46 protein-coding genes and 1 pseudogene (1 of these 47 running past the window's edge) are annotated in these 57,671 nt (G+C 72.2%); 30 read left to right on the forward strand and 17 right to left on the reverse strand.

The features are described from left to right. Positions 1 to 63: 63 nt before the first annotated feature. On the reverse strand, positions 64 to 1,335 hold the full coding sequence (locus tag IE295_RS30660) for a nucleotide sugar dehydrogenase (RefSeq protein WP_190067053.1): 1,272 nt from the start codon (positions 1,333 to 1,335) through the stop codon (positions 64 to 66). Positions 1,336 to 1,796: 461 nt separating this feature from the next. On the opposite strand from IE295_RS30660, the gene IE295_RS30665 reads away from it, so the two are divergent. Beyond that, positions 1,797 to 3,503, forward strand: coding sequence for a glycerol-3-phosphate dehydrogenase/oxidase (locus IE295_RS30665; protein ID WP_190067054.1), 1,707 nt, complete (start codon positions 1,797 to 1,799; stop codon positions 3,501 to 3,503). On the opposite strand, the gene IE295_RS30670 is transcribed toward IE295_RS30665, so the two are convergent. Beyond that, positions 3,500 to 4,681, reverse strand: coding sequence for a serine hydrolase domain-containing protein (locus IE295_RS30670; protein WP_190067055.1), 1,182 nt, complete (start codon positions 4,679 to 4,681; stop codon positions 3,500 to 3,502). The two genes, IE295_RS30665 and IE295_RS30670, sit on opposite strands and share 4 nt — an antisense overlap. A 114-nt stretch (positions 4,682 to 4,795) precedes the next feature. Here IE295_RS30670 and IE295_RS30675 point away from each other — a divergent pair. After that, positions 4,796 to 6,112 (forward strand): annotated as a pseudogene (locus IE295_RS30675) (serine/threonine-protein kinase); the annotation flags it as partial. A 463-nt stretch (positions 6,113 to 6,575) separates the two neighbouring features. Continuing rightward, positions 6,576 to 9,047, forward strand: a complete 2,472-nt coding sequence (locus IE295_RS30680; protein ID WP_190067057.1) for a serine/threonine kinase C-terminal domain-containing protein — start codon at positions 6,576 to 6,578, stop codon at positions 9,045 to 9,047. A gap of 21 nt (positions 9,048 to 9,068) precedes the next feature. On the opposite strand, the gene IE295_RS30685 is transcribed toward IE295_RS30680, so the two are convergent. Next, on the reverse strand, positions 9,069 to 10,703 hold the full coding sequence (locus tag IE295_RS30685) for a class I adenylate-forming enzyme family protein (RefSeq protein ID WP_224323503.1): 1,635 nt from the start codon (positions 10,701 to 10,703) through the stop codon (positions 9,069 to 9,071). Positions 10,704 to 10,803: 100 nt separating this feature from the next. Between IE295_RS30685 and IE295_RS30690 the strand changes: the two genes are divergently transcribed. The 4 genes from IE295_RS30690 to IE295_RS30705 all read left to right on the forward strand — a co-directional run bounded on the left by IE295_RS30690 (position 10,804) and on the right by IE295_RS30705 (position 15,205). After that, positions 10,804 to 12,057, forward strand: a complete 1,254-nt coding sequence (locus IE295_RS30690) for an amidohydrolase family protein (RefSeq protein ID WP_224323502.1) — start codon at positions 10,804 to 10,806, stop codon at positions 12,055 to 12,057. 4 nt (positions 12,058 to 12,061) lie between these two features. Beyond that, on the forward strand, positions 12,062 to 13,231 hold the full coding sequence (locus IE295_RS30695) for an acyl-CoA dehydrogenase family protein (RefSeq protein ID WP_190067058.1): 1,170 nt from the start codon (positions 12,062 to 12,064) through the stop codon (positions 13,229 to 13,231). Positions 13,232 to 13,239: 8 nt separating this feature from the next. Then, the gene (locus tag IE295_RS30700; protein WP_190067059.1) at positions 13,240 to 14,316 is read left to right on the forward strand and encodes an acyl-CoA dehydrogenase family protein; all 1,077 of its coding nucleotides are present in this window, start codon (positions 13,240 to 13,242) and stop codon (positions 14,314 to 14,316) included. A gap of 412 nt (positions 14,317 to 14,728) precedes the next feature. Then, entirely contained in the window at positions 14,729 to 15,205 is a 477-nt protein-coding gene (locus IE295_RS30705) for an ATP-binding protein (RefSeq protein WP_190067060.1), read from the forward strand. 275 nt (positions 15,206 to 15,480) lie between these two features. On the opposite strand, the gene IE295_RS30710 is transcribed toward IE295_RS30705, so the two are convergent. Beyond that, a complete protein-coding gene (locus IE295_RS30710) occupies positions 15,481 to 16,407 on the reverse strand; it encodes a cyclase family protein (protein WP_190067061.1) in 927 nt (308 codons plus the stop codon). A gap of 119 nt (positions 16,408 to 16,526) precedes the next feature. Here IE295_RS30710 and IE295_RS30715 point away from each other — a divergent pair, with 119 nt between their 5' ends. The 5 genes from IE295_RS30715 to IE295_RS30735 all read left to right on the forward strand — a co-directional run bounded on the left by IE295_RS30715 (position 16,527) and on the right by IE295_RS30735 (position 22,517). Continuing rightward, positions 16,527 to 17,438, forward strand: a complete 912-nt coding sequence (locus IE295_RS30715) for an SDR family NAD(P)-dependent oxidoreductase (RefSeq protein WP_190067062.1) — start codon at positions 16,527 to 16,529, stop codon at positions 17,436 to 17,438. Positions 17,439 to 17,463: 25 nt separating this feature from the next. After that, positions 17,464 to 18,627, forward strand: coding sequence for an acyl-CoA dehydrogenase family protein (locus IE295_RS30720; RefSeq protein WP_190067063.1), 1,164 nt, complete (start codon positions 17,464 to 17,466; stop codon positions 18,625 to 18,627). Continuing rightward, positions 18,624 to 20,087, forward strand: a complete 1,464-nt coding sequence (locus IE295_RS30725) for an aldehyde dehydrogenase family protein (RefSeq protein WP_190067064.1) — start codon at positions 18,624 to 18,626, stop codon at positions 20,085 to 20,087. The genes IE295_RS30720 and IE295_RS30725 overlap by 4 nt, the downstream gene beginning before the upstream one ends. Before the next feature lie 88 nt (positions 20,088 to 20,175). Then, entirely contained in the window at positions 20,176 to 21,249 is a 1,074-nt protein-coding gene (locus IE295_RS30730) for a Zn-dependent alcohol dehydrogenase (protein ID WP_190067065.1), read from the forward strand. A 263-nt stretch (positions 21,250 to 21,512) separates the two neighbouring features. Then, on the forward strand, positions 21,513 to 22,517 hold the full coding sequence (locus IE295_RS30735; protein WP_190067066.1) for a hypothetical protein: 1,005 nt from the start codon (positions 21,513 to 21,515) through the stop codon (positions 22,515 to 22,517). 33 nt (positions 22,518 to 22,550) lie between these two features. On the opposite strand, the gene IE295_RS30740 is transcribed toward IE295_RS30735, so the two are convergent. The 3 genes from IE295_RS30740 to IE295_RS30750 form a co-directional block, all read right to left on the reverse strand. Further along, positions 22,551 to 23,204 carry a flavin reductase family protein gene (locus IE295_RS30740; RefSeq protein ID WP_224323501.1) on the reverse strand — a complete coding sequence of 218 codons (654 nt, stop codon included), beginning with the start codon at positions 23,202 to 23,204 and terminating at the stop codon, positions 22,551 to 22,553. Between the two features lie 100 nt (positions 23,205 to 23,304). Continuing rightward, on the reverse strand, positions 23,305 to 24,180 hold the full coding sequence (locus IE295_RS30745) for an enoyl-CoA hydratase/isomerase family protein (protein ID WP_190067067.1): 876 nt from the start codon (positions 24,178 to 24,180) through the stop codon (positions 23,305 to 23,307). A gap of 16 nt (positions 24,181 to 24,196) precedes the next feature. Then, positions 24,197 to 26,416 (reverse strand): acetate--CoA ligase family protein, encoded by a 2,220-nt coding sequence (locus IE295_RS30750; protein WP_190067068.1) that lies wholly within the window; start codon positions 26,414 to 26,416, stop codon positions 24,197 to 24,199. 131 nt (positions 26,417 to 26,547) lie between these two features. Between IE295_RS30750 and IE295_RS30755 the strand changes: the two genes are divergently transcribed. Then, positions 26,548 to 26,967: a Zn-ribbon domain-containing OB-fold protein gene (locus IE295_RS30755; RefSeq protein ID WP_190067069.1), complete on the forward strand. Its 420-nt coding sequence runs from the start codon at positions 26,548 to 26,550 to the stop codon at positions 26,965 to 26,967. Between the two features lie 30 nt (positions 26,968 to 26,997). Here IE295_RS30755 and IE295_RS30760 read toward each other — a convergent pair whose 3' ends face one another. Next, entirely contained in the window at positions 26,998 to 28,170 is a 1,173-nt protein-coding gene (locus IE295_RS30760) for a thiolase C-terminal domain-containing protein (protein WP_190067070.1), read from the reverse strand. 92 nt (positions 28,171 to 28,262) lie between these two features. On the opposite strand from IE295_RS30760, the gene IE295_RS30765 reads away from it, so the two are divergent. Further along, complete coding sequence (locus tag IE295_RS30765; RefSeq protein ID WP_190067071.1) at positions 28,263 to 29,522, forward strand: acyl-CoA dehydrogenase family protein; 1,260 nt, start codon at positions 28,263 to 28,265, stop codon at positions 29,520 to 29,522. Beyond that, positions 29,522 to 30,010, forward strand: a complete 489-nt coding sequence (locus IE295_RS30770) for a nitroreductase family deazaflavin-dependent oxidoreductase (RefSeq protein WP_190067072.1) — start codon at positions 29,522 to 29,524, stop codon at positions 30,008 to 30,010. Before IE295_RS30765 ends, IE295_RS30770 begins: the two co-directional genes overlap by 1 nt. A 214-nt stretch (positions 30,011 to 30,224) precedes the next feature. Here the strand turns inward: IE295_RS30770 and IE295_RS30775 are convergent, their stop codons facing one another. Then, positions 30,225 to 30,872 carry a TetR/AcrR family transcriptional regulator gene (locus tag IE295_RS30775; RefSeq protein WP_190067073.1) on the reverse strand — a complete coding sequence of 216 codons (648 nt, stop codon included), beginning with the start codon at positions 30,870 to 30,872 and terminating at the stop codon, positions 30,225 to 30,227. A 326-nt stretch (positions 30,873 to 31,198) separates the two neighbouring features. Between IE295_RS30775 and kbpA the strand changes: the two genes are divergently transcribed. After that, positions 31,199 to 32,011, forward strand: coding sequence for an AfsK-binding protein KbpA (kbpA, locus tag IE295_RS30780; protein ID WP_190067074.1), 813 nt, complete (start codon positions 31,199 to 31,201; stop codon positions 32,009 to 32,011). Positions 32,012 to 32,273: 262 nt separating this feature from the next. After that, positions 32,274 to 34,814, forward strand: coding sequence for a protein serine/threonine kinase AfsK (gene afsK / locus IE295_RS30785; protein ID WP_190067075.1), 2,541 nt, complete (start codon positions 32,274 to 32,276; stop codon positions 34,812 to 34,814). Between the two features lie 19 nt (positions 34,815 to 34,833). On the opposite strand, the gene IE295_RS30790 is transcribed toward afsK, so the two are convergent. Genes IE295_RS30790 through IE295_RS30800 form a run of 3 tightly spaced genes read right to left on the reverse strand, consistent with a single transcriptional unit; the run spans position 34,834 to position 37,220 of the window. Further along, entirely contained in the window at positions 34,834 to 35,601 is a 768-nt protein-coding gene (locus IE295_RS30790) for an enoyl-CoA hydratase/isomerase family protein (protein WP_190067076.1), read from the reverse strand. Next, complete coding sequence (locus IE295_RS30795; protein ID WP_190067077.1) at positions 35,598 to 36,062, reverse strand: Zn-ribbon domain-containing OB-fold protein; 465 nt, start codon at positions 36,060 to 36,062, stop codon at positions 35,598 to 35,600. The genes IE295_RS30790 and IE295_RS30795 overlap by 4 nt, the downstream gene beginning before the upstream one ends. 6 nt (positions 36,063 to 36,068) lie before the next feature. After that, positions 36,069 to 37,220: a lipid-transfer protein gene (locus tag IE295_RS30800; protein ID WP_190067078.1), complete on the reverse strand. Its 1,152-nt coding sequence runs from the start codon at positions 37,218 to 37,220 to the stop codon at positions 36,069 to 36,071. Positions 37,221 to 37,481: 261 nt separating this feature from the next. Here IE295_RS30800 and IE295_RS30805 point away from each other — a divergent pair, with 261 nt between their 5' ends. After that, a complete protein-coding gene (locus IE295_RS30805) occupies positions 37,482 to 39,110 on the forward strand; it encodes a FadD3 family acyl-CoA ligase (RefSeq protein WP_190067079.1) in 1,629 nt (542 codons plus the stop codon). A gap of 130 nt (positions 39,111 to 39,240) precedes the next feature. Here IE295_RS30805 and IE295_RS30810 read toward each other — a convergent pair whose 3' ends face one another. From IE295_RS30810 to afsR, 3 genes are all read right to left on the reverse strand, one after another. Next, on the reverse strand, positions 39,241 to 39,462 hold the full coding sequence (locus IE295_RS30810) for a hypothetical protein (protein ID WP_190067080.1): 222 nt from the start codon (positions 39,460 to 39,462) through the stop codon (positions 39,241 to 39,243). A 650-nt stretch (positions 39,463 to 40,112) separates the two neighbouring features. After that, on the reverse strand, positions 40,113 to 40,322 hold the full coding sequence (locus IE295_RS30815; protein ID WP_190067081.1) for a hypothetical protein: 210 nt from the start codon (positions 40,320 to 40,322) through the stop codon (positions 40,113 to 40,115). A gap of 368 nt (positions 40,323 to 40,690) precedes the next feature. Next, entirely contained in the window at positions 40,691 to 43,624 is a 2,934-nt protein-coding gene (gene afsR / locus IE295_RS30820) for an SARP-family global regulator AfsR (RefSeq protein ID WP_190067082.1), read from the reverse strand. A 154-nt stretch (positions 43,625 to 43,778) separates the two neighbouring features. Between afsR and IE295_RS30825 the strand changes: the two genes are divergently transcribed. The 8 genes from IE295_RS30825 (at position 43,779) to IE295_RS30860 (ending at position 52,452) form a co-directional block, all read left to right on the forward strand. Further along, complete coding sequence (locus tag IE295_RS30825) at positions 43,779 to 44,999, forward strand: amidohydrolase family protein (protein ID WP_190067083.1); 1,221 nt, start codon at positions 43,779 to 43,781, stop codon at positions 44,997 to 44,999. Positions 45,000 to 45,170: 171 nt separating this feature from the next. Further along, the gene (locus IE295_RS30830) at positions 45,171 to 46,301 is read left to right on the forward strand and encodes an LLM class flavin-dependent oxidoreductase (RefSeq protein WP_190067084.1); all 1,131 of its coding nucleotides are present in this window, start codon (positions 45,171 to 45,173) and stop codon (positions 46,299 to 46,301) included. A gap of 135 nt (positions 46,302 to 46,436) precedes the next feature. Then, the gene (locus IE295_RS30835) at positions 46,437 to 48,212 is read left to right on the forward strand and encodes an N-acyl-D-amino-acid deacylase family protein (RefSeq protein ID WP_190067085.1); all 1,776 of its coding nucleotides are present in this window, start codon (positions 46,437 to 46,439) and stop codon (positions 48,210 to 48,212) included. Between the two features lie 195 nt (positions 48,213 to 48,407). Beyond that, complete coding sequence (locus IE295_RS30840; RefSeq protein ID WP_190067086.1) at positions 48,408 to 49,976, forward strand: APC family permease; 1,569 nt, start codon at positions 48,408 to 48,410, stop codon at positions 49,974 to 49,976. 133 nt (positions 49,977 to 50,109) lie between these two features. Further along, entirely contained in the window at positions 50,110 to 50,667 is a 558-nt protein-coding gene (locus IE295_RS30845; protein ID WP_190067087.1) for a hypothetical protein, read from the forward strand. Beyond that, positions 50,664 to 51,179 carry a DUF3995 domain-containing protein gene (locus IE295_RS30850; RefSeq protein ID WP_190067088.1) on the forward strand — a complete coding sequence of 172 codons (516 nt, stop codon included), beginning with the start codon at positions 50,664 to 50,666 and terminating at the stop codon, positions 51,177 to 51,179. Before IE295_RS30845 ends, IE295_RS30850 begins: the two co-directional genes overlap by 4 nt. A gap of 92 nt (positions 51,180 to 51,271) precedes the next feature. Further along, positions 51,272 to 51,712 carry a hypothetical protein gene (locus IE295_RS30855; protein ID WP_224323500.1) on the forward strand — a complete coding sequence of 147 codons (441 nt, stop codon included), beginning with the start codon at positions 51,272 to 51,274 and terminating at the stop codon, positions 51,710 to 51,712. Beyond that, positions 51,709 to 52,452: a hypothetical protein gene (locus IE295_RS30860; RefSeq protein ID WP_190067090.1), complete on the forward strand. Its 744-nt coding sequence runs from the start codon at positions 51,709 to 51,711 to the stop codon at positions 52,450 to 52,452. Before IE295_RS30855 ends, IE295_RS30860 begins: the two co-directional genes overlap by 4 nt. A 53-nt stretch (positions 52,453 to 52,505) precedes the next feature. On the opposite strand, the gene IE295_RS30865 is transcribed toward IE295_RS30860, so the two are convergent. Next, complete coding sequence (locus tag IE295_RS30865) at positions 52,506 to 53,183, reverse strand: macro domain-containing protein (protein WP_190067091.1); 678 nt, start codon at positions 53,181 to 53,183, stop codon at positions 52,506 to 52,508. A gap of 118 nt (positions 53,184 to 53,301) precedes the next feature. Between IE295_RS30865 and IE295_RS30870 the strand changes: the two genes are divergently transcribed. Next, positions 53,302 to 54,924: an ADP-ribosyltransferase domain-containing protein gene (locus tag IE295_RS30870; protein ID WP_190067092.1), complete on the forward strand. Its 1,623-nt coding sequence runs from the start codon at positions 53,302 to 53,304 to the stop codon at positions 54,922 to 54,924. Between the two features lie 25 nt (positions 54,925 to 54,949). On the opposite strand, the gene IE295_RS30875 is transcribed toward IE295_RS30870, so the two are convergent. Further along, positions 54,950 to 55,381 carry a hypothetical protein gene (locus IE295_RS30875; RefSeq protein WP_190067093.1) on the reverse strand — a complete coding sequence of 144 codons (432 nt, stop codon included), beginning with the start codon at positions 55,379 to 55,381 and terminating at the stop codon, positions 54,950 to 54,952. A gap of 333 nt (positions 55,382 to 55,714) precedes the next feature. On the opposite strand from IE295_RS30875, the gene IE295_RS30880 reads away from it, so the two are divergent. From IE295_RS30880 to IE295_RS30890, 3 genes are all read left to right on the forward strand, one after another. After that, positions 55,715 to 56,263: an EF-hand domain-containing protein gene (locus IE295_RS30880; protein WP_190067094.1), complete on the forward strand. Its 549-nt coding sequence runs from the start codon at positions 55,715 to 55,717 to the stop codon at positions 56,261 to 56,263. Between the two features lie 367 nt (positions 56,264 to 56,630). Continuing rightward, the gene (locus IE295_RS30885; protein ID WP_190067095.1) at positions 56,631 to 57,296 is read left to right on the forward strand and encodes a sporulation delaying protein family toxin; all 666 of its coding nucleotides are present in this window, start codon (positions 56,631 to 56,633) and stop codon (positions 57,294 to 57,296) included. Positions 57,297 to 57,299: 3 nt separating this feature from the next. Continuing rightward, positions 57,300 to 57,671, forward strand: partial view of an SdpA family antimicrobial peptide system protein gene (locus tag IE295_RS30890; RefSeq protein ID WP_190067096.1) — the 5' portion only. It continues 294 nt past the right edge of the window; 372 of the gene's 666 nt are visible here — the first part of the coding sequence; its start codon is at positions 57,300 to 57,302; its stop codon lies beyond the right edge, outside the window.

Genomic DNA, 57,671 nt, shown 5'->3' on the forward strand with positions numbered 1-57,671 from the left:
TACCAGGCCATGGTCACCCTCGCCTGCCTACGACTATGGCTCCCCTGACTTTGCGGACACGCCCTAGAGCCGGTGGGCCGCGCCGGCGGGGCTCGCGCCGCGGGTGTCCAGCAGGAGCTGGGCCTTGACCGTGAGCCCCTGCAGGTCGTACGAGCGGTGGTGCTGGAGAAGCACCGTCAGGTCGGCGGCGGCAGCGGCCTCCAGGGGGCAGTCGGCGCGTGGCACGGGCTGGCCCAGCACGCGCCACTGCGGCACGTGCGGGTCGTGATAGCTGAGCTGGGCGCCCATCTCCATCAGCCGGGAGGCGATCTCCCGGGCCGGTGAGCCCTCCTGGTCGCCCACGTCGGCCTTGTAGCCGACGCCCAGCAGCAGCACGCGGGCCCCGCGCGCGGACTTGCCGTGCTCGTTGAGCAGGGTGGCACAGCGCTGGATGACGTAGCGCGGCATCCGGCCGTTGACCTCCTGCGCCAGCTCCACCATGCGCAGCGGGTAGCCGAGGCTGCGGCCCTTGTAGGAGATGTAGTTGGGGTCGATGGGCACCCCGTGGCCGCCCACGCCCGGGCCCGGGCGGAAGGCCTGGAAGCCGAACGGCTTGGTCTCGGCGCAGCGGACGACGTCCCAGAGGTCGACGCCGATGTCGTGGCAGAAGACGGCCATCTCATTGGCGAGCGCGATGTTGACGTGCCGGTAGTTGGTCTCCAGCACCTTGACCGCCTCGGCCTCGCGGGGGCCGCGGGCGCGGACGACCCGCTCGCAGATGCGTCCGTAGAAGGCGGCCGCGGCCTCCGTGCAGGCCGGGGTGAGGCCGCCGATGACCTTGGGGGTGTTGGTGTAGCCGTACTCGCGGTTGCCGGGGTCGAGGCGGCTGGGGGAGTAGGCGAGGTGGAAGTCCTGGCCGGCGCGCAGGCCGGAGCCCGCCTCGAGGATGGGGCGGAGGTAGTCCTCCGTGGTGCCGGGGTAGACGGCGGACTCCAGGAGCACGGTGGTGCGCGGACGCAGCCGGGCCGCGAGGGCGCGGGCGGCCTCGCCGACGGCGCTCAGGTCCAGCGCCCGGTCCTCGCCGAGCCGGGTGGGGGCGCAGATCACGGCCGTACGCACCTTGCCGAGCTCGGCGTCCTCGGTCGTGGCGCGGAAGCCGGCGGAGAGCATGCGGCGGATGCCGGCGGCGGTCAGGGATCTGTCGCAGACCTCGGCGGGGACGCGGCCGGCCCGCAGCTCGGCGACCCTGCGGGGGTCGGTGTCGTAGCCGACGGTGGCGATGGCGGCGGCGGTGGCGGCCTGGGCGAGGGGGAGTCCGAGGTGGCCGAGACCGATGACGGCGAGATCTGCGGGCATAGGGGGAGGCGGTCCTTCCCGGAGGGGATTACCGGCGGGTTTCCGGCGGGGTAGGCCGTTACATCAGGTTAGGCGGATATATGACTGTTATCCGGTATTGCCGTGGGAGAGTCGGTGCCGCGCCGGGGTGGCACCGAATCGGGATGCGGATGGGGGCGTGCGCCGGGGCGTGGGACCGGGCGTGGATCCGGGGGCGCGTCGGGGCGTGACTCCGGGCGTGAATCCGGGCGTGCACCTGGGCGTGCGTCGGGTGCGGTGAATCGGGTGCGGTTCGTGGGGCAGGAGTGATTGCGTCGGGGTGGTGGCGTGGCTCCGGCGCGGCCCGCACGGCGGATCTGGGGCAGCATCGAAGGAGGACGGGTGCCCGCCCGGGACGGCGAGGGCGCGACGGGCGGCGTGCGGCACCGGCAGTGACGGGGTCACCGGCAACGACGGCGAGAGCGGTCAGGCGGGAGGCAATGGTGAGGACGGCGACACTCGGTCCGGCCGAGCGCGGTGAGGCGCTCGCCCGGATGGCGGAGCGGGAACTGGACATCCTGGTGGTCGGCGCCGGCGTCGTCGGCGCGGGCACCGCGCTGGACGCGGCCACGCGCGGGCTCGCGACCGGGCTCGTCGAGGCGAGGGACTGGGCCGCGGGCACCTCCAGCCGGTCCAGCAAGCTCATCCACGGCGGCCTGCGCTACCTGGAGATGCTGGACTTCGCCCTGGTGCGCGAGGCCCTCAAGGAACGCGGACTGCTGCTGCAGCGGCTCGCCCCGCACCTGGTGAAGCCGGTGCCCTTCCTCTACCCGCTCCAGCACAGAGCCTGGGAGCGCTTCTACGCCGGGGCGGGCGTGGCCCTCTACGACGCGATGTCCGTCTCCTCCGGCCACGGCCGCGGGCTGCCCACGCACCGTCACCTCACCCGCAAGAAGGCGCTGCGCGTCGCGCCGTGCCTGCGCAAGGACGCCCTGATCGGCGCCCTGCAGTACTACGACGCCCAGATGGACGACGCGCGCTACGTCACCACCCTCGTGCGAACCGCCGCTGCCTACGGTGCCGACGTCGCCAACCGGGCGCGGGTCGTGGGTTTCCTGCGCGAGGGCGAGCGCGTGGTCGGCGCGCGCGTGCGGGACTTGGAACAGGGCGGCGAATTCGAGATCCGCGCCCGGCAGGTCGTCAACGCCACCGGCGTGTGGACGGACGACACCCAGCAGCTCATCGCCGAGCGCGGGCAGTTCCACGTACGGGCCTCCAAGGGCATCCACCTGGTCGTGCCGAAGGACCGCATCCACTCCACCACGGGCCTGATCCTGCGCACGGAGAAGAGCGTGCTCTTCGTGATCCCCTGGGGCAGGCACTGGATCATCGGCACCACGGACACCGACTGGGACCTGGACAAGGCCCACCCCGCCGCCTCCAGCGCCGACATCGACTATCTGCTGGAGCACGTGAACTCCGTGCTGGCGGTCCCCCTGACCCGCGACGACGTGCAGGGCGTCTACGCGGGGCTGCGCCCGCTGCTGGCCGGCGAGTCGGACGCCACAAGCAAGCTCTCGCGCGAGCACACCGTGGCCCACCCGGTGCCCGGGCTCGTGGTCGTAGCGGGCGGCAAGTACACCACGTACCGCGTGATGGCGAAGGACGCCGTGGACGAGGCGGTGCACGGACTCGCCCAGCGGGTCGCGGACTGCGTCACGGAGGACGTCCCGCTGGTGGGCGCCGAGGGCTACCGCGCGCTGTGGAACGGCCGCGCCCAGCTCGCCCGGCGCACGGGCCTGCACGTGGCCCGCGTGGAGCACCTGCTCAACCGCTACGGCTCGCTGGTGGACGAGGTGCTCTCCTACGTCCTGGCCGACCCCTCGCTCGGCGAGCCGCTGACCGGAGCCGACGACTATCTGCGCGCGGAGGTCGTCTACGCCGCCTCGCACGAGGGGGCGCGCCATCTGGACGACGTCCTCACGCGGCGGACGCGGATCTCGATCGAGACCTTCGACCGGGGGACGCGCAGCGCCCGGGAGGCCGCCGAGCTCATCGCGCCCGTGCTGGGCTGGGACGCGGCGCAGGTCGACAAGGAGGTCGAGCACTACGAGAAGCGCGTGGAGGCGGAGCGCGAGTCGCAGCGCCAGCCCGACGACCTGACGGCGGACGCGGCCCGGCTGGGAGCCCCGGAGATCCAGCCGATCTAGCCGGTCCAGCCGGTCCGGTCCGCTGGGCCGGTCCCGTCGGTGGGGCAGAACGCCGTGCTCAGGAGCTTCGCTTCGGCCGTTCGGGGGATGCGCGCGTCGCTGTTGACGCGGTAGCTGACCACGCGTCGGCCGTCGGCGGTGGCGAGGCTCTGGACGTACGAGCCGTTGATCTCGCCGTTGTGGCCCCACACCGTGCGGTGGCAGGGCAGCCGGACGGGGAACAGGCCCAGTCCGTACCGGCCGCCGGACGCCGAGGTGTCCCGCATGGCGCGCAGCTGCGCCGGGGGCAGCAGCGCCCCGCCGAGCAGGGCCGCGAAGAAGCGGTTGAGGTCGGGGAGGGTGGAGACCAGCTCGCCCGCGGCGCCCGCGGCGGACGGGTTGAGGTCCGTGACGTCGGCGAGCCCGCCGGCGCGGCCGGGGCCTGACGGGCTGTACGCCCGGCCGTGCGGGGCGGGGAGCGTGGTCCGGAGGCCGGGGAAGCTGGTGCCGGTGAGGCGCAGGGGCGTGATGACACGACGTCGGGCCTCGGCGGCGTAGGAGTGCCCGGTGACCTGACGGATGACCATGCCGAGCAGGAGGTAGTCGGTGTTGGAGTAGCGGTAGAGGCGTCCGGGCGGCCCGTACGCGGGGTGGGCGAGTGCCGTCCGCAGCAGGGCGCCGGCGGTGTGGCGCTCGTAGCGGTGGGCGGCGAAGCCCGCGCCGAAGACGCGGCGGAAGAAGGCGCGGTCGTCGGTGTAGGAGAAGAGGCCGCTGGTGTGCCCGAGGAGTTGGCGCACCGTGACCGGGCGGTCGCGCCCCGAGTGGCGCAGGGCGGCCGCGGCGCCGGCCGGGAGGTGCGCGGTGGCCGGATCGTCCAGATCGAGCCGGTGTTCGGCCGCGAGCTGGAGGACGACGGTGGCGATGAACGTCTTGGTGATGCTCCCGGCGCGGAAGCGGTCCGTGGGAAGGATGCGACGTCCGGTGGCGACGTCCGCGACGCCCGCCGTGGTGAACCGGACCGCCCCATGAGTGTCTTGTGACAGCTCGGCCGCGCCGGGAACCGTACGCTCCGAAACCAGGTCCTCTACAGGGGAGCGGGCGACGGCGCCACCGCCTCCCGTCGTCACCGATACCGCCACGGCGCAGCTCAGCGCGGCCATGGCCGCCGTGAGGCGTGGGAAGGCGACACGCGTCGGCATGCGCTCATCATCCATGGCCTCGCGGACCCTGGCCTTCCGCCGGTCCGCGGATGAGAGACAATGGTCGCTCTGCCAGGGTCGGTTGGTCGCAGAGCTGATTGCCAGAGGGGACGCATGTCGGAGGCGGAGCAGACGCAGGGCACGGCAGGGCGCCTCCTTGCCGGGCGATACCGCCTCGGGGACGTCCTCGGGCGCGGTGGCATGGGTACGGTCTGGCGGGCTACGGACGAGACCCTGGGCCGGGTGGTCGCGGTGAAGGAGCTGCGCTTCCCGGCCAACATCGACGAGGACGAGAAGCGCCGCCTCATCACGCGCACGCTGCGTGAAGCGAAGGCCATTGCCCGCATCCGCAGCGCCGGAGCGGTCACGGTCTACGACGTCGTGCACGAGGACGACCGCCCGTGGATCGTCATGGAACTCATCGAGGGCCGCTCCCTCGCCGACGTCATCCGCGAGGACGGGCCGCTGAAGTGGCGCAGAGCCGCCGAGGTGGGTCTCGCCGTGCTCGACGTGCTGCGCGCCGCGCACCGCGAGGGCATCCTGCACCGCGACGTGAAGCCGTCCAACGTCCTCATCGCGGACGACGGCCGTGTGGTCCTCACCGACTTCGGCATCGCCCAGGTCGAGGGCGACCCGTCGGTCACCTCGACCGGCATGCTCGTCGGCGCCCCCTCGTACATATCCCCCGAACGGGCCCGCGGCCAGAAACCCGGCCCCCCGGCCGACCTGTGGTCCCTGGGCGGCCTGCTCTACGCCGCCGTCGAGGGCGTCCCGCCCTACGACAAGGGGTCGGCCATAGCGACCCTCACCGCCGTCATGACGGAGCCCCTGGGGCCGCCGCGCAACGCCGGGCCGCTGGCCGAGGTGATGTACGGGCTGCTCGCCAAGGACCCGCAGAAGCGGCTGGACGAGCCCGGCGCGCGGGCACTGCTGACGGACGCCGTCAACGCCCCGGACGAGCGCCTGCCCAAGCCTCCCGAGCCCGCGACCCCCGACCTGGACGCCACCCAGGCGATCGCCGTCCCGGTCATACCGGAGAAGCCCTCCGCCTCGCCCTCCTGGTCGTCGTCCAGGGCGAAGAGGGACGGCTACGGCGGCCGTTCGTCGTCGGCGTCCTCGCCGGCCCCGTCCGCGGGCTCCTCGTCCACGCGGCCCTCCTCCCGGCCGTCGTCCCGCTCGTCGTCCCCGGCCTCCGCCGGCGGTTCGCGTCCCGGCGACGCGGCCACCGAGCGGACGCGCGGCGCCTTCCGGCCCCTGCGGGACGACACCCCCGCGAGCTCGTCCGTCACGGCCGACCCGGAGGGTTCGGGGCAGCCCGTGCGCCTGCGCGTGGGGAGCGTCGCCGCCAGTGCCCGCAGCAACCGGGGCGGGCGCGTCACGACGTACGGCCGTGCGTCGATCACCGACGTCGTGCCGCGCCGCGTCCTGCTCGCCGCGGCGGTCGTCGTCGTGCTGGCCGTCATCGGCACCGTGCTCGCCCTCGCCCTGAGCGGCGACGACAAGGGCGACAACGGCAAGAGCGGCTCCACCCCGCACAAGAAGGCCTCGGTCATGGTCGTGGCGCCCGTGTACGGCGCCGGGGCGGACGACGCACAGGACATTGCCCGGGGTGCCGAGCGGCACGTCGCGGGGAACGTTCCGCGCGCAAACTGACGGCTGGAACACCGTGAGCCGGCCCGGTCTCCAGGGGGAACCGGTGCCCGAGGCATACCCGTTGCCGGGCCGGGGGACGTACTGAGCCGTACGGGCCCGAAGGGGCGGGTTCGGCACGTATCGTGAGTCCTCGTGGACCGTACGCAGCCGCAATAAGCAGCGGAACGACCGGCTTTGACGGTTGTTCGGGCAATGGTGGTGGATCGCACGTTTGGGCGGATCGCACGATTGGGGAGGCGTCGTGGACGACTACGCGGGCCGGGTGCTCGCCGACCGCTACCGCCTTCCGTTGCCACCTTCCGAGGCGTTCGACCTCGTGGAGACCCGGGCCTTCGACACATACAGCGGTCAGGAGGTCCTGGTCCGGCAGATTCCGCTGCCGGAGGTCGTGGACGCCGAGGTCATCGGCGACGGGGGGCCGTACGGCACGGGGGCCGGGCCCCGGGGCGGCGGCAGAGCGGGGAGCGGGGGTACCGGGCGCGCGGCCCAGGGCGCCGGCGACCCCGCGGTGCGCCGGGCGCTGGCGGCCGCGACCGCCGCCGCGCAGATCCCCGACCACCCCCGGCTCGACCAGGTCTTCCACGTCTTCGCCGAGGCCGGCAGTCTCTGGATCGTCAGCGAACTGGTCTCCGCCCGCCCTCTCGCCGCGCTCCTCGCCGAACGCACCCTCTCCCCGCACCGCGCCGCCGAGGTGGCCGCCGACGTCCTCGCCGCCCTGCGCGCCCTCCACTCCCAGGGCTGGACCCACCGCAACATCACCGCCCGCACGGTCCTCATCTGCGACGACGGCCGCGCCATCCTCACGGGCCTGGCCGCCGGCGCCGCCGAGGAGGCGCTGTGCGGCTACGACCCCGTGCCCCGCCCCCCGGCGGCCCGGCGCCCTCCGTACGCCGCGGGCCAGGGCGGTGCCGCCGTGCCGCGTCAGGGTGTGCCGGGCGCCGCCGCCCGTACGGATGCCGCCGGCGCCGACCGGAACGCACCCCGCAGCGATCGCGCCGTGCGCTCCGGAGCCATCGCCGCCTACCACGCGGCGGCCCGTGCCGCCGCGCGCGCGGCGGCCGAGACCGGCGCCACGCCGTCGACCGGCGCGTCCACCTGGGGCGGCGGCAGCGCCGCCAGCGGTACGGCCCCCGCACCTGGCGCCAAGCCGCCGTGGAGCGCGGAATCCCTGGCGCACGGCACGCCCTCGAGCCGCGACGGGCACCCCGGCAGCGCCGCCCCGCCCCCGGTGGGCGGCCGGCCCAAGCGGCCCGGAGCCCCGGATGCGGCCGTGCCCGGGAAGGCCCGGCCCGACGGCGGGACGGCCGCCGCTGCCGCCCCACCCGCGGCTTCCGCCGCCCGGCCCTCCGGCGAGAGCTGGGGTCCGCCCGCCGGTCCCGGCAGCGCCCTCGACGCAGAACGGGCCCGGCAGGCGCGCATGGTCGTCGTCGGCGCCGTCACCGAGCGCTGGGCCCCCGAACAGGCCTGGCCGGTGCAGGAGAACTGGCAGCTCGCCCCGCCCGTCGGCCCCGCCGCCGACCTGTGGGCGCTGGGCGCCCTGCTCTTCCGCGTCGTCCAGGGCCACGCCCCCTACCCCGAGGAGAGCACCGCCGAACTCGTCCAGGTCGTCTGCGCGGAGCCGCCCGCGTACGCCGAGGAGTGCGGCGCCCTGCGCCCCGTCGTCGAATCGCTGATGCGCAAGGACCCGGGCGAGCGGCCGGAGTTCGAGGAGCTCCGCGGCTGGCTCCGCTCGCTGATCCGCTCGGCTCCGGAGCCGGACATCGGCAGCCGTACGGTCACCGTGCCGTCGATCGGCCCCGCCGCCCCCGCCGACGCGCGCCGCCTGCCGGTGGTCCGGCGACGCGGTGAGGTGGCCCGGCGCCGGGGCCGCGCCTCCGCCGCAGGCCCGGCGACGCCGGGCGGTCACGGGCGTCACAAGCGGACGGTCAAGGAGCGGGGCGGTGCCGCGCAGAGTCATGGCCCCGGCGGATTCCACACCACGGGACACCTGCAGGAGCAGTACGTACGCACCGCGCCCTCCCCGAACCGCCTGGGACGACTGCTGGTGGGCCTGATCCTGCTCGCCCTGATCGGAGCCGTGCTCTACGCCCTGCTGTTCATGCCGCGAACGGAGGAGAGCGCGGGCGGGGCCCCGGCCGACCGCACCGGCACCGCCGGAGCGCTGAGCGCGGCCACCGGCGACCCCACCACCGAAGGCCGGACCGGCCGGGCCACCGCCACCGGCGCCCAGGACGCACGGCCCGACGGGGCGGGCAGCGTTCCCAAGGACTTCGCCCTGCGCAAGGACCCCAAGGGATTCACCGTGGCCGTGCCCGAGGACTGGCGGCGTCGCGGCGAGAACGAACGCGGCCAGGTCGTCTACGTCGGCGGGGACTACGAACTGATCATCGTGCCCGGCCGCGACAAGGTCGCGGAGTTCGGCGGCGACCCGATGGTCTACCAGCAGGACAAGGAGCCCGAACTCGCCCCCTACCGGTCCTCCTCCTGGTCCGGCTCCTCCGGCCTGCGCCGCGCCGACGTCGGCGGCACGGCGGCCGCCGAGGGCACCTTCAACTGGAACGACAGCAGCGGCCGTCAGGTCTACGTGCGCAACGCCGCCATGATCCTGGCCGGCCGTTACCACCTGGTGCAGGTCAGGGGCCCGATGGACGAACAGCGCTCGGTCGACGCCTACTTCGAGCGCGCCAGGGACACCTACCGCGCCCAGGACTGACGGACGCGGCGGCCGGGGCGGTCAGCCGGAGAAGCGCTCGCGCAGCTTGTACTTGAGCACCTTGCGGAGCGTGTCGTTGCGCGGCAGTTCCTCCACGAGCTCCAGCTGCTCGGGGAGCTTGTGCACCGCCAGTCCGGCGGCCCGCAGGTGGGCCGTCACGTCGTCGAGGGTCAGCGGCGCTGCTCGCGGGGGCTGCTGGACGACCGCGCAGACACGCTCCCCCCGGGCGGGGTCGGGCAGGCCGATGACGGCGACGTCCGCCACGCCCGGATGGCCGTGGAGCAGCTGCTCGATCTCCAGCGCGGAGACGTTCTCGCCCTTGCGGATGATGATGTCCTTCGTGCGCCCGGTGAGCACGAGGTACCCGTCCTCGGTGAGGTGGCCGAGGTCGCCGGTGACGAACCGGCCGTCCGCGTCGAACGCCTCGGCGGTCCGCTCCGGGTCGAGGTACCCCTGGCACACGGATTCGCCCCGCAGCCGTACCTCCCCCTCGACGCCGGCCGGCACCGGCCGGCCGTCCGCGCCGACGACGCTGATCTCCATCCCGGCGGGCGGCCGTCCCTCCGTGGTGGCCAGCCTGTCCGGGGGGTCGTCCGGGGAACCCATCGTGATCATGGGTGCCTCCGTCATGCCGTAGCCGTGGGCCAGGACGCACCCCAGCTCGCGGACGACCTCGTCGTACAGCCCCGGCGGCCGGGGCGCGCCCCCGCCCGCCATGAGCCGCAGGGTGGGGATCAGCCTGCGGGTGGGGTCCTTGCGCTGTTCGGCGAGGAACATCGTGTAGAAGGCGGTCGAGCCGCCCGCCACGGTCACGCCGTGCCGCCGGTACGCGCCGAGCGACTCCGGCAGGGCGAAATGCTCCAGCAGGAGGGCGGGGAAGCCCCTGAGGAGTGACATCACCGTGTAGTCGGGTCCGGCCACGTGCGCGTAGGGGAAGGCCATGGACCCGACGTCGTCCGGAGTGAGGCCGAGGGCGTCGGCGAGGCAGGATCCGGCGGCGATGAGGCCGCGGTCCGTGTGGAGGGCGCCCTTGGGGCCGGAGGTCGTGCCGGACGTCCAGTAGACCCAGCGGACCTGCGTGCCGTGGGCGGGCGGGGGCGGCAGGATCGTGGGGTCGGCCTCGGGGAGGGTGTCGTACGCCGTGAGGAGCAGGGGCCGGACGGCGAGCGTGGGGGTGAGGCGGCGGGCCATCGCGAGGTGGTCGAACCCGCGCCATACCCCCGGCACCACGAAGAACTCGGCCCCCGTGGCCCGCAGCGCGTGGCCGACCTCCCTGTCGCGGCAGTAGGGGATGAGGGGCGTCTGGAGGGTGCCCAGCCGCGCCAGCGCGAACGTCAGGACAACGGTCTCGATGCGCGTGGGCAGCTGCCAGGCCACCCGGCTCCCGGGCCGCACACCCAGGAGGTGGAGCCACGCCGCGACACGCTCCGCCCGGGCACGCAGGCCGCCGAACGTCAGGCTCCGGTCCCCGCCGGCTTCGCCGGCACCTCCGCCCGTGCGCCCTCGCGCGGGTTCGTCGGCCTGGATGAGCGCGAGCGCCCGTGGGGTGAGGGCGGCGCGGCGGTCCAGCAGCTCCCACAGGGTGCGGGAGCTGGCCAGTTCGCGGGCGGTACTGGACTGCACGGCGTCCTCCGTTGTCAGCTGACGCACCGTCATATTGAGCCGGAGCGTAGGGCGGCACGCCTTGTCGGTCCAGGGGGTGCGGTCTAGCCTCGGGCTAGAACTGACGAAGTGTCAGATGGTGGAGGGAGTCCCCATGGACCTGCCGCGCATCGTCAGCGTCGACGACCACGTCATCGAGCCCGCCCACCTCTTCGAGACCTGGCTGCCGGCCAAATACCGCGACCGCGGCCCCCGCCCCCTGACCCACGGCATCGGCGAGCTGCGGTACACCGGCGGCGCGTACCGGCTCACCATGGACCCCGACGGGCCGCCCGCCGACTGGTGGATCTACGAGGACCTCCGCTTCCCGTACAAGCGCATCATCGCCGCCGTCGGATTCGACCGCGACGACATGACCCTCGAGGGCATCACCCGCGAGGAGATGCGGCCGGGCTGCTGGGACCCCGCGGAGCGCCTGAAGGACATGGACCTCAGCCACGTCGAGGCATCCCTGTGCTTCCCCACCTTCCCCCGCTTCTGCGGCCAGACCTTCGCCGAGGCGCGCGACAAGGAAGTGGCCCTCGCATGCGTCCGCGCCTACAACGACTGGATGGTCGAGGAATGGTGCGGTGACAGCGGCGGGCGGCTCATCCCGCTGTGCATCGTCCCGCTCTGGGACGTCGGCCTCGCCGCCGCGGAGATCCGGCGGAATGCGGCGCGCGGCGTGCGGGCCATGACCTTCAGCGAGCTCCCCACCCACCTTGGCCTGCCCAGCATCCATACGGGCTACTGGGACCCCCTCTTCGCCGCCTGCCAGGAGACCGGCACCGTCGTCAACATGCACATCGGCTCCTCCTCGCAGATGCCCGCCGCCTCCCCCGACGCCCCGCCCGCCGTCCAGGCGACCCTGTCCTTCAACAACGCCATGGCGTCGATGTCCGACTTCCTCTTCAGTGGCGTCCTCGTCCGCTTCCCCCGGCTCAAACTCGCCTACAGCGAAGGTCAGATGGGCTGGATTCCGTACGCCCTGGAACGGGCCGACGACGTCTGGCGCGAGCACCGCGCCTGGGGCGGGGTCCGCGACCTGATCCCCGAACCGCCCTCCACCTACTACTACCGGCAGATCTTCTGCTGCTTCTTCCGCGACAAACACGGCATCGCGTCCCTCGACACCGTGGGCCGCGACAACGCCACCTTCGAGACCGACTACCCCCACGTCGATTCCACCTTCCCGCACACCAAGCAGGTGGCCCTCGACCACGTCCGCGACCTGGACGAGGAGACCGTCCACAAACTGATGCGCGGCAACGCCATCCGGATGCTCGGCCTGGATCTCGACGCGGCCCGCGCGCCGGGACCGGCCTCGGCGCCGGACCCGGATCGCGGCGCCGGCAGCGCGGGCGCGTGACACCGTGGACCTCACCCTCACCCGCGAAGAGGAAGACTTCCGCCGCCGGCTGCGCGACTGGCTGCACAGGACGCTGCCCACGCTGCCCCCCAAGCCGTCCCCGGCCGACTGGCCCGCCCGGCGCGCCTACGACTGTGCCTGGCAGCGGGCGCTGTACGACGCCGGATACGCGGGCCTGCACTGGCCGGCCGACGCGGGCGGCCGGGGCGCCACCCCCACCCAGCACCTGATCTTCCTCGAGGAGGCGGAGCTCGCGGGTGCGCCCTACGTGGGGGCCAACTTCGTCGGGCTGCTGCACGCCGGTCCCACCATCGCCGTGGAGGGCACCGCCGCCCAGCAGGCCCGCTGGCTGCCGCCGGTCCTGCGCGGCGAGGAGGTCTGGTGCCAGGGCTTCTCTGAGCCCGAGGCCGGCTCCGACCTCGCCTCCCTGCGCACCCGCGCGGTCCGCGACGGCGACGCGTACGTCGTCACCGGCAGCAAGACATGGACCTCGCACGCCGAGGTCGCCGACTGGTGCGAGCTGCTCGTGCGCACCGACCCCTCGGCCCCCGGCCACCGGGGCCTGTCCTGGCTCGCGATGCGCATGGACGCCCCGGGCGTCACCGTCCGCCCGCTGCGCACCCTCGCGGGATCCATGGAATTCGCCGAGCTGTTCCTCGACGAGGTACGCGTGCCGGTCGCCCAACGGGTCGGCGCGGAGAACGACGGCTGGCGCGTCACCATGGTCACCCTCTCCTTCGAGCGGGGCACCGCCTTCGCCGGAGAAGTCGTCGCCTGTCGCCGCACCCTGGCCCTGCTCGCCCGAGCGGCCAAGGAGAACGGACGGTGGGAGGACGCCGCCCTGCGCCGCCGTCTCGGCCGCCTGAACGCCGAATTCACGGCTCTGTGGCGGCTCGCCCAGTGGAATGCGAGCGAGGCCGCTCACGCACTGCGGACCGGTGGCAATGGTGTACCGGGTGTGGGGGCCTCGGTCTTCAAGTTGCGCTATTCCCACGCCCGTCAGGAGCTTTACGACGCGGCCTCCGAGGCCCTCGGTCCGCTGTCGCTGGACGCATCCCATGAGTGGACCCTCGAGCGCCTCTCCTCCCTCTCGTACACCATCGCCGCCGGCACGTCACAGATCCAGCAGAACATCATTGCCGAGCGCATCCTCGGCCTTCCCAGAGGGCGGTGACAGCGACCATGGATTTCCGGCTGAGCGAGGACCAGCGGGCTCTGCGGGCGGGAATGCGCGATCTCCTGGTGGCACGATTTCCCCGCGAGAAGCTCCGGGAGTCGGCCGAGGCCGATCCGGCGAAGCGGGCGCCTCTCGACCGGGCCCTGTGGCGGGAGTTGGGCGAGATCGGGGTGTTCTCCCTGCGCCTTTCGGAGAAGGAGGGAGGCGCCGGTCTCGGACTGCCCGAAGCGGTCCTCGTCTTCGAGGAAGCGGGCCGCGCCCTGCTGCCCGGGCCGCTGGCCGCCTCGCACCTCGCCGCGGGACTCGTGTCCGGCGCCGCCGACGGTACGACGGTGGTGACGGCCCTGGAAGGGGCCGGGCTGGCCGAGCATCTCGACTCGGCCGACGCCGTGCTGCTGTGCGAGGGTCCGACCGTCCGGGCGTTCCCGGTGGGAGACGGCGCGGGCCCTTTGGCTACGGCCAGGCCCTTGCGCTCGGTGGACCCGACGACCCCGCTCCATCACCTGCCGGAGGCTCATGAGGTCCCCTGTGGGGCCGAAAGAGCGTCGCGCACAGGCAGGTTGCCCGTGGCCGGCGCTTCGGCGACCGCGACCGCCGCTGCGGTGGACCCCGGCCGCCTGCGTGCCGAGGCGGCGCTGCTGACCGCGGCCCAGCAACTCGGCAGCGCGGCCCGCACCCTGGAGATGGCCGTTGCCCACGCGAAGAGCCGCACCCAGTTCGGCCGGCCGATCGGAGCCTTCCAGGCCGTTCAGCACCTCTGCGCGCGCATGCTCGCACGTACGGAAATCGCACGCAGTAGCGTCTACGCCGCCTCCTTGGCGATGACGCTCGGTGACATATCCGGGGCCAAACTGCTCGCTGATGAGGCTGCTGTCCGTAATGCCCGTGACTGTTTGCAACTGCATGGCGGCTTGGGTTTCACCTGGGAGGCCGATGTCCATCTCCATCTGAAGCGGGCGTGGGTCCGGCAGGCGCAGTGGCAGTCGACGGAGAGGGCCGAGGAGGCCCTGGCGGCGGCACTTCTGGAAGGCGCAGGGGATTGCATGACGGAAACCGCGAACCGGGTGAATGGCGCTGTGTAATCGGTGTGGGTGAATTACCGCCTTCCACCCGATAAATGATCACTCTGCGTCGATATCGACTTGTATTCTTCGCGCAACTCGTCACAGTGTGGAGTCGGCCCGGACCTCGGGTACTCTCCGTCGGGTGCGAGTGGTTCAAGGATGGAACAAAGTCGGTGCGGCCGGAGCGGCGGCACCGAGTGCGGTGAAATCCCTTGCTCGCCATGTTCCGGGGCGTGGAACGCCCCTCTGTTCGAGTCCCCGCAGCGCGCGTCGCACAGTATGCAGTACGCATACTCCTTTGCGCCGGAATATGCCCGAAGCGCTTGTTGGGGTAACTGTACGTCAACCATGCTGTCCTCGAAGGGGGTCACGTTCTGTGATCCCTTCGGGACGCGAGGCGTTGTGTCCGCCGGTTCGGATGGTGTGAGCGGTGCAGGTGCTTCAGATGCAGATGGAGGTTCGGGCCGACCCCGCGGAAGTGGGGCGGGCTCGTAGGTGGGCGCGGTCCCGGCTGGCCGGGTCGGGCATAGGGGCCGACGAGCCGCTGGCCGAGACCCTGATCCTGCTGATCTCCGAGCTGGTCACCAACGCCGTGGTGCACACGGGCTGCCCCGCCGTGCTGCGGATGCTCCTCCCCGGTGCGGCCGGCCCCGCCGGCGCGGCGGCCGGGGGCGTGGGAACGGTCCGCGTCGAAGTGGCCGACGTCAGCACTCGTGCGCCGCGACGACGCAGGGCGCAGGGCGACGAGACCGGGGGCAGGGGCCTGGAGTTGGTGGACGGGCTCGCCGACCGCTGGGGCTGGCACCGCGAAGGTGCCGGCAAGCGCATCTGGTGTGAGGTCGATCGCGGGGAGCCGTGCTGGAGTGGCACTTTTGAGCCACAACACGCCGCGACAAATCGGGCTTAGTCGACAAAGTCCAGACCAGGTGTTGACGTGAAGTGGTCACGTGATCACCCTTGGATGCAGCGATTCGTTGCGAGGGGACGTCGAGAGGCCCGTCTGTCCGGGCTGCTTGGCGAGTGCGGGTCGCGATCCGGCGTGACAACAGGGCTCAGGCGCCGGAGCTGGGTGGCGGCGCACGGTGCCGTGCTCGGGGTGCGCATCTGTGCGCCGCCGCCCGCCCGTCTTCCAAGCGGGCCCGGGAGCCCGCGTGATGGTGGCCGTGCGCGGGTGCGGCTCCCTCAGAAGACCGCCACCGGCGCCACCGGCGTTCCCGTCCCGCCCACGAACGGCTCCGGCATCGCCGCCAGCAGGAACGCGTAGCGCCCTGATGTGGCGCAGGCCTCGGAAAGTGCCTCCAGGTTCCAGTTCTGACCCTGCGGCATGCCCATCTCGACCAGGTCGAGCGCGTGCACGGGCAACCACAGGTTCTCGATCTCCGGCGGGAAGATCTCGAAGGTGAGGGTGTCGTTGGCGACGGCGGCGACATCCCGGGCGTGGAACCACTCGGGCGTGCGAATCGAGAGGCCGGGCGAAGGATAGGCGTACGCCTGCTTGTCACCCGCCAGGTAGTGCTGGATCTGGCCAGTGCGCACCAGCACGATGTCGCCGGGCCTCACGGTCACCCGCGCCAACTCTTCGGCCGCTTCCAGGTCCTCGGGCGTCACGGCGTGATCGCCGTCGAGCCGCTCCACCCCCCTGGCGCGCGCCACGTCCAGCAGGACGCCGCGCGAGACGATGTGCCCGGCCTTCTCGACGCCATGGAACGCGGCACGCCCCTGGGCAGTGATCGAATCCGCGGGCCGGCCGTTGTAGAGCCTGCCGCCGTGCGACACATGGGAGAGGCCGTCCCAGTGGGTGCCCGCCTGAAGGCCCATGGTCACGACGTCGTCGCTGGTGGCGATGGTCCCCGGCCCGAAGAACTCCGCGTTGACCGCGACCATCGTGTGCAGGGGGTTGACCCTGCCGGGGATCAGCCCGGTCTGCACGCCGTCCTGCTGGAGCGGCAGGGCCAGCGGGACGCGGCGCCCGCTGGTGACCGTCGATGCGGCGGCCCGTACGACCTCGTCCGTGATGAGGTTGAGCGTGCCGATCTCGTCGTCGTCCCCCCAGCGGCCCCAGTTGTTCAGCCGTTTGGCCAGCTCGTGGAACTCCGCCGGTAATGACATCGATTCCTCCCGCAGTCGTGACGGTGTCGGCCGTTTTCCGCTTCTCCAGGTCTTGTGCTCGGGACCGCCCTGCTCAAAAATCTAACGGTCCGTCAGAAAATGCGGGAAGGGGGCGCGCCATGGTGAACTTCCTGGCCGGCAAGGTGGTCGCCGTCACCGGAGCGGGGCGGGGCATCGGCCGGGCGGTGGCCCTGGCCTGCGCCGCCGAAGGCGCCCGTGTCGTCGTGAACGACTACGGAGTGTCGGTCACGGGCGACGAGCCCACGAGCGAAGTCGCGACGGCCGTGGTCAAGGAGATCGAGGCCGTGGGCGGCGAGGCGGTCGCCGTCGCCGACGACGTCTCGACCATGGCCGGCGGCCGGCGGATCGTCGACACCGCGCTGGCCCGGTACGGACGGATCGACGGTGCCGTATGCGTGGCAGGCATCCTGCGCGAACGCATGCTCTTCAACATGACCGAGCAGGAGTGGGACGCGGTCGTCGCCACTCATCTCAAGGGCACCTTCACCGTCTTCCGTGCCGCCTCCGAGGTGATGCGCAGGCAGCGTGGCGGCGCCCTCATCGGCTTCACCAGCGGCAACCACCAGGGCAGCGTCTCCCAGGCCAACTACGCCGCGGCCAAGGGCGGCATCATCTCCCTCGTGCGCAGCGCCGCCCTGGGCCTGCACAAATACGGGGTGACGGCGAACTGCGTGGCCCCCGTGGCCCGTACGCGCATGTCCGCCAACGTCCCCATGGAGCTCAAGGAGATCGGCGAGCCGGAGGACGTGGCCGCGCTGGTCGTCTACCTGCTCAGCGAGCGCGCCCGTCAGGAAGGGATCACCGGCCAGGTCTACACCGTGGCCGGACCGAAGATCGCGGTCTGGGCTCAGCCCCGCGAACTGCGCGCCGCCTATGCGGAGGGCACCTGGACCCCCGAGCGGATCGCCGGGATTCTCCCGGGGACGGTCGGCACCGACCCGATGCCCATGCTGGACAAGCTGGGGGCGATGGCCGACGCGGCCGCCGCCGGCGAGCGTCCCAACGCCTGAGACCGCGGACGGCGAAGGAGTAGGGATGGACTTCGCATTCGGACCGGAGGACGAGGCGTTCCGCCACGAGGCGCGTGCCTGGCTTGCCGAGCACCTCGCCGGCGACCCGCCCCCTGCCCCCGGCCGTGCCTGGGAACGCGAACTGGGCACAGGCGGCTGGATCGGCCTCGGCTGGAACGACGCCCACGGCACGTACGGAAACCGGACCGCGACCCTCAGCGGGCAGGTCGTGTGGGCCGAGGAGTACGCCCGGGCCCACGCACCTGCCCGCCTCGGCCACCTCGGTGAGAACCTCCTGGCCCCCACCCTCCTCGCCCATGGTGACGCCGCCCAGCGCACCCGCTTCCTCCCCGCCATCGCCCGCGGTGAGGAGCTGTGGTGCCAGGGCTACAGCGAACCCGGCGCCGGCTCGGACCTCGCCGCCGTACAGACCGTCGCCGTCCGGGCCGACGGGGGCGGTGCGTACCGGATCAGCGGGCAGAAGACCTGGACCTCCCATGCCCACGAGGCCGACTGGTGCTTCGTGCTGGCGCGCACCACCCAGGGCTCACGACGCCATCACGGACTCTCCCTTCTTCTCGTGCCGATGGATCAGCCCGGCCGGATCGAGGTCCGCCCCATCCGGCAGCTGTCGGGGGACGCCGACTTCAACGAAGTGTTCTTCGACGGCGCCGAGGCCCGCGCCGAGCACCTCGTCGGCGGGGAGGGCAACGGCTGGCGGGTCGCACTGGGCCTCCTGGCGCGCGAGCGCGGCGTGTCCACCCTCGCCCAGCAGATCGGCTTCGCCGCGGAGCTGACGAGGGTGATCCGGCTCGCCGTGGGGACCGGTGCCGCAGAGGAGCCGGCGGTACGGGACCGGCTCGTACGGCAGTGGGCCGAACTGCAGACCATGCGCTGGCACGCCCTGCGGACCCTGGGGGGCGACGGCGAACCGGGGGCGCCCAACGTGGCCAAGCTGCTGTGGGCCGGATGGCACAGACGGCTCGGCGAACTGGCGATGCAGGTGCGCGGCGCGCCCGCCGTCCTGGGACCGGACGACTGGCACCCCGACAGGCCGTACCGACTGGACGCCCTGCAACGGCTGTTCCTCTTCAGCCGAGCCGACACCATCTACGGCGGCTCGGACGAGATCCAGCGCGGCATCATCGCCGAGCGCGTACTCGGCCTGCCGAAGGAGGCCCGGCCATGACGACGTACGGCCACTGGATCGCCGGCGCGTGGCGCGCGCCGGAAAAGGGGCACTATCCAATTGTCAATCCGGCGACCGAAGAGGTCGTCGGGGAGGCCCCGGAGTCGACTCCCGCCGAAGTCGCCGACGCCGTGGCCGCCGCGCAGGCCGCGCAGAGCGGCTGGTCCCGTACCGATCCGCGCGAGCGCGCGGCCGTCCTGGACCGGATCGCTGATCTGTTGTCGGAACGCAGAGGGGATCTCGTCCCCCTTCTCCAGGCCGAGACGGGCGCGACCCTCCGCGTCGCCAGGAGCCTGCAGGTGCTCCCGGCGGTGGACCGCTTCCGGCGCTACGCGCGGGGCGCCATAGAACCGGACGTCGTCCCGCTCGCGCCGTGGCCCGTCCCGGCCGGACCGCTGGCTCCCGGCGGCCTGATGGGCGCCGCCGCGGCCCGGCGCCCGGTGGGCGTCGTCGGCTGCATCACCTCCTACAACTTTCCGGTCGTCAATCTCGCGGGCAAGGCGGCCCCCGCCCTGGCCATGGGAAACACGGTCGTCGCCAAGCCGGCCCCGCAGGACCCGCTCTCCTGCCTCGAACTGGGCCCCCTCTTCCAGGAAGCCGGTTTGCCGGACGGGGTGTTCAACGTGGTCACCGGCTCGGGCCCGGACGCCGGCGAGGCGCTCGTCGCCCACCCCGGCGTCGACATGATCAGCTTCACCGGCTCCACCGGCGTGGGAAGGAAGATCGCCGAGGCCGCGGGGAGGTCGATGAAGCGCACCCTGATGGAGCTGGGCGGCAAGGGCGCGGCCATCGTCCTGGAGGACGCCGACGGCAAGGTGCTCGAGTCGGCGATCGGGGCGGTCGGTTCGGTCTGGTCCTTCCACAGCGGGCAGGTGTGCACAGCGCCGACCCGGGTGCTCGTCCATCGATCGCTGTACGAGCGGGTCGTCACCGGTCTGCAACGCTACGCCGGGGCACTGACAATCGGGAGCCCTGTGGATAACTCCACGATCGTCGGCCCGCTGATCTCCGCCGCGCAGCGCGATCGCGTCGAGGCCTACGTCGCCGGGGCCCGCGACCAGGGCGCCCGGATCCTCGCGGGCGGCAGTCGCCCAGCCCTCCGGCCCGGCTTCTACGTGGCCCCGACGCTCATCGCCGACGTCACGCCCGAAATGGCCGTCGCCCGCGAGGAGATCTTCGGGCCCGTCGTCGTGGCCATGTCCTTCGACGACAAGGACGAGGCGGTCCGTATCGCCAACGGGACCGCGTACGGCCTCTACGACTATGTCTTCAGCGCCGACACCCGTCGCGCCTGGGAGCTCGCCGCCAGGCTGCGCAGCGGAAACGTGGGCATCAACACCATTCAGCGTCACCCCGAGACGCCCTTCGGCGGCTTCAAGAACAGCGGTATCGGCCGCGACGGCGGTTCCTTCGCCCTCCACGCGTACAGCGAACTCCAGTCGCTCGTCTGGCCGTCCTGATCGCCCGGCCGCTCCGGGTCGGCCGCGCCGCCCGCATCCCTCGTCTCTGCCGTCCCGTCCACCCAGCTGCCGGAGAGGACAACCATCCATGCGAGGCGTCATCTTCGACGGCAAGTCGCCGCAGGTAGTCGACGATCTGGAGGTCCGCGATCCGCGTGCCGGCGAGGTACTGGTCGCCGTCGCCGCCGCGGGTCTGTGCCACAGCGACCTGTCGGTCATGGACGGCACCATTCCGTACCCCGTGCCCGTTGTTCTCGGTCACGAGGGAGCGGGTGTGGTGGAGGCCGTCGGCCCGGGCGTCACGCACGTCACGCCAGGCGACCGCGTCGCACTGTCCACGCTCGCCAACTGCGGCGCCTGCGCGGACTGCGACCGCGGGCGGCCCACCATGTGCCGCACGGCCATCGGCAGGCCCGGCAGGCCGTTCTCACGGCGCGGCGAGAGGCTGTTCCAGTTCGCGTCCAACTCCGCCTTCGCCGAGCGCACGGTCCTCAAGGCCGTGCAGGCGGTCAAGATTCCTGATGACGTACCGCTGCTCTCGGCGGCTCTCATCGGCTGTGGCGTCCTGACGGGTGTCGGGGCGGTCCTCAACCGCGCCCGCGTGGGCCAGGGCGAGTCCGTACTCGTCATCGGTGCGGGCGGCATCGGGCTGAACGTCCTGCAGGGCGCGCGGATCGCCGGGGCCTCCACCGTCGTAGCCGTCGACGTGGACGCGGGAAAGGAACCTCTGGCCCGCCGCTTCGGCGCGACGCACTTCGTCGACGCCTCCGCCGTTCCCGACGTCCCGGCCGCGGTGCGGCGGATCCTGCCCACGGGCGTCGACCACGCCTTCGAGTGCGTCGGCGACACCCGCCTCATCCGGCAGGCGGTCGATCTTCTCGACCGGCACGGCCGGGCGGTTCTGCTGGGTGTGCCGCCCGCCGACGCCGAGGCGTCCTTCCGCGTCTCCTCGCTCTATCTCGACAAGTCGATCCTGGGCTGCCGCTACGGCTCCTCCCGTCCGCAGCGCGACATCGCGCTCTACGCGCGGCTGTACCGCGAGGGCCGGCTCCTGCTGGACGAGCTGATCACCAAGGTCTACCCGGTCGAGGATTTCGATCGTGCGGCGGCCGAGGTGAACAACCCTTCGGTGGCGCGCTGCGTCCTCTCCTTCGACCGGTAGCCAGGGCTCCCCGTCGTGTGATCCCTGCCGCAGTTTTCGCGGAGGCCGCTGCCTGAGTGCGGGGTGGGCTCGTAGTGTTGCCCGAGCCGCCCTGATTCGGGTCAACTCGGATCATTCGGTAAGAATAGGCCGTCCGGACGGCCCTTTTGTGCCATCCGGACTCACAGTCGGTGGGCCTGTGAGCACCGAGCGCTGTCTCGGATTGCTCGCATCGGAACCTCTCGACCTCTGGGGGACTCATTTCGGGAGAGGGAGGGGCGGAGATGACACAGCAGGCCGATCCGCATGTGATACCGGACGACGCGGCGGACGCCGCGTCCGCCGAGTGTTGTGCCAAGTCCAAGCGCGCGCCGCACGGCGACGGCTTCGGTGCCGCGTTCTGCGCCTCGATGGCCGCACTGTGCGCGGAAGCCGTCATCGGCGGGACCGCCGGCGTACTGGTCATGCTCTCCCGTGAGCACGACGACATTCCGGGGAACGTCCTGCTGCTCATCGCCATCGCGCTGGGTGTGCTGCTCCTGACCGTGCTCGCCAGCGGCTTCGTCACCGCTGCCGTCGTGATGCCCGCCCTGGCGCTGGCCCGCAGGTTCGCGCGTGGCCGCGGCGGGACCGTGGGGCTGTGGTGGAACGCCGGTGCCGTACCCGTGGTCTCGGCCGCGACGGTGGCGGTGTTCGGTGCCGTGGCGGCGCTCGGCAGCCACTCCTTGGCGCGGCCGCTCACGTACCTCCTGTGGTGGGGTGTGCTCACTGCCGTGCTGCTGCCCGCGGCCCTGGCCGGCCGGGCCGCCGTCCGGCGCGTCCGCGAGGACCGCTCGGGGAGCGTGGCCCGGAGGGTGATGCGCGACGGCCTGCTGGCATGGCTGGCCGTCGGCGCGCTGGGCGCGGGGGCGTACGGCACGGGTCTGGTGAGCGTGTACGAGCCGCCGCGGCTGGCATCGTCGGACCTCGCCGGCGTCTGGACCGACGGCCGTGGGGGCACGGTCAGACTGGCGTCCGGCGGGAACGCGGTGGCCGAGGGGCTCGACAACTTCGTCTGGGACGGCACGGGCAAGGACAGGCCGACGGACTGCTACGGCTCGGGCACCTGGAAACCGGTCAAGGCGGACGGCAGGGTGCAGGGCGTCTCGCTGAGGATCGGCGCCTGCGACCTCACGCGCCAGTGGAGCGTCACCGGTACGCAGAAGGGGCCGCGGATCTATCACGAGGTCGGCAAGCCGGGCTCCGGCAAGCGGTACGTGCTGACCAAGGTGGTCAGGCACCCGAAGTAGCGGGAGGAAGCCGGGGCTTCCGCGTCGCTCGGCTCAGCCGTCGTACGTTCCGAACGCGTCGAAGGCGCCGAACGCGCCCCGGTGGAACAGCAGCGGGCCGGCGTCCGCCGCGCTCGGATCGGCTCCGAGGGCCTCCACGCGGCCGACCACGATGAGGTGGTCCCCGCCGGTGTGCACGGCGTGAATCGTGCAGTCGACCCAGGCCGGTGCGTCCGCGAGCCTCGGCGAACCGGTCACCGGAGACGGCTCGTGCGCCACCCCGGCGAACTTGTCGGCTGTTTGCGAGCTTCTGGTTGCGAAACCTCTGCAGAGGTCCTTCTGCCCGGAGCCGAGGATGTTGGCGCAGAAGACTCCGGCCCGCGCGATGCGCGGCCAGCTCGTCGACGAACGGCCCACCATGAACGCGACGAGCGGCGGGTCGAGGGACAGCGAGCAGAAGGACTGGCAGGCGAACCCCGCAGGGGGTTCCCGGCCTTCGCCCGGCGCGGTGATGACGGTGACCCCGCTGGCGAAGTGGCCGAGGACGTTCCGGAATTCCTCCGGCGTCGGCGGGGGCGGCTCGTCCGCCCGTACGGCCCGCAGCCGGGGCCGGGGCGAGGGGTCGCGGGGCTGGGCGGTGCGGGCCGGTGAGCCCGTGGACCGCAGACAGCGCACCGCGATGGCCGCCATTCCGGCGTGTCCCATCATGCGGCCCATTGAATCCGATGCGCCATGAGATCGGAACCCTTCCGGCACGCGCCGGCCCGCGCCGGGACCGGTCAGGGCCGGCGCGTCGCACGGCGTACGTTCAGCGCCCCCGGAACGCGGCGTCGCGCCGCTCCACGAAGGCGATGACGCCCTCGGCCGCGTCCGCCGTCGCCGCGTTGATCTCCTGCGCGGCCGCCTCGGCGGCGAAGGCGGCCGCCCTGTCCACGTCGAGGGAGGCGTTGACCAGCTGCTTCGTCAGCGCGAGCGCTCGGGTCGGGCCGCTCGCCAGCCGTTCGGCCCAGGCGCGGGCGGTCTCGGCCAGCTCCTCGTCCGGCACCACGCGATTGACCAGCCCGAAACGTTCCGCCTCGGCGGCGGAAAGGGTGTCGCCGAAGAACATCAGCTCCTTCGCGCGTCGCGGCCCGACGAGCCGCGGCAGGAGATAGGCGCCGCCGCCGTCGGGGACCAGGCCGCGGCGCACGAACACCTCGGTGAACCGCGCCGATTCCGCGGCCAGAACCAGATCGCAGGCGAGCGCGAGATGCGCCCCGAGCCCTGCCGCGGCGCCGTTCACGGCGGCGATCACGGGCTTCTCGCAGTCCAGCACCGCGCTGATCAGCCGCTGGGCACCCTCCTTGATCATGCGGGCCACATCGCCGGGTACGCGCTCGGCGAGCCCGGAGGCCGGGGCCGCGCGCAGGTCCGCGCCGGAGCAGAAGCCCCGGCCGGCACCGGTGATGACCACCGCTCGCACGGCCTGGTCGGCGGAGTCGTGGGAAAGCCGGGAAATCAGGTGTTCGCGCTGGTCGGAGGTGATGGCGTTGAGCGCGTGGGGCCGGTTGAGCGTGATCCACGAGACCCCGTTGTCAGTGGTGTGCAGTACCAATGACTCAACGGATTCGGTGGACGTCGCGGACCCGTCGGCTTCGCCGTGTCCACCGGAGCCGGCGGTTGTCTCACGGGGGGAGAGGCTCATGGGAAGGCTCCTTCGATCAGCGACAGAACGCCAGCGCGTCGAGGGCCACGGCGCCCTGCCCTCGCTCGAGCACCACGAGGGGATTGATGTCGAGTTCGGCGAGGCCGTCGAGCTCGAGCGCCATGTGCTGGACGCGCAGGACGGTCTCGACGAGGGCGTCCACGTCGGCCGGGGGAGCCCCTCGGACGCCGTCCAGCAGGGCCCGTCCACGGAGTTCGCCGATCATCGCCCGCGCCTGGCCCTCGTCGAACGGCGGTACGCGTACGGCGGTGTCGGCGAGGACCTCCACCAGCACACCGCCCAGGCCCGCCGTCACCGTGGGACCGAAGAGGCTGTCGTGGGTGATGCCCACGGCCATCTCGACGCCCGGGCCGACCATCTGGCAGACGAGGACGCCGTCCAGGGGAAGGTCTTCGTAGCGGGCGATGTCGGTGAGCTCGCGATAGGCGTCGCGCACCTGGCTGGCGGAGGTCAACGCGATCTTTACGAGACCGAGTTCGGACTTGTGGGCCAGCTGCGGTCCCGAGGCCTTCATGACGACCGGGTAGCCCACCTGGGCCGCCGCTCGCACGGCCGCCGCGGCGCTGGTCACCAGCTGTTCACGGGGCACGCGGATGCCGTAGGCGCGCAGGAGTTGCTTCGCCGCGTGTTCACTGAGCTGCTCGCCCGGGCGCAGCAGTGCCTGCGCCTTGCGCGCCGAGGGGGAAAGGGAGCGGGGCGCGTCGTCGAAGGGGGAGCGGTAGCCGGCCGTGAAGCGGTGGTGATCCAGATAGGCGCGGACGGCCGTGACGCAGTTGGAGAAGGTGCGGAAGGTGGCCACGCGCGAGGAGCCGAGGAGGGTGGTGCGGTAGGCGTCCTCGGTACCGACCGGCGAGCCCCACACCACGCAGACCAGCTTGTCCGTGGTCTCCGCCGCGTCGACGAGGTCCCGTACGAGCCGGTCGCTCAGGGGCGGGAAGGGCCCGGTGACGGGGCAGACGAGGACGCCGACGGCGGGGTCGGCGAGCAGGGCGTCGATGATCTTGCGGCCGCGCCAGTCGCCGACGGGGTGACCGCCGTTGTCGACGGGGTTGGCCACGCTCAGGTAGCCGGGTATCCACTGGTGCAGCTCGCTCTGCTTGCCGGGCGACAGGACGGGCAGTTCGAGGCCGGCCGCCGTGGCCAGGTCCGCGAAGTGGGCGCCGGTGCCGCCGGAGATCGAATACACGGCGACGCCCGTGGCCCGGGGCGGCCGGGCGCGGGCGAGAAGGGCGGCGGTGTCCTGGAGCTCGTCCAGGCCGTCCACCCTGATCACGCCGAACTGCCGCATGGCGGCGTCCACCACGTCGTCCGCTCCGGTCAGTTTGCCGGTGTGGGACGCGGCGGTGCGGGCGCCGGTCTCGGTCCTGCCGACCTTGACGGCGACGACCGGCACCTTGTGACGGGCGGCGCGGTCGGCGGCGAGCAGGAAGGCCCGCCCGTCCTTGAGGCCCTCCACATAGGCGGCGATCGCCCCGACCTCGGGCCGGGTGGCGAAGTAGGAGATGAAGTCGGCGCATTCCAGATCCGCCTCGTTGCCGGTCGGGGCCCAGTGGGAGAGGCGGATGCCCAGTTCCTGGAGGGCGAAGACCGGCCGGCCCTGGTGGCCTGACTGGGTGATCAGGGCGATCGCCGGGCCCTCGAGATCGTCGCGGAAGTGCTCGAAGGCGTTGAGGTTGGTGTTCGGGCCGAGGAGGCGGATGCCGGTGCGCCGGACGGCCGCGGCGAGCCGTGCCTGGGCGGTGGCGCCCTCGGCGCCGGCCTCGGCGAATCCGGAGGCGAAGGCGACGGCGAACTTGACCTTGCAGTCGGCGAGTTCCTCGATGACGGGGGTCGGGTCGCCGACGAGGAGGACGGCGAGATCGATCTGCTCGGGCAGATCGCGGACCGAGGGGTGACAGGGGAGGCCGAAGACGGTGGTCCGGGTGGGGTGTACGGGGTGGATGCGGGCGCCGACGCGCCCGGCCCAGGCGATCAGTTGGCGGGTGATGCCGGTGTTGGGGCGGCCCTCGGTCTCCGAGGCGCCGATGACGGCCACGGTCTCCGGCCGGAAGAACCGGTCCAGGTCGGGGACGTCCGACCGCAGTGGACGCCCGCTGACGTCCACGTCCTCGGCGGCAGCGGTGCCGTGGACCACCGGGCCGGGGCGATTGCCGCAGGCCACCACGCGGGCCGGCCGGGAGGTGGTGGTGAGGGTGCCGTGAGTCGATCCGAGCATCGTTCTCGCCCACTCCTGCTCGCTGGCCGATAAGCTGACGTTGAGTCAGATTACAGATGTGACAAGCCGTCAGGAACGGTCTTGCGTCGGAACGGTCCGAACAGTTCGGAACACATGACGAGGTGGGCACCGTGAACGGATCGCCGCGCTCCGACGTGCCGGAGATCGATGACTTCACGCGGCCGTACTGGGAGGCCGCGGCCGGCGGCCGGCTGCTGATACGGCGCTGTCGCGCCGCCGGATGCGGGAAGGCGCACCACTATCCGCGCGAATTCTGCCCGCGGTGCTGGAGCGCGGATGCCGTCTGGGAGGAGGCGAGCGGCCGCGCCCGGCTCTACACCTGGTCCGTGATCCATGTGAACGACCTTCCGCCCTTCGGGGCCAGGCTGCCGTACATGGCTGCCGTGGTCGATCTCGAGGAGGGCCCGCGGATGATGAGTGAGGTGATCGACTGCCCTGAGCGGGAGTTGCGCATCGGCATGCGGCTTCGGGTCGCCTTCCGCCGGGATCCCGGCGTTCCGGTGGCGGTGCCGGTGTTCCGGCCGGAGTAGGGCGGCCGGCCCTGGCGTGAGAGGGGGGGGTCAGTCGCGGCCCAGGACGACCGTGCCGGAGGAGCAGAACCAGCCGCCGGTACCCGAGGCGACGGCGAGCCGGGGCGCCTGACCGCCGGCCGTCCGCACCTGGCGGCCCTCCTCCGCCTCGCCGCGCAGCTGACGTACGGCCTCCACCAGCAGGAACAGTCCCCGCATGCCGGGGTGACACGCGGAGAGCCCGCCGCCGTCGGTGTTGACGGGAAGGTCGCCGTGGACGGTCAGTCGCCCGTCCGCGACGAACGCGCCGCCCTCGCCCTTCGCGCAGAAGCCCAGGTCCTCCAGCGTCACAAGGGTCATATAGGTGAAGGCGTCGTACACCTCCGCCACGTCGATCTCGTGCGGTGCGATGCCCGCGCGCTCGAAGGCCAGGCGTCCCGATACGGCCGCCGGAGTGACCGTGAAGTCCTCCCACTCGGACATCGCGGTGTGCGACACGGCCGTGCCCGATCCCAGCACCCAGACCGGCGGCTTCGCGGCGTCGGCGACGTACTCCTCGGCCGCCAGCAGGACAGCGCAGCCGCCGTCGGAGCGGATGCAGCACTGGAGCCTGGTGAAGGGGTCGGCGATCATGGGCCCGGAGAGCACCTCGTCGATGGTGAGCGGGGTGCGGTACAGGGCGTGCGGGTTGTGCGCGGCGTTGGCCCGGGCCTGCACGGCGATGTCGGCCAGCTGCGCCGGGGTCGTCCCGTACTGGTGCATGTGGCGTCGGGCCGCCATCGCGTACTTGGCGATGAGGGTGTGGCCGTAGGGGGCTTCGAACTGCGCGGGGCCCCGGTTGCCGAAGGAGAGGGCGGCGGTGCGGCGGCCGGCCCTGATGTCGGCGCGGGCGGTGGAGCCGTACACCAGCAGGACGGCGTTCGCGTGGCCCGCGGCGATGGCGTCGGCCGCGTGGGCGGCCATGACCTCCCAGGTGGAGCCGCCGACGGCGGTCGAGTCGACCCAGGTGGGGCGCAGTCCCAGGTATTCCGCGACGTCGACGGGGGCGAGCGCGCCGAGTCCGGCGGAGGCGAATCCGTCGACGAGGTCCTTGCCGAGGCCCGAGTCGGCGAGGGCGCGGCGGGCGGCCTGGGCGTGCAGGGCGTACGGCGTGAGCGTGTCGAGGCGGCCGCAGTCCGCGAGGGCGACACCGAGGACGGCGGCTCTGCGATTGCCTGGAGTCATAAAACTGACGGTACATCAGCTGTGCTCTGGGAAAGCCGGTCGCGCAAACCTAATATGACCCACCGTCAGTTTCGCCGAGAGGGGTGCCGCTCATGGATGCCACGGTCAGCGAGGAGCAGCGGGAGATCCGGCGCACCGTGCGTGCTGTGCTGCTCAAGCACGCCCGGCCCGGTGATGTCAGAGTGGCGGTTCTGACTCCTCGCGGCTACGACGAAGGGCTGTGGCGCCGGCTCGGGCGAGAGCTGGGGCTGGCGGGGCTGGCTGTGGAGGAACGGTACGGGGGAGCCGGGTACGGGCCGGTGGAGCTCGCCCTGGCCTGCGAGGAGACCGGGCGCGCGCTGTGCCCGTCGCCGCTGTTCGCGACGGCGGCGCTCACCACGCCGCTCGTGGCCGCGCTCGGCACCGAGGAGCAGCGCGAGGGGCTGCTGCCCCGCCTCGCCTCCGGTGAGCTGACCGGAACGCTCGTCCTGCCCAGCGGCACCCTGCCGGCCGCCCTCGGCCTGACCGGCCGGGCCGGTGCCACAGCCAGTACGGGAGCCGGCCGCGGGGACGGCGGGTCCGCGGCCGGCTGGTCCGGCGGGGGCCGGTCGGGCGGGGTGCAGGCGCGGCGGACGGGCGACGGCTGGCGGCTCTACGGCGAGGCCGCCCAGGTGCTGGACGGGCACAGTGCCGGTCTCCTGGTGGTCGCCGCGCACACCGGCGGGTACGCGCGCGGACGGACGCCGCTCTTCCTCGTCCGGCCTGAGGAGGCGCGCGGTGTGGTCCGCAGGCGGCTGACCGCTCTCGACGAGACCCGGCCCCAGGCCCGCCTCGAGCTGCGGGACGTGCGGGCCGAGCTGCTGGGGGCGACGGACGACGACGCGTGCGGCGCCCTGGCGGCGCTGGGCGGCACCGTGGCGGCCGTACTGGCGGCGGAGGCGGTCGGTGCGGCGGACCGGGTGCTGGAGCGAACGGTGGAGTACGCGCGCGTGCGGGAACAGTTCGGCAGGCCGATCGGCTCCTTCCAGGCGGTGGGACACCGGCTGGCTGACCTCCACGTGGCCGTGCAGGCGGCCCGCTCGGCGGCGTACTACGCGGCGTGGGCCGCCGGGGCGGGGCAGGCGGGCACCGGGGCGGCCGTCGCGGGTGTGGCGCTCGCGAGGGCGCTGGAGACGGCCCGGCAGGTCGCCGGGGAGGCTATTCAGCTGCACGGAGGCATCGGGGTGACCTGGGACCACGACGCGCAGCTGTACTTCAAACGGGCGACGTCGGACGAGCTGCTGTTCGGGCCGGTGCACGGCCTGCGCGCGCGGGCGGCGGCAGCGGCCGGGCTGTTTGACGCGACGGACGGCCGGGAAGCGGTGGTGCTGTGATGGCCGCCGTCGTGCGCCTGGTGCAGAGGGTCTCCTCGAGCCGTACGTTCGCCAGAGTCGCCCCGCACTTCATCCCGGCCGTGGACCGCGCGGTGCACCGGATGACGGGCGGAAGGGTGCTGCTGAGCGCGCGCATGCTGCCCGGAGTCGTCCTGACGTCCACGGGAGCCAGGAGCGGTCAGGCCCGGCGGACGCCTCTGGCGTGCATGCCGGAGCGGGGTGCGGGCGATGACACATGGGTTCTGATCGGCAGCAATTTCGGGCGTCCCGGTCACCCCGCCTGGACGGCGAATCTGCTGGCGCACCCGGACGCGGAGATCAGCTGGAAGGGTCAGGACATCCCCGTGCGGGCGCGGCTACTGCGGGGGGCCGAGCGGGAGGCCGTGTGGGCGGCGGTGCTCGACTTCTGGCCTCCGTATGCGCGGTACCAGGCGCGTATCGAGCGGGAGATCCGGCTCTTCCGGCTGGAGCGGCGACAGACGCGGTGAGCGGCCGGGGGAGGCGTGCGGGAGAGGAACGCGGCGGGTGAGTCGCGACGGCGAGGGAACGCGCGAGCGGCGTTCGCTGTCGCGTCGCACCGCGGCGGGCCGCACGGGGCCGAGCCCGAGCGGCCCGCCGCTGCGATGACAGGACGTGCGTGGTGCGGCGCTCTCGCGCCGGATCGCCGTGAGCCGTGGCCTGTCCGGCCGTAGGCGGCGGGCGTTATTTGGTCGGCTTCTTGCCCGTGATGCCCAGGTGCACCAGCAGCGCCAGGTTGGGCTTGAGTTCGGCCTGCTTGACGCCCCAGCTCTGGAAGCCCTTCTGGTGCGAGGCCACCGCCGCGAGCATGGCGACGAGCGCTCCGGCCACGGCGGCCGGGTTGACGTCCTTGTCCACCTTGTTCTTGGCCTGGAGCTCCTTGACGGAGTCCGTGAGGGAATTGGTGACGGCGTTGAGGATCTTCATGCGGATCTTGTAGAACCGCTTGTCGCCCTCGGCCGCCCCGAGATCGACGACGCGCAGGATCGCGTCGTGCTTCCGCCAGAAGGCCAGGAAGCCGTCGACCAGTTCCTCTGCCGCCTGCCAGCCGGACCTGCCCACCCATGAGCGACCGGCGACGAATTCGGTCAGGCTTGCGCCCTCCTTCGCCATTTCCTCCGCGAGCTCGAGGACGGCGCCCTCGACGTCGGGGAAGTACTGGTAGAAGGTCGCGGGAGAGGTACCGGCCCTGCGGGCGACGTCGATGACCTTGACGTCCCGGTAGGGCGAGGAGCTGAGCATTTCGCTGAGGCAGTCGAGCAGCTTCTGCCGCGTCGCCTGGCCGCGCCGACCGGCCACCCGGCCGTCGACGGTGCGTACTTGTCCTGTCATGCCGTCAGCTTACCGAGGGGTGATCGGAGCGCGATTCGGCCGCATGCAAATGGGGGCGGGGGTCTGCGGTGGGGTACAGCCGCAGGTCAGAGCGGTTGTGAGGGCCCGGGAAGACAGTTGAAGTGGATTGGCCCGTACCGGTGAATTGTCCTATCAACAAGCTGTGGACGGCGATATCCACAAGCGCATTCCCGGCACTATCCACAGGCCGCGCGGGATCGGTGAAAGCCCCTTACCGTGGCAGCGAGAACACCGGTGCGGGAACACCCCGTACGGCGGGTGTCATGTCCGGTCGCGCAGTCCGGTCGCGCGGGAAGGAGCCGACCATGAGCACAGCCACGGACGGAATCCAGGAAGGCGTGCCCTGCTGGGCGGATGTGATGCTGCCCGACGTCGAAGCCGGCAAGCGGTTCTACGGCGAACTCCTCGGCTGGACCTTCCAGGACAGCGGCGGCGAGTACGGCCACTACACCCAGGCCTTCCACGACGGTAAGAACGTCGCGGCGCTGGCGCCCAAGCCCGACGGCCGGATGCCGACCGCCTGGTCCGTCTACTTCGCCTCCGCCGACGCCGCCGCCGCGGCGGACCGGATCCGGGCCGCGGGCGGACAGATCATCATGGGGCCGATGGCGATCGGCCCGTTCGGCACGATGGTCATGGCCGCCGACCCCGGGGGAGCGGTGTTCGGGGTCTGGCAGGCGGGCAGCCACAGGGGCTTCGAGAAGCGGGGCGAGCCCGGCTCGTTCGGCTGGACCGAGGTGTTCACCTGGGACGTCAAGGCGGTCGACCCCTTCTACGAGGCGGTCTTCGGCTTCAGTACCCATGACGTGAGCGACGAGGCGGGCATCGAGTTCGCGATATGGACCCCCGCCGGAAAGCCCGCCGCCCCGGAGAACGCCGTAGCGGGCCGGGCCGTCATGGACGGCCGCTTCCCCCAGGAGATGCCCGCCCACTTCCTCGTCTACTTCGTGGTCGAGGACTGCGACGACACGGTGCGCACGGCGCTGCGGCTGCGCGGCCGGGTCCGCCGGGATCCGCAGGAGACGCCCTACGGGCGCTTCGCCGTGCTCGCCGACGATCAAGGGGCCGACTTCGCCGTGATCGACGTCTCGGACGTCTCCCAGCCGGGGCAGGGGTAGCGGCCGGGGCAGAAGCGGCCGGCGAGGGTGCTGGGGCGGGGGTGGGACTGCAAAACGCGAGGTGAGAGGGGGGCGTAGGGGCGAGTGTTCCGCATGTGGTGGCATATGGCCGGATATGGCGGAGACACGGCGAAGCGTGCCCCGGGTTCGCAACCGGGGGCTTCGCCAGGAAGAATCAGGGTGCGTACCCCGGGATAATTTCGCGGTGAGACGCTGCACGGGGCTGAAACTCTTCAAGCCCCCACGGGGAGGTGGCAGGTCAGTGGTGGAGCAGCTTACGCAGCACGACCCGAGACGGATCGGCCCGTTCGAGGTGCTCGGCCGACTCGGTGCCGGCGGCATGGGGCTGGTCTATCTCGCCCGCTCGGCGTCCGGCCGGCGCGTGGCGATCAAGACGGTGCGTACGGAGCTCGCGGAGGACCAGCTCTTCCGCGTCCGCTTCACCCGTGAGGTGGAAGCGGCCCGTGCGGTCAGCGGCTTCTACACCGCCGCCGTCGTGGACGCCGATCCGCGGGCGGCCGTGCCCTGGCTGGCCACCGCGTACGTTCCCGCGCCCTCGCTCGAGGAGATAGTCAATGAGTGCGGGCCGCTCCCGGCCCAGGCCGTGCGCTGGCTGGCGGCGGGCATCGCGGAGGCGTTGCAGTCCATCCACGGTGCCGGGCTCGTCCACCGTGACCTCAAGCCGTCGAACGTGCTCGTGGTGGAGGACGGCCCGCGGGTCATCGACTTCGGCATCGCCTCGGGTGTGTCCAACACGCGGCTGACCATGACCAACGTGGCCGTCGGCACGCCCGCGTACATGTCACCCGAACAGGCGCGCGATTCCCGCAGTGTCACGGGCGCCAGCGACATCTTCTCCCTGGGCTCCACGCTGGTCTTCGCAGCGACCGGCCACGCTCCGTTCCACGGCGCGAACCCCGTCGAGACGGTCTTCATGCTGCTCCGGGAGGGCCCGGACCTGGGCGGCCTGCCGGACGAGCTGCGACCGCTCATCGAGTCCTGCATGCAGATGGCCGCGGAGAACCGCCCCAGCCCCGCCGATCTGCAGTCCCAGCTCGCTCCGCATCTGTTCGCCTCCGGCGGCGACGACAGCGGCACGGCCTCCGCGTGGCTTCCCGACAACGCCGTCTCCCTGATCGAGCAGCGCCGGGCCGGGCACCGCCCGTCCGCCGCCGGAGGGGCCGGCGGCGGCCGGAGCCGGTCGAGCGCGCCGCCCCGGCCCGCCCAGCCCCCCACCCCCTCCCGCGCGCCCGAGCCCGTCGCGGCGTACGACCCGCCGGGCGGCCGTGTCCCGGCCGCCTGGGCCGACGGCCATGCGAGCGGCCCGGCCGCCGGCCGGTCCGGCAGCGTGGGCGCGCCCGACCCCCGCGGCGGACTGAGCGGTCCGCACGCCGCACGCTCCGGGGTGGCCCCCGTCGGCCCGCAGGGCCGGCACGCCGCCGTCCCGGCGGCCGCCGCGCCCGACGGGACCGTCCGGCTGGCGGGCTCGCAGGTGCCGATCGGCCCGGGACCGCGCGTCGCCGACGCGCGCGACGCCCACGACCGCACGGGCGCCAGCTCCACGACCGGCTGGGTACGCCCCCCGGCCGGGGCCCCGGTCGCGGCCGTTCCCGCCCAGCCGCCGGCGCCGGCGCCGGAAGCGACGCCGGACGGCGACAACACGCAGGCAGCTCCCGGCCGTTGGCGGCCCTGGCGGTTCCGCATGTCCAACGACGTGTGGGGCACGCCCGTCGTCTCCGGGGACCTGCTGTACGTCACGTCCTTCGAGGTCCACGCCCTCGATGTGGCCAGCGGACGGCGGCAGTTCAAGACCCGCGACGTGGCCTGGGCCATGGCCGTCGCCGACGGCCGCATACACGCCTCCGACGGCCCGACCCTCTACGCGCTGGACTCCGCCGACGGTACGGAACGGTGGCGGCTGGCGACCGACGGCTGGGTGTACTCCCTCAAGGCCGACCGGGGCACCGTGGTCACGGGCACCCGTGGCGGCGGCGTGCAGGCGTGGGAGGCCGCCAACGGCGAGCTCCTGTGGGAGATGAGCGGGGCGCAGACCGACTTCGAGACTCCCGACTGCGGGCCGGTCGTCCACGACGGCACGGTGTACGTGTGGGCCGACGCGCGGCTGCGCGCGCTCGAGGCCCGTACGGGCGTGGAGCGCTGGTCGTACCCCGTGGGCGACACGGCGGCCTGCGGCGGCGTGCCGGTGCGGCTGCTGCCGGCGTCCGACGGCGTCGTGTACGTCTCCGCCGGGACGCGCGTCCTCGCGATCGACGTGGCGCGGGGCGACGTGCGCTGGCGCTTCGAGGCGCCGGCGGTCTTCCTGAGCGCACCCGCGTTCGCCGCCGGGCCCGCGGTGACCGGCGGCGGCGTCTACATCGCCGACTACCTGGGCACGGTGTACGCCCTGGACGCGACGACCGGCCGCGACCGCTGGCGCATCGCCACCGAGGCCCGCCAGTCGACCGAGCCGGTGCTCGTCTCGGCCGGAGCGGTGCACCTGGGCAGCGGCAGCGCGCTGTACACGCTGGACGCCGTCACGGGCACGCCCAGGTGGCGGTTCGCGGCGGGCGGGGAGATCGTCGGCGCCCCCGTCGTCGCCGACGGCAGGGTGCACTTCGGCTCGGCCGACCACTGCCTCTACACGGTGGACGCGGCAGGCGGGCAGCTCCGCTGGAAGCTGGCCACGGGCGGCGAGATCACCGGCTCGCCGGTGGCGGCCGCCGGCGTCGTGTACGCGTGCAGCAAGGACCGGTGCGTCTACGCGCTGGACGCGGCGAAGGGGACGGGCCTGTCGCGGCGGTGACGCCGGCGACGGCTCGCGGTCACCGCACGCGGTGCTCGCGGGTGCGGGCGGCGAAGCGTGCCGCCTGGTCCGACGGCGGAAGGCTCCCCAGCGAGACGAGGTGGGGAGCCACAGCGAAGGCGTGCGCACGGGCGGCCTCCCTGGCCGCCCAGAGGGCGCGTACGGTGCCCTGCACCGCCTCGGTCGGGTAAGCGGCGATCACGGCCGCCGCGCGCAGCGCCGCGGCCACCGCCCCGCCGGGCGGGGTCAGCTCCGAGACCAGCCCGATGTCGTACGCCCGGCGGGCGGAGAGGCGCTCGGCCGTGCCCATCAGCGCCGTGCGCGCGGCCTCGCCGAACGGCATGCGCTGCACCATGTGGAGGGCCTCGTAGGCGCTGACCATGCCGTACGAGGTGTGGGGGTCGAAGAAGGTCGCGTTCTCGGCGGCGACGAGGAACTCCGACTCGCCCAGCAGATAGAACGCCCCGCCGCAGGCCATGCCGCCGACCGCCGCCACGACCGGCTTCCACAGGTCGGCGGCCTTGGGACCGATGTCCAGGAGCGGGTCGTCCAGGGAGAACGGGGAGCCGGGCTGCGGGACGTCCGCCGAGCGGTCGATGCCTGTGCAGAAGGCGCGGTCCCCCGCACCGGTCAGCACGACGGCCCGCACGTCGTCGTCGCGGCGGAACTCGCCCCACAGCCGCTTCAGCCGGTCAGCCGTGGGGAGGTCGATGGCGTTGTGGCGTTCGGGCCGGTCCAGCGTGACGAGGGCGACCCCGTCCGGCCGGATGTCGGTGCGGACGGTCATCGGCCCTCCAGAACCCAGCGCGGCACGGTGACGCCGGGCGCGATCTCGGCGAACACCGCCGTGACGGGTGCGCCGATCCGCAGCCGCGAGGGCGGTACGGAGTCGAGGCCGGCACCGGCCGTCGCCACCACATTGCCGACCAGGCGGATGCCGGGGGAGTCGGCGAGCTCCACGATGACGACGTTGTACGGCGCCTGTGCGGCGTAGGCGGGCAGGAGAGGCGGATGGGGCAGGACGTACGACCAGATGTGCCCGCGCCCGGACATCCGGCGCCACTCGGTGGCGAACGAACCGCAGCCGGGGCAGCAGGGCCGGGGCGGGAAACGCGGCTCGTGACAGTCCCCGCAGGCCTGAACGCGCAGCTCACCGCGTGCGGCGTACTCCCAGAACGGCCGGCCGTCCGCGTCCGGCACGGGCAGCAGCAGGCCGTTGTCAGTGGTGCCCCTCATCATGGAGGACATGAGCACTCAACTCCTCAGCAGAAGTGCCGAAGTGGGTACGCCCTCGCCCGCCGTGACCAGGCACGTCGCGGCGCCGGGCACCTGCGCGGTGGAGCTGCCGCGGAGTTGCCGGATGCCTTCGGTGATGAGGTTGAAACCATGGACGTAGGCCTCGCTCAGCCCGCCGCCACCGGTGTTGACCGGCAGCCGGCCGCCGATCTCGAGGGCGCCGCCCTCGGAGAAGGCCGCGCCCTCGCCGCGCCCGCAGAAGCCGAAGCCCTCGAGCGAGAGCGGGATCAGCGGGGTGAACGCGTCGTAGATCTGGGCCACATGCACGTCGGCGGGTCCGAAGTCGGCGTGCTTCCACAGCTGCCGGGCAGCGGTCCAGGAGGGGCCGGTCAGCGGGTCGTCGGTCCAGTAGTTGACCATGCCGTGGTGCTGGGCGGGCAGCCCCTGTGCGGCGGAGTGCACATAGACGGGGGCACGGCGGCAGTCGCGGGCGCGGTCGGCGGAGACGACGACGCAGGCCAGTGCGCCGTCCGTCTCCAGGCAGTTGTCGAAGAGGCAGAGCGGCTCGCTGATCCAGCGGGAGGTCATGTACATCTCGCGGGTCAGCGGACGGTCGTACATCATCGCGGCGGGATTCTGGTTGGCGCGGTTGCGGCAGGCCAGGGCGACGTTGAAGAGGTGGTCACGGGTGGCGCCGTACTCGTGCATATAGCGGCGGGCGAGCATCGCGATCTCGTCGGCCGGGCGCAGGAGGCCATAGGGGCGGGTCCACTGGGCCGGGGTGGGGAGCTGGGCCCGGGTGTCGGTCCACGGGCGGGGGCCGGAGCCGCGCTTGCGTGAGCGCCAGGCCACGCCCACGGTCGCCTGACCGGTGGTGATCGCGGCGGCGAGGTGCGCGACGGTGGCACAGGAACCGCCGCCGCCGTAGCCGACGCGCGAGAAGAAGGTCGCGTCGCCCGCGCCGATGGCCTTGGCGAGCTCGACCTCGTCGGTCTCCTCCATGGTGTACGAGGCGAAGGCGTCGACCTGGGAGGGGGGAATGCCGGCGTCGTCCAGCGCGGCGAGGACGGCGTGACAGGCCAGGGTTTTCTCGGATTCGGGGAGTTGCCGGGCGAAGGGGGTCTGTCCAATGCCGACGATCGCAGTGGTGTCCTTGAGGGTTGCCGTCATCGCGGCCTCCGGGCTGTCGTCCGCTGTCCTGCTGCCTGTTGTCCTGTCGTCTGCTGCGCTGTCCTCTGCTGTGGCGCTGATTCCTGCCGTGCAGATCCCTGCCGTGCTGATCTCTGTCGTGCTGTTCGGGATCGCGCTGTGTGCCGCCTCGGCCGCTTGCCTCGCCGGCCCCGCGCCGTCAGTACTGACAGCGCGGAAGGCTATCGCTAATCTGACGAACAGTCAGCTCATGGGGATGCCGGGGGCCCGGGAGGGCGTGCGATGCGCGGTGACCTGGAATTCGGCTCGATATCCCGGCTCGTCCATACGGCGGCCGCACGGTACGCCGATCGCGAGGCCGTCGTCGACGGCCGAGCCCGCGTCTCGTACCGGGAGCTCGGCGAGCGGGTGGACCGGGCCGCCGCCGCGTGCGTGGCCGGCGGGGTCGAAGTGGGGGACCGGGTCGCCGTATGGGCTCCGAATACGGCGGACTGGATCGTCTCCGCCCTGGGGGCCGTGACGGCCGGTGCGGTGCTCGTTCCGGTCAACACCCGCTTCAAGGGCGCCGAGGCGGTCCAGGTGCTCGCACGCACCCGGGCCAGGCTGCTCTTCGTCACGGGTACGTTCCTCGGCACCTCCTACGTCGCCGCGCTGCGCAGTGCGGCGAGGGCGGGAACGGGAGCAGGGGCAGGAGCGGCGCCGGCACCGGGCCCGCTGCCCGGGCTGCCGGAGCTGCGGGACGTCGTCGTCCTGGCCGGCGACGCGCCCGCCGATTTCCACAGCTGGAAGGAGTTCCTCGCCGCCGGGGACGCGGTGCCCACCCGGTCCGTAAGGGCGCGGGCCGACGCCGTCGAGCCGGATGAGGCCTCGGACATTCTCTTCACCTCCGGCACCACGGGGGTGCCCAAGGGCGCTGTCATCACCCACGCCCAGACCCTGCGGGCCTTCGGGGACTGGAGCACGCTGGCCGGACTGCGGGAAGGAGACCGCTATCTGATCGTCAACCCGTTCTTCCACACCTTCGGTTACAAGGCCGGCGTCATCGCCTCGTTGATGCGCGGGGCCACGATGGTTCCTCAGGCCGTCTTCACGCCGGAGGCCGCGCTGGCCACCGTCGTGGCCGAGCGGATCACCGTGCTGCCGGGGCCGCCCACGCTGTACCAGTCCCTTCTCGATCATCCGGCGAGAGCCGGGCGCGACCTCTCGTCCCTGCGGGTGGTCGTGACGGGGGCGGCGGTCGTGCCGCGGCAGCTGGTCGACCGGCTGCGCGGCGAGCTGGGCGTGCCCACGGTGCTGACCGCGTACGGCATGAGCGAGGCGACCGGGCTGGTCACCATGTGCCGGCGAGGTGATCCGGCGGAGGTGGTCGCGACGACGTCGGGGCGGGCCGTGCCGGGCACTGAGGTGAAGGTGGTGGGGGCCGACGGGGTCGCGCTGCCGCCCGGCGAGGCGGGGGAGATCCTGGTGCGCGGCTACCAGGTGATGTCCGGCTACTTCGAGGACGCCGAGGCCACGGCGCGGGTCGTGGACCCGCAGGGATGGCTCCACACCGGGGACGTCGGGGTCCTCGACGGCGACGGCAATCTCCGGGTGACCGACCGGGTGAAGGACATGTACGTCGTCGGCGGCTTCAACGTGTACCCCGCCGAGGTCGAGCGGTCGCTGGCGCGGCATCCGGGGGTCGCCGAGGTCGCGGTCGTCGGCGTGCCGGACGCGCGGCTGGGGGAGGTCGGGAGGGCGTTCGTGGTGCGGCGTGCCGGGACGGAGCCGGAGGTCACCGCGGAGGGGCTGATCGCGTGGGCGCGGCGGGAGATGGCCAACTACAAGGCGCCGCGCGGGGTGGAGTTCGTGGGGGCGTTGCCGCGGAACGCGGCGGGGAAGGTGCTCAAGAGGGAGCTGCGGGAGCTGTGACGGCTGAGGCAGCTGCGACAGCGCCCTCAGGGCGATGTCTCACCCCGGGCGCGGGCACCTTGAAGCCGGACGGGCTCCCCTCGGCCCGTCCGGCCCGTCCGGCCTGTCGGTCGTCAGCGATGCGGACGTACTAGCCGACGTTCGTGACGGCGTCAGGGTGGTCGTCACCGCCACCGGCGGGGTGGTCGTCGAAGACCTTCTGGGCCTGCACGGTGGCGGTCTCGCTCGCCGGGTGGTCGTCGTCGGCCACCGCCGGGACGGCGCCGATGATCGCCGCGGCCGCGGCGACGCCGAGTATCGCGAGCGCCCTCCGGCTGCGGGCCGTCGAGGCGATCGTGGTGGTGCGGTTCATCGCTACTCCTCTGTTCGGGGGTTGTGATGCGTGGGTTGGGTCGGTCCTTGGTGGTCCGTGGTGCTCCGCCGGCGGGTGCCGCGGTGGGGCGCGACTCCGCCTGGGACAGCACGCAGGGGCCGGCATCGACGGCTCCCCCTCCCCGCCGTCGACGCCGGCCCCTGTCGATCCCCCGTTGCTCAACCCCCGTTCCCCCGATTCCCCCGTTCCCCCCGTTGGACCCCCGTCCCCCGTTGGACCCGTTCCCCCGTGTCCCCGTTGAGCCTGGCCCCCCGTTTTCCCCCGTTGGGCCGTTTTCCTCCGTCGGGCTCGGCCCGGTGTTTCCCCCCGTTGGGCCTTGCCCTGCCCCCGTTTCCCCCGTTACTCCCGTTGGACCTGGTCCCCCGTTCCCCCGTTGGACCGCCCCCCGGTGTTCCCCCCGTTTTCCCTGTTCCCCCGTATCCCCCCGTGACCTAGATCCCCCGTATCCCCCGTGGCTCTAGATCCCCCGTGCCCCCGTGTCCCCCGTGCCCCCGTCTCCGTACCCCGTCCCCTGATTTCCCCCGTTGCCCCCAGGGGACCCGGTGGGCCCGGGAGCTTCCGGCCGATGTGTGGCGGAAGCTCCCCGGCTCACGCCGTGGGTCGGAAAGCCGTGGGCGTGAAGCCGTACGTCAGAACGGCTTCTCGGTGGTCGGGTGGTCGTCCAGCAGGCGGAGCGGCGGAGGGCTCGTGGGGTGGTCGTCCATCAGGACGAACGGTTCGGTCCCCGTCGGGTGGTCGTCCCCCGGCCGTGCCTGCACCGCGACCAGCGGTTCGGTCCCCGTCGGGTGGTCGTCCTGCGGTATTGCCTCGACCGGCTTGAGCTGGCGCTCGTCGCTCATCGTCTTCTCCAGGTGGTCAGTGCGAGTCGTAAGGTTCGATGGGGACTGCAGAACCCGCCCGGCGACTCCCCCGAGGACCGCCGGACGGGCACATCAGGGCTGTTCACCCTGGAGGTGAGGCCTCACCTACGACCCGCCTGCCCCCCGACGCGACGGATCGACATCTCCTAGAGTGACGCGTCGCGATAAACGATCGATGAACGGGCACGTGACAGCGTTTTTCCGGGCCATTGTGCGGGGCCTCGGGCGGGGTCGATGTACTGGGCCGACCGGGCCGACCGGGCCGCGCCAGGGCATGCCGAGCCCCCTCGAAAGCGAAGAAACTCGCAGTGAAGCCGGCCTGAAGCCGGCCGCCGACTTGCTCCGCGCTACGCGGCCGCGACCGGCGTCAGCAGGCTGCGGACCTCCATCGCCTCCGACGAGCCCAGCTGCTCGAAGATGGCCAGCGCCTCCGTCCAGCAGGCCTGGGCCCGGCCCGGCTGGCCCAGGGCCTCCAGGGAGCGGCCCAGTACGGTCAGGACGTTCCCGCGCCGCCTGGCGCCGCCGATGCCGCGCAGCTGCGCGAGCGCCTGCTCGGCGTGGGCGGCGGCCTGGGCGGGCCGGCGGGCGGCGAAGTGGAGCTCGGCCATGCGGAAGACGGTCATGCCCTCCCACAGCCGCTGCCGGTTGTCACGGAAGATCGGCAGGGCTTCGTTGAGCCGCTTGAGCGCGTCGTCGAACCGGCCGGCCTTGGTGAGGGCGAGCGCGTACGCGTACAGGCCGTTGGCGAGGCGCCAGGAGACGTTGATCTCGCGGTAGATGGCCAGCGCCTGCTCGGCGAGGCGTACGGCGGACTGGACCTGTCCCATGCCCAGGTGCACCCGGGAGAGGTTGCTCAGGGTGCTCGCCTCGCCCGGGCGGTTGCCGTCGGCGCGGAAGTAGCTCAGCGCCTGCTTGACGAAGGCCTCGGCGTCCTCGTGGCGCTGCTGGTAGATGGCGGCGATGGCACGGTTGTTGGAGCCGTAGCAGCAGGCGATGGGGTCGCCGGTGGCGCGCCCGAGGCGCACCGCGTGGCGGCCGTGCTCGTCGGCCAGGGCGAAGCGGTCCGACCAGTTGTAGACGTGGGTCAGGACCGTGCGAGCGCGGCCCTCGGCGCGGGCGTCGCCGGCCGCCTGGGTGGCGGCCAGGAGGGCGGTGGCGGCCAGCTCGTACTGGCGGGCGTCGGCACCGGACTCGGCGAGGTCCTTGGACGCCAGCAGCAGGTCGACCGCGCGCCGCAGGGTGTCGCCGCCGGCGCCCGCGTGCTGGCGCACGCAGGCCAGCAGGCACCCGGCCTCCGCGTAGAGCCAGTCACCGGCCGCGCTGCGGTCGGTGAAGGTGAGGCCGGGGTGGGTGGTGGGCGTCAGGTGGGCGAGCAGCTGGTCGCCGGGCCGTTCCATGACGTACACGCCGGCGGCGGTGGCGAGGTAGAAGTCCAGCAGGCGGGACATGGCGGCGTCGCGTTCGGCGGGCGGCTGCTCGTCGCGTTCGGCGCATGCACGCGCGTAGAGGCGTACGAGGTCGTGGAAGCGGTACCGGCCCGGGGCGGCGGATTCCAGGAGCGAGGTGTCGACGAGCGACTCGAGCAGCTCCTCGGTGTCCTCGAGGTTCAGGTCGAGCGCGGCGGCCGCGGCGGCGAGCGAGATGTCCGGGCCGTCGGCCAGTCCCAGCAGGCGGAAGGCGCGGGCCTGGCCGGGTTCGAGCTGCCCGTAGCCCAGCTCGAAGGTGGCCTTCACGGCCAGGTCGCCGGCCCGCAGTTCGTCCAGGCGGCGGCGTTCGTCTCCGAGCTTGCGGGCCAGCACCGAGACGGTCCAGGTGCGGCGGGCGGCCAGCCGGGAGGCGGCGATGCGGATGGCGAGCGGCAGGAAGCCGCAGGCGGCGACGACGTCCATGGCGGCGTCGCGTTCGGCGCCCACGCGCTCGGCGCCGACGATGCGGGTGAAGAGGACGAGCGCCTCCTCCGGGCTCATCACGTCGAGGTCGACGAGGTGGGCGCCGGCGAGGTCGACCATGCGGTTGCGGCTGGTGACCAGGGCCGCGCAGCCTTCGTTGCCGGGCAGCAGGGGGCGGACCTGGGCCGCGTCGCGGGCGTTGTCGAGCAGGGTGAGCACGCGGCGGCCGTCGAGGGTGGAGCGGAAGAGGGCGGCGCGCTCCTCGACGCCGTCCGGAATGGCGGAGTCCGGGATGCCGAGGGCGCGGAGGAAGGAGCCGAGGACGGCCTCGGGCTCGGCGACGACGGGCCCGGCGCCCTGCAGGTCCACGTAGAGCTGGCCGTCGGGGAAGCGGTTGCGCGCGGCGTGCGCGACGTGCACGGCGAGGGTGGTCTTGCCGACGCCGCCGATCCCCGCGACGGCGGAGACCGCCATGATGCGGCCCTCGGCCGTCGCCAGTTGCTCGCTGAGCTCGTCGACGAAGGCGGCGCGGCCGGTGAAGTCCGAGACGGTCGCCGGGAGCTGGGCGGGCCGGATGAAGGTGGGGCCTGCCGAGACGCGGTCGGCGGGGGTGAAGTGGACGGTGAGGTCGGCGTCGGCGTTGAGGATGCGCTGCTGCAGTTCCGACAGCTCGGGGCAGGGGTCGACGCCCAGTTCGTCGGCCAGCAGGCGCCGGGTGTCGGCGTAGACGGCCAGGGCCTCGGCCTGGCGGCCGCTGCGGTAGAGCGCGAGCATCAGCAGCTCCCGCAGCCGCTCGCGCAACGGATGCGCGGCTGTCAGGGCCGTCAGCTCCGAGACGGCCTCCGCGTGTCCGCCGACCTCCAGATCGACGTCCAGCCGGGTCTCCAGCAGGCTCAGCCGCCACTCCTCCAGCCGTGCCCGCTGCGTGTCGGCGTACGGCCCGGACAGGCCCGCCAGCGGTTCGCCGTCCCACAGTTCCAGGGCGTCGTTCATCAGCTCGCGGGCCCGGGAGCGGTCCCCGCTGCCGCGGGCCTTGTCGGCCTCCGCCGCCAGCCGCTCGGCCACGTCGATGTCGAGCCCGTCCACCGGGACCCGTATCGCGTAGCCGCCCGCCTCGCTCACCAGCGCGTCCGCGTCCGGCCCGAACGCCTTGCGCAGCCGTGAGGCGTACGTGCGCAGCGCGGCCAGGGCCGCGTGCGGCGGCTCGCCGCCCCACAGGGCGTCGACGAGCTCGGGCGCGGTGGCGGTCCGCCCGCCGCGCAGCAGCAGGGCGGCGAGCAGGGCCCGCTGCTGCGGAGACCCGGTGTTGAGCGGTTCCTCTCCCCGCCAGGCGCGAACAGGCCCGAGCACAGCGAAACGCAGCTGCAGCCCGTGCCCTGTATCACCGGCCATCGTGACCCCCTGCCTGTCCTGCTCGGTCGCACCGGCCAGTCTGCCTTGTTCAGGCCCTCTGCGTCAGCAGGGGTCCGGCCTCTCGCCTCCGCCTGCCAAGGGCCTTCCCCGCGATTTACTGACGAACCGTCAGATCGGCGCTAACGTGTCGGCCATGGCGAGCTTCCCCGCGATAATTTCGGTGGACGACCACACGGTCGAGCCCTCCGACGTCTGGCGGAACCGGCTTCCGTCGAAATTCCACGACGTCGGGCCGCGGATCGTAAGGGCCCCGGTGAAGGAGATGACGTTCACCGGTGGGCGCTTCGCGCCCGTCATGGGCGCGCCGGGGGACGAAGGGCCCGTCGCGGACTGGTGGGTCTATGAGGATTTGTTCCGTCCTCTCACACGGCTGGATACCGCCGTCGGATACTCCAGGGATGAGATCCGGCTCGAGGGGATCACCTACGAACAGATGCGGCCGGGTTCGTACAGCGTTCCCGAGCGACTGGCCGACATGGACCTCAATCACGTCCAGTCGGCCCTGTGCTTCCCGACGTTCCCGCGCTTCTGCGGCCAGACCTTCACCGAGGCCGCCGACCGCGAGCTGGCGCTGCTGTGCGTGCGGGCGTACAACGACTGGATGGTCGAGGAGTGGTGCGGCCCGGCGGCCGGCGGCCGGCTGGTCCCGCTCACGATCGTGCCCCTGTGGGACGCGCGCCTGGCCGCCGAGGAGGTGCGGCGCAACGCCGGACGGGGCGTGCGCGCGGTGTGCTTCTCCGAGATCCCGCCCCGCCTGGGCCTGCCGTCCGTCCATTCCGGCGACTGGGACCCCTTCCTGCGCGCCTGCGCGGAGACCGGGACGGTCGTGGCCATGCACATCGGCTCCTCCTCGCACATGCCCTCCACCTCGGAGGACGCCCCGCCCGCCGTCGGCTCCGCGCTCACCTTCGCCAACTGCTGCTTCTCGCTCGCGGACTGGCTGATGTCGGGCACGTTCGACCGCTTCCCGGGCCTGCGCGTCATGTACGCGGAGGGGCAGATCGGGTGGATCCCGTACCTCCTGGAGCGGGCGGACGTGGTGTGGGAGGACAACCGCGGCTGGGGTGGCATCGCGGACAAGGTGCTGCGGCCGCCGTCGGAGGCGTTCGCGGAGCACGTGTACGGCTGCTTCTTCGATGACGCCTTCGGCCTGCGCAACCTCGACGCCATCGGCGCCGGGAACGTCCTCTACGAGACCGACTACCCGCACTCCGACTCCACCTGGCCCAGGTCGCGGCAGGTGGCCGAGGAGCAGATGGCTCACCTGGCGCCCGACGTGACCGAGCGCGTGGTGCGCGGCAACGCCATCGAGCTGCTGGGGCTCACGCCGGAGGGGCTGTGGGCGGGAGGGTGAGGGGAGACGGGCCCTCTGCGGCCTCCCGGGCCCCGGGGTGACCCCAGGGCGCCCCCAGGGATTCCGTCGGGGCCCTTGCGGCCTCTTGACGCTCCCCGCGTGCGGTGCCACAGTCGCACCTACTTGATCTGACGGTACGTCAGAAACCTCGGAAGACGGGCGGTGGCCACCGTGGAATTCGGGATCTTCGTGCAGGGCTACGTACCGGCGAGCCGCTCGCGGGCCGATCCGCAAGCCGAGCACCACGCGTTGATGGAAGAGGCCGAATACGTCATTCAGGCGGACAAGTCGGGCTTCAAGTACGCCTGGGCCTCCGAGCACCACTTCCTCGACGAGTACTCCCACCTGTCCGCCAACGACGTCTTCCTCGGCTACCTCGCCCACGCCACCGAGCGCATCCACCTCGGCTCGGGCATCTTCAACCCGCTGCCGCAGGTCAACCACCCCGCCAAGGTCGCCGAGAAGGCCGCCATGCTCGACCACCTCTCCGGCGGGCGGTTCGAGTTCGGCACCGGCCGGGGCGCGGGCAGCCACGAGATCCTGGGCTTCCTCCCGGGCGTCACCGACATGGACGCCACGAAGGAGATCTGGGAGGAGACGATCGCCGAGTTCCCGAAGATGTGGCGGGAGGGGGAGTACGAGGGCTTCGCGGGCCGGCACTGGTCACTGCCGCCGCGCCGGATCCTGCCCAAGCCGTACGGCCCCTCCCACCCCGCCATGTGGTACGCCGCGGGCTCGCCCTCCTCGTACGCGATGGCGGCGCGCAAGGGGCTGGGCGTGCTGGGCTTCAGCGTGCAGAAGGTCTCCGACATGGAGTGGGTCGTCGACTCCTACCGCACGGCCGTCCAAGAGGCCGAGGCCGTGGGCGACTACGTCAACGACAACGTCATGGTGACCACCACCGCCATCTGCGCCGAGACCCACCAGGAGGCGGTGCGGATCGCGGCGGGCGGCGGCCTCCACTACCTGCAGTCGCTGCTCTTCCGCTACCACGACACCTTCCCGCGCCCCGAGGGCATCCCCGAGTGGCCCGAGCTGCTGCCCGAGTACACCGAGGAGATCATCGAGCTGCTCATCGCCGAGGAGCTGATGATCTGCGGCGACCCGGACGAGGTGTTCCGCCAGTGCAAGCGCTGGGAGCAGGCGGGCGCCGACCAGCTCTCCTTCGGGCTGCCGGTGGGCGTGCCGTACGAGGACACGATGCGGACCATCCGGCTCATCGGCGAGCACGTCGTCCCGAAGATCGACACCGATCCGGTCCACCGCACGACGCGCTTCCGCCAGGCCGCCGCCACGGCCTGAGCGCCGCGCCCCCGCGCACCGGGGCGGCGCCTCCCGGGCCGCCGCCCCGGCCCCGGCGAGGACGAAGGCCCCCGGCGAGGACGAAGGCCCGGCGAGGACGAAGGCCCCGACGAGGACGAGTGAGAGGACCCGACCGTGCTGGACCACCTCTACCGCCGCGCGACCGTCGTCGACGGCACCGGAGGGGCCTCCTACGTCGCCGACGTCGGCATACGGGACGGCCGGATCGCGGTGATCCAGCGCGGCCGGCACGGCAGGGCCGCCGTGAAGGCGGGCGGGCGGCTCGGGGAGCGGGCGCGCACCGAGGAGGACGCGGACGGGCTCGTCCTCGCCCCGGGCTTCGTCGACCCGCACACGCACTACGACGCGCAGCTCTTCTGGGATCCCTACGCCACCCCGTCCATGGGGCACGGCGTCACCACCGTCGTCGGCGGCAACTGCGGCTTCACCCTCGCCCCGCTGGACCCCGCCCGCCCGGCCGACGCCGACTACACGCGGCGGATGATGAGCAGGGTCGAGGGCATGCCGCTGTCCGCCCTCGAACAGGGTGCGCCCTGGGACTGGTCGACCTTCGCCGACTACCTCGACGCCCTGGAGGGCGGCATCGCGGTCAACGCCGGGTTCATGGTGGGCCACTGCGCGCTGCGGCGGTACGCGATGGGGGCGGCCGCCGTGGGCGGTACGCCCGACGAGGCGCAGCTGCGGCGGATGCTCGCGCTGCTGCACGAGGCCATGGACGCCGGGGCCTGGGGGCTGTCCACCACCCAGTCGGACACCCACTCCGACGGGGCGGGCGATCCCGTGGCCTCCCGGCACGCCCTGCCCGGCGAGCTGCTCGCGCTCGCCCGCGCGGTCGGGGAGCACGAGGGCACGCAGCTGGAGGCGATCGTCGCCGGCTGCCTGGACCGCTTCTCGGCGGCGGAGACCGAGCTGCTGGTGGGCATGACGGAGGCCGCCCGGCGGCCGCTGAACTGGAACGTCCTCACCATCGACTCCGCCGTGCCCGAACGCGTGCCGCACCAGCTCGCCGCGAGCGAGCGGGCACGCGCGCGTGGCGGCCGGATCGTCGCCCTGACCATGCCGATCCTCACCCCCATGAACATGTCGCTGGGCACCTTCTGCGCGCTGAACCTCCTCCCGGGCTGGGGCGACGTCCTGGGGCTGCCGGTGCCCGAGCGGATCGACCGGCTGCGCGACCCGGCCGTACGGGACGGGATGCTGCGGCGTGCGGCGAGCCCGGAGGCGGGCGTCTTCCGGCGGCTGACCGACTTCGGCCGCTACGTCATCGGGGACACGTACGCCAAGGAGAACGACGGCCTCACCGGCCGCGTCGTCCGCGACATCGCCGCCGAGCGCGGCACCGACCCCTTCGCCGCGCTCGTCAACATCTGCGTCGCCGACGAGCTGCGTACGGTCCTGTGGCCGATGCCCACGGACAACGACCCCGCGAGCTGGGAGCTGCGCCGCCAAGCCTGGGACCACGAGGACGTGCTGCTCGGCGGCTCGGACGCGGGGGCGCACCTGGACCGGATGTGCGGGGCGCCCTACACGACGCGCTTCCTCGGCGACTGCCTGCGGGGGCGGGGGCTGGTGCCGCTGGAGCGGGCGGTGCGGATGCTGAGCGACGAGCCGGCGCGGCTGTTCGGGCTGCGGGGGCGGGGCCGGATCGCCGAGGGCTGGTGCGCGGACCTGGTGCTCTTCGACCCGCAGCGGATCGACGCGGGGGCGGCGACGCTGGTGCGCGACCTGCCGGGCGGCGGGGCGCGGCTCGACGCGCGGGCGGTGGGGGTGGTGAGCGTACGGGTCAACGGGGTGGAGACGGTGCGGCACGACGTGGTGACGGGGGCGGTGCCGGGGCGGGTGCTGCGGTCGGGGCGGGACACGGAGACGGTGGGGACGGGAAAATTTTGAACCGGGACAAATGGGGCGGGGTTGCGGTTACCGTAGCGGGCCCGGAGGGTGCTCGACCCGAGGTGTTACCGACCGTAACGCACGTAAGGCCTTTATTTGCAAGGTCAACTGCCCTGAATCGCGCGTCTGTTCAAGGTCCGGGCTTCGGAGTTTCGTCCTCCGGTTGCGGAAACAGCAGCGCTTAACGTCCTCGCCATGGTTCAGCTACATGCGCGGCCAGGGGCCGGAGACACGGTAATGAGCGTCGCGGGCCGCGACGCGGGAGATGTGCGGGCCAAGGGACTCAGCGGGAATTCCGTCGGCCTGCTGGGCAGCGCCGTCATCGGGATCTCCACCGTCGCGCCCGTCTATTGCCTGACCTCCACCCTCGGCCCCACCGTCGGCCAGGTCGGGGTGCAGATGCCCGCCGTCTTCCTCGCGGGCTTCCTCCCGATGCTGCTCGTCGCCTTCGCCTACCGCGAGCTGAACGCCGCGCTGCCCGACTGCGGCACGTCCTTCACCTGGACCGTACGGGCCTTCGGGCCCCGGATCGGCTGGATGTGCGGCTGGGGCCTGGTCATCGCGACCATCATCGTGCTGTCCAATCTGGCGGGCGTCGCGACGTCCTTCTTCTACCTGCTGCTGGGCGAGATCACGGGCAACGACGCGGTCGCCGCCCTGGACGGGAACCGGATCGCGCACGTCGGCACGTGCCTGGCCTTCATCGCCGTCGCGACCGCCGTCAGCTATCGCGGCATGACCGCCACCAAGGGCGTGCAGTACGCGCTCGTCGGCCTCCAACTGGCCGTCCTCGCCGTGTTCGTCGCGATGGCGATCGCGAAGGCGCGCTCCGGTGACCTCCCCGGCTCGATCGACTTCTCGTGGACCTGGCTGAACCCCTTCGGCGTCGAGTCCTTCAGCGCCTTCACGGCGGGCCTGTCGCTGTCGATCTTCATGTACTGGGGCTGGGACGCCTGCCTCACCGTCAACGAGGAGACCGAGGGCAGCGCGAAGACGCCCGGCCGGGCCGCGCTCGTCGCCATGGTCGTGCTCGTCGGCTCCTACCTGCTGACGGCCGTCGCCGCGCAGATGTTCTCCGGCGTGGGGGAGAAGGGCACCGGCCTCGGCAACCCCGACACCGCCGGCAACGTCTTCGCCGCCCTGGCCGACCCCGTGCTCGGCACGGCACTCGGCGTGCTGCTCTTCGTCGCCGTCCTGGCCTCGGCCGCCGCCAGCCTGCAGACCACGTTCCTGCCCGTCGCGCGCACCGTCCTCGCCATGAGCACGTACCAGGCCCTGCCCCCGTCCTTCGCCCGCGTCCACCCGCGTTTCAAGTCCCCGGGCCGCGCCACGATCGCCGCCGGCGTCGCCACCGGCGTCTTCTACGCCGTCATGAGCTTCCTCAGCGAGAACGTACTGATCGACACGGTCTACGCGCTCGGGCTGATGATCTGCTTCTACTACTCGATCACGGCGTTCGCGTGCGCGTGGTTCTTCCGCCACGAGCTGCGCAATTCGGTGCGGGACGCGTGTTTCAAGGGCGTCTTCCCGCTGATGGGCGGAGTGTTGCTGGCGGCCGTCTTCTGCAAGACGCTGTACGACATGTGGGACCCGGCGTACGGCAGCGGCAGCGCGGTGGCCGGCGTCGGCTCGGTCTTCGTCATAGGCGTCGGCCTGCTGCTCCTCGGCCTCGTCCTGATGCTCCTGATGCAGCGCCGCAGCCCGGCCTTCTTCCGGGGCGAGATCCTGACCCGCTCGACGCCGGCGCTGGTGGCGGAGGACTGACGCCCCCGGGGCCGTGTGAATCCACCGGGCCGGCCCTCGGCCTTCAGAGGGAGACAGTGGTCGCCCATGTGGGGGAGCGGAATGGGTCTGCAGCGGGAGGTGGGCGGCTGCGGCGGTCGACAGCATGGAGTGCATGAATGTTGTCGCCCTGATCCGCCGCACGCTTCTCCGCCCGGCCCGGCCGGTGCCCGCGCGGCTACGTGTCCGGCTTGCCGCGTGGGTGTCGGTGGCGGGGTCGCTGGTGTACGTGGGAGAGAAGATGTACATGGCCGCGCACGGGCAGATCGGGATGCCCGGGCACCCCGCTCCCGCCTCCGTCCAGGCGCAGTTCGAGCACCCCGGCCTGGCGCAGGCGGGCAACGCCTCGCTCGGCATCGTGGCGGCGCTGGTGGCGTGGGCGACCGTCGCACGCTGGGGAGGCCGGATTCCCCGGTGGATGCTGATGTCCGCCCTGACGCTCACGGCGGTGACGCAGTCGCTGGGAGCGGTGGTCACCGTCTGGCGCGCGGACTTCGGCTCGGTGGGGCCCGGCTGGCGCGCCGTCTACGAGACCGTGTCGGGGAGCGCCGGGCTCCTGGCGTGGGCCGTGGTGGCCGTCTCGTACTGGCTGCGGACACGCACGTGTGCCCGTAGCCGCACGGGCGCGCCCCACGCCGGCCCGGCCCGCCTGACGGCCGGAGCGGGCCGGTGACCGCCCGGACCGACCGCGCGGCGCTCGCGGCCCGCGTCGCCTTCGTCTGCGCCTTCCTCTACGGCGCGATGAAGCTCGACTGGGCGCTGGGCGGCGAGTTCCTGATCCGGCAGGCCCCGGTGCCGGCGGCCGCCCTGGACGACCTGCTGGCCCGCACCCCGGGCGCGGTCGCCGGGCACTGGGCGTCCGTGGCGCTGGCCCTGGTGGGCATGGGCGCCGCGCTGCACCTGTCCGGCCGCTTCGGTCCGCACGGAAGGTTCCGCCGCGCGGCGCTGCTCGCCGGCTCGTGGGCGGGGTGCGCGTTCATGGTGGCGCGCGCGGCCGGTCTCGTGGGCTACGGATTCGCCGGCGACGTGCGCGTGCTGGCCGGCTGGGGGGCCATACCGCCCGCCTACGAGGACCTCGTGCGCGACCAGGTGTTCTGGGACCTCGTGCTGTGGTCGCCGTACTGGCTGCTGTTCGGTACGTGCTGGGGCGTCGCGGCCTGGCGGTACCGCAGGGCGACCGCGTAGCTCCTGCCATTGCGCCCCTTCCCAATCCGTGGATGTCGCGGCGGGCACCGCCGTACGATGCCCGCACGTGTGTGTTGAGGAGGGGGAAGCAGATGCTTGGCGAGTCGTTGGCGGCCTTGGCAACGGCGTTGGGAGCGGCAGTCGTTCAGGCCGCCGGTACGGACGCGTGGGGTGGCTTCCGGGGGAAGCTGGCCCGGCTGCTGGGGCTGGGGGACGACGGGCGCGAGCGCGTCGAACGGGAACGGCTCGACCGGACGGCCGCCGCCCTCGAGGGGCCGGACGGAGAGACGGGCGAGCGGGAGCGGCAGCGCCAGCAGGTCGTCTGGGAGACCCGCGTCGCGGACCTGCTGGAGAGCCTGCCGGAAGAGCAGCGCGCGCGGTTCGCCGCCGAGGTCAGGGCGCTGATCGAGGAACAGACCCGGCGCGGTACGGACGGCGGCGGAGGGGTGTCCGGCAACACCTTCCACGGCCCCACCGCCGTACAGACCGGGAACCACAACCAGCAGCGCAACTACTTCGGGCGGAAGGCGTGAGCGAGCCCGGGGCGGGGGCCGGGGCCGGGCACGGCGGCACTTCCGGGAACGACTTCCGCGGCCCCGCCGCCGCGCAGACCGGCCAGCACAACACCCAGGTCAACCACTACGCCGAGCCGCGCAGCAAGGTGTGGCTGATGGTGACGGGCGCCGCGGCCGTGGTGCTCACCGTCGGCACCGTCCTGGCCCTGCTCAGGCTCGGCGACGACTCGGGCGGAGCGTCGCAGGGCGGCCAGGCCGTCCCGCCGGGCGCCGTGCCCTCGCCCCAGGTCACCGGGCTCGCTACCGCTCCGGCCTCGGCGCAGAGCGGGCCCGCCGCCTCTCCGTCGGGAGTTCTCGCCGCGCCGTCGGACGCGGTCCAGTGGACCGGGGTCGTCCGCATCGCGGAGTCCGGCCCGAAGCTCGACGCGGTCCCGCCGACGACGGAGAAGTACGCGCGCGACGTCCGCCTGGCTCTGGTCGACCCGCCCCGGCTCGCCGGCGCCGACAGCTCGCTCAACCCGACGAACCTCGCCGAGTGGAAGGGTCAGGGCAAGCCCGGCCGGAAGGAATGCGCCGACCTGGTCTCCACCCAGGGGGTCGGGCACATGATGACCGAGGTCAAGGAAGGCACGGTCATCTGCGTCAGAACAACCGGCGGGCGCACGGCCGTTCTGACCGTGACGTCGACCAGCAACAGCTTCAGTACGGGCGTCATGGCCGAGACGACCGTCTGGTCCCAGGCCTCGGGAGGGCACTGAGCCGCCGGCTCAGCAGCCGGCCGCGGCACACTCGCGCCGCTGAGAGAGCTCGGTCAGCGACGCGTGGCGGGGCGCTGGGGCGGGGCTATGCGTACGCGCTTCTCGGCGGGGGCGTTCTCGATGTCGTCGAGCTGCGCGACGATCGTGCTGCGCAGGTCGTCGTAGTCCTCGAAGCAGTGGTCGTTGAACAGCGTGTAGCCCGTCCACATCAGATTGGCGCACACCCGCGCAGGCACCCGGCCGGTCTGGGCGCCCATGCCGACCAGCGCCACCGACGTGATGCTGCCCGGGGCCTCATGGTTCTTCTGGTGAATCGCCTGGAACGCGGCGGCGCACGCCAGAGCCACATTCAGGGTCTCGCTCACGTTCTGCGAGGACGTCTGCATCGTCGGCGTCGAGATCAGGAACTTCGGGTTGACCGCCCCGGACGGAACGCACACCGCGCTTCCCACCGGGAGGCTCCCGGCGAACCGGTCGCGGATCGCCCGCTGCACGCGCAGCTGGATGCCTGCTCCCAGATGCCGCTTGATGACCCCGTCGACTCCGCCGTCCATCCGGCCCCGGGAGTTGGTCGGGGTGACCCAGGCGTCGACGTTCTCGTCGAGGATCGAGCCCTTGCGGATCTCGATGCCGGGGGTATCGGCGAACGCCGCCCGCCATGCCTCCACCACATGCGTGTTGATGTCGGTCAACACCACCTTGAGCGGCGCCTGCTCGCGGTTCACGGCCATAGTGCACTCCCATCGGGAACGGTCCTTCCAGCGATCACGACGCTACCGCCCACCACTGACAACCGGCCGGGAGCCGGTTGGAGCCCGGTTGTCGTACCCCGTTGCTAGCCTCCCGGCCATGATCGATGCCAACACCCCTGCCCAGCCCGACGCGAACGACCCGCTGGCCCTTGCAGAACTGTTCAAGGGCGGCGGTGAACCGTGGCTTCCGCTGCTGAAGCCGGTCATCGAGGCGCAGCCGAACGCGGCCGCGTTCATCGGCCCGGGCCGCGGACAGGAAGTCGTCCCCGTCCGCGAACTGACCTTCCAGGCGCTCAAGCCCAATCCGCCGCACAAGTGGAAGGTCGTCGTATTCGGTCAGAACCCGTACCCGCGCCCGGAAAGCGCCACGGGCATCGCCATGTTCGACAACACCTTCCACGACTGGAAGGACAGTCAGTTCGGCAGGGTCGTCAGCATCCGCTGCATCATCAAGGCGGCGGCGATGTGGAAGTACGGCATACCCAAGAAGACCCCGATCGCCGACATTCGCGCGCTGTTGAAGAAGCAGGACACCGTCCTGCCGCCGGAATGGTTCCAGGCGATGCTCACGCAGGGCGTCCTGCTGCTGAACGCGGCGCTCACCGCCAGCAGCGACGGGGGGAGGGGCGCCGATGCCGACCGGCACACGGCATTCTGGCGTCCGGTCGCCGAGCGGATCGTCGAGGAGATCCTCAAGGCCAAGCAGAACGCCGACGAGGAAGACCGTGGTGTCGTCTTCGCGTGGTGGGGAGCCCACGCCCGCAACCTGAAGAAGGTCGTCCTCGAACTCCAGAAGAAGTACCCCGACGTCGACGTCCGGCACATCGACCACCCCAACCCCGCGGCGCAGGGCGACATCTTCTGCGAGGGCGACCACTTCGGAGTGGTGAACGACGCCCTCGCGTCGCTGGGCGCCGATCCGATCGACTGGCTGCCGAGCAAGCGGTGGAACGAGGCCGCGGCGGAGGCCGGCGGGGCGGACGGCGGCATCGCCGAACGCATGGGCGCGTTCATCACGTCCACCATGGAGCTGCACCAGCTGTACCTCGAGCGGCTCGCCAGCGTAAAGGACGAGGGTCTCGCCCTCCCCGCGATCACCGGCGTGTTCGACACCCCGCTCATGGAATTCCAGGACGCCGTCGCCCCGGTCGCCAAGCTGCTGTCCGGTCTCGACCGGCACGTCAACCGGTCGCACGAATTCGGCAAGAGGCGGGCGGACGAAGCGACCGCCGGCCTCTCCGCCGACGCGATCGCCGCCCTCTACCTCTACACCTGCCAGTCCGCGTTCTACCGGGAGATCAACGCCGTCCTCCGCGCCCCGGACCGGGCCAAGGTCATCCCGTATCTCCCCTACCTGCGGCTGCTCTTCTCGGCGGTGTCGCAGCTTCCCGCCCGCAAGGAGCCGCTGTGGCGCGGCGTCTCGCTGGACCTGCGTGCGCAGTACCCGCTCGGCCGGACCGTGACCTGGTGGGGCGTCTCCTCGTGCACGCCCAATCTCAACGTGGCCCGGAACTTCCTCGGCAGCCGCGGCAAGCGGACGCTCTTCGAGGTGGTCCCCGCCCGGGCGGTGGGCATCAGCAGTTTCTCCGCGTTCGCCGGCGAGGAGGAATTCATCCTCTCGCCGGGCACGCAGCTCAAGGTGACGGACGTGAAGACCGAGCGCGGCGGACTGTGCACCGTGAAACTGACCGAACTGGAAGAGCAGCCCCTCGTGTCCTGAGCACGCGCCGGTCCGGTCGGCCGGGTCAGGGTTTGATCTCCAGCTGCGCGTGGCCGCTGTTCCCCTGAAGGCCGGTGGAGAGGCACTCCGTGGGCAGTCCGCGCGGCAGAGCGAGGAGTACGTTCCGCTGCGCCGACTGCCCCTTGCCGCGGCCCTCGGTGACCCGGCCCGACAGGCTGACGTCGACGGCGCCGGCGGCACGGACGGTGGTGCCGCTGTCGTAGACGATCACCGACTTCCTGCCGTCGGCGTACCGCACGATTTCCGTGAGGCGGGGGTTGGTCAGGCCGTTGCAGGACGCCGTCGGGGACACCCCGTCCAGCGAGCCGGTGGCCGCTACGACCCGCCCGGGTGCGACGGCACACGCGTACCGGGCCTCGGTGTGCACGCGGGTCGCGCGTTGCGCCAGCGTCAGGGGCGGGTCGTACGTACTGTCGCTGGGCCCCGTGCACACCACGCCCCCCGCGTCTCTGTGCCCGCCCCCATCGGCCTGACCGGCCTGAGCCCCCACCCACGACGATGCGACCAGCATCAGCGAACTCAATGCCACTGCCGCACCACGCCCGCCGACCATGCATCCTCCAGGGCTCCGGATCCGCTACCGGCGCATGGCTACCCCGGGCCCCTTTCGCCGACCCCGGCTCCTGGCGGCACACCACCGCGCGCACCCTGTCCTGTGCGCCGGTGCGCGAGCCGCATCGGAGGTCTGGCACCCGGGAGCGCAGGGTAGAGACAGGCGAACGCTCGCACAGCGCTCACGAGTGACCAAAACAGAGGGAAAGGTGCTGTAGTGGACGACATCACCGCGAAGCGACTCGTCTTCGCCATGCTGGACGCGGACGGCGACGGAGTCATCTCGGCGGACGAATACTCCGCGCGCGCCGAGCGCGTGGCCCGGGCCACGGGACGCACCACGGACGACCCCCTGGTCGTCGTCGCCCGCACGGCCGGCCGGCGGGCGTGGGCCTCGATGGACGCCGACGGCGACGGCAAAGTGACCTTCGAGGAGTACGCGGCCTGGGCCGGCGCCGACGCGTTCGACACCGTCTGCGAGCCCGTGCTCGGCGCCCTGTTCGACCTCGCCGACCGCGATCACGACGGCCGCCTGGACCTGCCGGAGTTCACGACGCTGCGCACGGCGCTGGGGAACCCGGTCGGCAACATCGAAGCGGCCTTCGCCGCGCTGGACGCCGACGGCGACGGACGCGTCGTGCGCGACGACTACCTCGCCTCTGTCCGTGCGCACGTCTCCGGTGAGAGCTCCCCTGTGGGTGAGGCTCTGTACAACAGCGGGACGGCAGTTGACCCGGCACATTCAGGCCACCCCGGACGGGACTGACCGCCGGACCGGAACGAACGGCACACCCGCAGGTCCGGGCGCGGCTTCGCCACATGAAGTACCGGAAGTCCCTCCGTGACTACTGGGCATTTTGAGACATGTGATGAGTGGAATTCCGGTCCGCTTTACTACTCTCTTACGCTGCGTCCGTTGACGGTTGATCATGCCCATACTTATGCTCGAAGCGGCTTTATGAATAAACGGGGGTGCGGAAAAGACGGTCGTCGATCGTAGGTGTCTCGGTCGACCCTCATTCGAATCGGAGCCGATCCGGCCCCTCATTTCAACGCCATTCTCTGTCGTTCCCTGCTGCCCGTTTTCAGGGGCGATTCTGTCTTTTTTCATCGAACAGGCAAGGGTTTTCAGAATGAAGCGTGGCACGAAATCGCTGATGGGTACGGCGCTCGCCGCCGTGATGGTGGCCGGTACCGCCGGCACGGCATTAGCGAGGACCTCGTCGGACACGGGCGCCGCGGACTCCTCGCGCCCGGCGACGAGCAAGACGAAGTACTCCGACCGTGAGGTGGTCAGCTTCCTCGTCTTCGGGCGGGGCAAGGCCGCCGACGACAACCCGGCGCTGGCCAAGAAGATCCGGGACCGGCGTGCGGACTCCACGGTCACCGAGGAGCAGCTGTCGTACCTGATGGGGAAGCTCCACAAGATCGATCCCGCCTTCCACGCCAACGTGACCGAGGCTGTCCAGGCCAAGGATCCGTTCGTGGTCCAGGAGGGCATGGAGCGGCTCAACGACGACCTCAAGAAGTACATCGCCGAGGACGCCGGCGACGTCGACATGAGCACCGATGCCGCCGACCGCGCGGACGGCAAGGTGTGGAAGAAGTCCAACATCGTGGCCGTGGCCAACATCGCCGCCGGCATCAATGTCGCCGTGGGCACCAACGTGGCGGCCGGCGCGGAGGTCGCGGTGATCGTGGTGATCGTCCCGGCTGCGGCCAGCTACGGCTTCGACCTGCAGCAGCCGAACAAGCTGGACAAGAACAACCTGGTGGCGGAAGTCGCAGAGGCTCTCTGATCTGTGAGTCCCGTTGACGGGCCGGCCGGCTTCGCCTCCGGCACGGCAGGCCGGCCCGTCGCGACGGGGCAGGAATCCACAGATCTCGTCGCCATCAGAAAAAGGAAACCGTTCATGTCGATGTCCGTCGCGAGACGGCAGCTTCTCGTATTCTCAGCGGCCTGCCTGGTGATCTTTTCCTATCTCCTGGTATCGCTCTTCTACACGTTACCGAGCAATGCGTTGAGCAGCCGGCACTCAAAGGGTGCCAGGCAGTACTTCAACACCGTCACGCCTCAGGTCTGGGCTTTCTTCACCAAGAACCCGGAAGGAATTCAGATAGGTTTCTACGGTCGGGGCGGGCAGGGGAAGAATCTGTTGCGGACCCCCCAGGGC

It is taken from the genome of Streptomyces griseocarneus (genome assembly GCF_014655595.1).
Taxonomy (GTDB): domain Bacteria; phylum Actinomycetota; class Actinomycetes; order Streptomycetales; family Streptomycetaceae; genus Streptomyces; species Streptomyces griseocarneus.

Coding starts and splice junctions, on each gene's coding strand:
- IE295_RS30660 (WP_190067053.1), bottom strand. CDS start 1,335: ATGCCCGCAGATCTCGCCGTCATCGGTCTCGGCCACCTCGGACTCCCC.
- IE295_RS30670 (WP_190067055.1), bottom strand. CDS start 4,681: ATGCCGACGCGTGTCGCCTTCCCACGCCTCACGGCGGCCATGGCCGCG.
- IE295_RS30685 (WP_224323503.1), bottom strand. CDS start 10,703: ATGACGGTGCGTCAGCTGACAACGGAGGACGCCGTGCAGTCCAGTACC.
- IE295_RS30690 (WP_224323502.1), top strand. CDS start 10,804: ATGGACCTGCCGCGCATCGTCAGCGTCGACGACCACGTCATCGAGCCC.
- IE295_RS30700 (WP_190067059.1), top strand. CDS start 13,240: ATGGATTTCCGGCTGAGCGAGGACCAGCGGGCTCTGCGGGCGGGAATG.
- IE295_RS30710 (WP_190067061.1), bottom strand. CDS start 16,407: ATGTCATTACCGGCGGAGTTCCACGAGCTGGCCAAACGGCTGAACAAC.
- IE295_RS30715 (WP_190067062.1), top strand. CDS start 16,527: ATGGTGAACTTCCTGGCCGGCAAGGTGGTCGCCGTCACCGGAGCGGGG.
- IE295_RS30720 (WP_190067063.1), top strand. CDS start 17,464: ATGGACTTCGCATTCGGACCGGAGGACGAGGCGTTCCGCCACGAGGCG.
- IE295_RS30725 (WP_190067064.1), top strand. CDS start 18,624: ATGACGACGTACGGCCACTGGATCGCCGGCGCGTGGCGCGCGCCGGAA.
- IE295_RS30730 (WP_190067065.1), top strand. CDS start 20,176: ATGCGAGGCGTCATCTTCGACGGCAAGTCGCCGCAGGTAGTCGACGAT.
- IE295_RS30735 (WP_190067066.1), top strand. CDS start 21,513: ATGACACAGCAGGCCGATCCGCATGTGATACCGGACGACGCGGCGGAC.
- IE295_RS30740 (WP_224323501.1), bottom strand. CDS start 23,204: ATGATGGGACACGCCGGAATGGCGGCCATCGCGGTGCGCTGTCTGCGG.
- IE295_RS30745 (WP_190067067.1), bottom strand. CDS start 24,180: ATGAGCCTCTCCCCCCGTGAGACAACCGCCGGCTCCGGTGGACACGGC.
- IE295_RS30750 (WP_190067068.1), bottom strand. CDS start 26,416: ATGCTCGGATCGACTCACGGCACCCTCACCACCACCTCCCGGCCGGCC.
- IE295_RS30760 (WP_190067070.1), bottom strand. CDS start 28,170: ATGACTCCAGGCAATCGCAGAGCCGCCGTCCTCGGTGTCGCCCTCGCG.
- IE295_RS30765 (WP_190067071.1), top strand. CDS start 28,263: ATGGATGCCACGGTCAGCGAGGAGCAGCGGGAGATCCGGCGCACCGTG.
- IE295_RS30770 (WP_190067072.1), top strand. CDS start 29,522: ATGGCCGCCGTCGTGCGCCTGGTGCAGAGGGTCTCCTCGAGCCGTACG.
- IE295_RS30775 (WP_190067073.1), bottom strand. CDS start 30,872: ATGACAGGACAAGTACGCACCGTCGACGGCCGGGTGGCCGGTCGGCGC.
- kbpA (WP_190067074.1), top strand. CDS start 31,199: ATGAGCACAGCCACGGACGGAATCCAGGAAGGCGTGCCCTGCTGGGCG.
- IE295_RS30790 (WP_190067076.1), bottom strand. CDS start 35,601: ATGACCGTCCGCACCGACATCCGGCCGGACGGGGTCGCCCTCGTCACG.
- IE295_RS30795 (WP_190067077.1), bottom strand. CDS start 36,062: ATGTCCTCCATGATGAGGGGCACCACTGACAACGGCCTGCTGCTGCCC.
- IE295_RS30800 (WP_190067078.1), bottom strand. CDS start 37,220: ATGACGGCAACCCTCAAGGACACCACTGCGATCGTCGGCATTGGACAG.
- IE295_RS30805 (WP_190067079.1), top strand. CDS start 37,482: ATGCGCGGTGACCTGGAATTCGGCTCGATATCCCGGCTCGTCCATACG.
- IE295_RS30810 (WP_190067080.1), bottom strand. CDS start 39,462: ATGAACCGCACCACCACGATCGCCTCGACGGCCCGCAGCCGGAGGGCG.
- IE295_RS30815 (WP_190067081.1), bottom strand. CDS start 40,322: ATGAGCGACGAGCGCCAGCTCAAGCCGGTCGAGGCAATACCGCAGGAC.
- afsR (WP_190067082.1), bottom strand. CDS start 43,624: ATGGCCGGTGATACAGGGCACGGGCTGCAGCTGCGTTTCGCTGTGCTC.
- IE295_RS30825 (WP_190067083.1), top strand. CDS start 43,779: ATGGCGAGCTTCCCCGCGATAATTTCGGTGGACGACCACACGGTCGAG.
- IE295_RS30840 (WP_190067086.1), top strand. CDS start 48,408: ATGGTTCAGCTACATGCGCGGCCAGGGGCCGGAGACACGGTAATGAGC.
- IE295_RS30845 (WP_190067087.1), top strand. CDS start 50,110: ATGAATGTTGTCGCCCTGATCCGCCGCACGCTTCTCCGCCCGGCCCGG.
- IE295_RS30855 (WP_224323500.1), top strand. CDS start 51,272: ATGCTTGGCGAGTCGTTGGCGGCCTTGGCAACGGCGTTGGGAGCGGCA.
- IE295_RS30865 (WP_190067091.1), bottom strand. CDS start 53,183: ATGGCCGTGAACCGCGAGCAGGCGCCGCTCAAGGTGGTGTTGACCGAC.
- IE295_RS30870 (WP_190067092.1), top strand. CDS start 53,302: ATGATCGATGCCAACACCCCTGCCCAGCCCGACGCGAACGACCCGCTG.
- IE295_RS30885 (WP_190067095.1), top strand. CDS start 56,631: ATGAAGCGTGGCACGAAATCGCTGATGGGTACGGCGCTCGCCGCCGTG.